Source organism: Bradyrhizobium sp. WYCCWR 12699 (assembly GCF_032144035.1).
Lineage (GTDB): Bacteria > Pseudomonadota > Alphaproteobacteria > Rhizobiales > Xanthobacteraceae > Bradyrhizobium.
The window spans coordinates 336,002-388,346 of sequence record NZ_JAVTJN010000036.1 but is presented as its reverse complement, the minus strand read 5'-3'; the positions used below and the strand labels follow the sequence as shown (position 1 = coordinate 388,346).

Here is a 52,345-nt window from a genome sequence, read left to right as displayed (position 1 = left end):
GTGGTTGACGATGCCGGTGCCATGAGCGACGAAGTGCATCTTGCTGCCGTGAGGAGATCTCGCGAGCGCTTCATTCGCGGCGCTGAAGATCTCGCGTCCGGTCAGACCCGCCCGTATCGGGACGCGGGCTGCCTGCTGGATCGCCTCGATTTCCCCGAGCAGATCGACGAGTTCGCCGTCGGGCGCGCCGTGCACGGCCATCCGGCAGAGATCGCCGATATAGCCACGGTAGTTTCCGCCCGAATCCAGCGAAACGATCTCCCCGGGTGCGAGACGTTGCTCGGAGGGCGCCCGGTTGAGGCTCGTTCCGACGGTCACCAGGGCATATTCGAAGATCATGTCGCGCGACAATTCGGCCCGGCGCAGATGATCGATGATCTCGCGCTTGCTCTGGCCGACGCGGGTACGGCTGACTGCGTCCATCATCGAGGCGACCACGCGCTCGGACGCCTCCCGGAGGATGTCCAGCTCGGCCGCACTCTTGATCGACCGCAGCTTCTCGAGCGGGCGCATGGCCTCGACGATCCGGGCGTCAGGAAGCTCTCGGCGTAGCACGGCTGCCGCGTCAGCCGGCAAGAACGACATCTCGATGCCGAGACGGAACGAGGTCGCGACGGCCTTCACATGCTCGAGCGCAAGCGTCATCGCCTCGACCGTAGTTGACGAGCCAAAAACGACCGGCGGCATCCAGCATCCCGCGTCGATCCTGTTCTGGACGCTATCCCGCTCGTTCCGGCCGGCGACATATGCCGCCTTGTCCGGCGCGCCTTTCACATAGACCAGGATCGGCAGGTAGCGGCTGATCCCGATCGCTTCCATGTAGTCGAATTGGAAGTGATAGTACCCACCGAGAAGGTACTGGATGTTGTGTTTCGAGGTGACGATCAGGACGTCGATGCCGGAAGCATCGAGCAAGCCGTCAAGCCTGTCCGTGGAGAAAGGGATATGGGCGTGCATTGATCATTCTTGTGCGCCGACGACTTGATCTTGCGGCAGGCGAGGGCGGTCAGGCGTCCTTCCAGGAGGACACCGCATGCGCCACGCAGCCGTTGATATGGTCGCTGAGGACAGCCCTGGCGTTCTTGATGTCGCGCTTCAGCGCGCACTCCAAGAGCGCTTTGTGCTGGTTGATCGTCTCCGCCCCCCGATAGCGCAGCGCGTAGCGGAAGTATTTGTCGAACACGATCGAATGGGTGTGCATGAGCTCGCGGGATCCGCAGCTCGAGATCAATGCCTGGTGGAATTCGCCGTCGTACCGCTTGCGTAGCTCCGGGTCGTCGCCCTCCTTGAGGATGGCGCGTTCTGTAGCCGCCAGCTTGTGATGAGCCGAAACCACGCGGCCCTCCCACTCGACGTCGCCAGTCCGGAACGACTCGGCCATGGCATGGTGCTCCAGAAGGATCCGCAGATCGGCGAGTTCGCGCAGGTTCTGGATCGAAACAGGGGCCACCTCGAATCCACGCTGGCCTTCAGCGACCACAAAACCTTCTGACGTGAGCCGATTGAGGATCTCTCGCAGGGTCGAGATGCTGAAGCCGTAATCCTCTTTCATCGCGTCGAGCCTGAGGCGTCCGGATGGCGTGAGGACTCCGAAAATAATGTCGGAGCGAATGCGCTGATAGCCGCTGTCGCCCGCCGACATGGGCCGTTCCTCGAGTGTGGTCATGGGCTTTGGTCCCGCTTGTCCGGATCATCGGCCGCCCAGGGATCGGCCGAACCATCAACGTTGCCAGCAATATAGCAGATGGATAAAATCTGATGAATGGAAAAATATCATAGGTTATTCATTTTGCCGTTTGACACGGAAATATATGTATGATGAGTAAATAAGCTGAGGGTACGGAAAATAGTGGCTTAAGCCGTGGTTCGTGCCCCCGTGAACAGGGAGGACACGATGAGCTTGTTGGCACGAGCACTGTCTACGGCTGCGATCTGCGTGGCGCTGACAGTCGGCGCATCCGCCGCCGACGACATCCAGGAGCGGACGATCAGGTGGGGCCACCTGAACAACACCGATCATCCCGTCAGCTTCGGCGTGCAGAAGTTCGGCGAGATCCTGGCGGCCAAGAGCGGAGGCAAGATGAAGGTCCGCGAGTTCGCGGCCTCGCAACTGGGCAACGAACTGCAGCAGCAATCGGCGCTGCGCGGCGGCACGCAGGAGATGTTATCGGCCTCGACGACCTCGCTCGCGACCGTCGTCCCGGAATTCGGTCTGATCGACTTCCCGTTCCTGTTCAACACGATCGAACAGGCCGACGCGCTCGCGACCGGCAAGTTCGGCAATGCGATGCTCGATACGCTGCCGGCGAAGGGACTTGTCGGTCTCGGCTATTGGGGCCTGGGCTTCCGCAACGTCACCAACAGCACCCGACCGATCACCAAGGTCGAGGACTTTGCCGGTCTCAAGCTCCGCGTCATCCCGAATCCGGTCTATCTCGAAAGCTTCAGCGCCTTCAAGGCCAACCCGGTCCCGATGGCGTTCGGCGAGCTCTATTCGGCGCTGGAGACCCGCACCGTCGACGGACAGGAGAATCCCTATACGGTCATTCTCTCCAACAAATTCTACGAAGTGCAGAAATACGTTTCCGCCACCAACCACACCTTCACCCTCAACATCATCCTGGTGAGCAAGGCGTTCTGGGACAAGCTGTCGCCGACCGAGCAGCGCCTGATGCGCGAGGCCTACGTAGAAAGTCGCGGTTATCAGAAGGAACAGACGCGTCTTCAGACCGAAAAGGCTCTAGCCGAATTGCAGGCCAAGGGCATGCAGTACAACGCGATCGCCCCCGAGGAGACCGAACGCATGCGCAAGACGGTGCAGCCGGTGGTGGAGAAGATTTCCGCCAATCTTCGCTCCGAAACGGTGAAGCTGTTCAACGACGAGGTCGAGCGCATCCGCAAGGACGTGAAGTAACCGACCTCTCAACCACGCGGGTGGCTGAGCCGGCCTTGGGCCGGCTCATCCCTCACTTGTCCGGACGTCACGCATGGCGCGAGCTCTCGACCTCTATTGCACGTTTCTCAAGGCCGTCATTGCCGCGTGCCTCGCAGTCATGGTGGTGCTTGTGTTCGGCAACGTCGTGCTGCGTTACGGTTTCAACTCCGGCATCACGATTTCCGAGGAGCTGTCACGCTGGCTCCTGGTCTGGCTGACCTTCCTCGGCGCCATCGTCGCGATGCGCGAACACGCCCATCTCGGGGTCGATACTCTGGTCCGGATGCTGCCGGCTTCCGGCAAACGCATCTGCTTCGTCCTCAACTACTGCCTGATGCTGTTTGCCGACTGGCTGTTGCTGTCGGGAAGCTGGCGCCAGACCGTCATCAACCTGGAAGACCGCGCGCCGGCCACCGGTCTTTCAATGGCGATCTTCTACGCCGTCGGTGTGATCTTCGGCGTGTCGACCGCAGTCATCCTTCTCTACGATCTGTATCGGGTGGTCAGCGGGCAGGCGAGCGAGGAGGAGATGGTGGCCGTCAGGGAATCGGAGGAGCAGTGATGTCCTCTGCTGTCGCCGCGCCGCTCCCTCGCGTCACCCGGATAACGCCATGACAATCGCGGTCTTCACGTTCTCGCTGCTTGGCGCGATGGCGCTTGGAATGCCGATCGCCTTCGCGCTTCTCATCTGCGGCGTCGCCCTGATGAGCACGATCGACATGTTCGATTCCCAGATCGTGGCGCAGAATGTCATCAACGGCGCCGACAGCTTTCCGCTGATGGCCATTCCCTTCTTCATGCTCGCCGGCGAGATCATGAACAAGGGAGGCCTGGCCAAGCGTATCGTCAATGTCGCGCTCGTCGCGGTCGGGCATTTCCGCGGCGGCCTGGGCTATGTCACGATTCTGGCTGCATGCATCCTGTCATCGCTGTCGGGATCCGCGGCTGCCGATGCAGCCGCGCTTGCGGCATTGCTGGTGCCGATGATGGTGGCGGCGGGTCACAAGAAGACCTATGCGGCTGGCCTGGTGGCCGCCGGCGGGGTCATCGGCCCGGTGATCCCGCCCAGCATCGGTTTCGTGATCTTCGGCGTCGCAGCCAATGTGTCGATCTCGAAGCTGTTTCTTGCCGGCATCGTTCCCGGCCTGCTGCTGGGGTTAGGCCTCTGCGTTGCCTGGTACTGGGTGGTGCACAAGGAAGATCTGAAACCGCCGCCGCGCGCTACGCTGCGCACCGTTTTATTTGCAGTGATCGACGGCTTCTGGGCGCTGATGCTGCCAGGGATCATCATCGTGGGCCTGCGCTTTGGCATCTTCACGCCGACCGAGGCCGGCGTCGTCGTCGCCGTCTATTCGCTGTTCGTGGCGACTTGCGTTTACCGCGAGTTGAAATGGTCCGAAGTCTATGCCGTTCTGGTCTCGTCCGCGGTGACGACCAGCGTTGTCATGTTTCTCGTCGCCGCGGCGCTGGTCTCGTCCTGGCTGATCACGGTGTCCGAGATCTCCGGCCAGGTCGTCGATCTCCTGAAACCGTTCATGGGAAACAATACGATCCTGATGCTCGCGATCATGGTCGTTGTCGTGATCGTTGGAACGGCGCTCGACATGACGCCGACAATCCTGATCCTGACGCCGATCCTGATGCCGATCGTCAAGGCGGCACATATCGATCCGGTCTATTTCGGCGTGCTGTTCATCATCAATAATTCCATCGGCCTGATCACGCCCCCGGTCGGCATCGTGCTGAACGTCGTCTGCGGCGTCTCCAGGATCAGCATGGAGGACATCGTCAAGGGCGTTTGGCCCTTCATGATCGCGCAGCTGATCGTTCTTTTCGCGATGGTACTCTTCCCGGGACTGGTGACGATTCCGGCTAAATGGTTCGGCGGTTAGTCGCCGCGTCGGCAAAGGATACGAGGAGCGAAAATGGCCGCCAAAATCATGATCCTCAACGGACCCAACCTCAACTTTCTCGGCATCAGAGAGCCGCACATCTACGGCCGGACGACGCTGAAGGAGATCGAGGACAGCTGCCAGATGCTGGCCGCCCAACTCGGCGTCTCCATCTCTTTCCATCAGTCCAACATGGAGGGCGAGCTCGTGAACCTGATCCAGTCAGCCCATGGCAAGGCGGACGCGATCATCATCAACCCGGCGGCCTATTCGTTCACGTCGATCGCTCTGATCGATGCGCTCAAGATCTTCGAAGGCGTGAAGATCGAGCTGCACATATCGAATATCCACGCGCGAGATGAGCTTCATCGCCACTCCATCACCTCCAGCGCTTGCACGGCGGTCATTTGCGGCTTGGGTCCGCACGGCTATCTCGTCGCGATCCTCGCGGCTGTTCAGCGGCTCGGACAATTGCCCGAAACGATTCCGTCGGCGCTGCGCGGGCTTGCAGCTGCCGGCAAGGCTTGAGGAGAGTGGAATGCGCGGAGCAGGTTTTCTTGCGATTTGGAGCGACGTCGAGGCGCAGTATCTGACTGATTACCGGCACTGGCTGACCCGCGAGCATACAACCGAGCGCGTCACGACCAGAGGCTTTCTGGCGTCACGGGTCTTCCGCGCAGCACGCGACGATATCAACCGCTTCTTCATCCTGTATGAGCTTGAGGCACCCGAGGTCCTCGATGGGGAGGCCTATCTCGCGCGCCTCAACGCCCCGACGCCGTGGTCTCAGCGCATCATGCCAAAGCTCGGTAACTTCATGCGAGGCGGGGGCACCATGGTGGCGCGGGCCGGGCGCGGGGAGGGGGCCACGATCGCGGCTCTGCGGATCGAGAAGCTGCCCGCGAGCCCGCAAGAACTGGCCGAAGCGCTCGTCGCATGCGACGGGGTCGCCGCCGTACAGATCGGTGCAACCGACGAGGCCCGGACATCGGTGCCGACGACTGAAAAGGGCATGCGCAAGACTGAGGGTTTCTTCTCAGGCCTGCTGTTGATCGAGGCGCTCGACTTGACCTCGTTGCAAATCGCCCTGCAGCGGGCCCGCACGACGATCCCAGATGTCCTCGGCGGGGCGAGCGAGCCGGAAGTCTATCAAACCGTGTTTACGCTCGATGTCCGCATCGCCGATTTCGGCTGACAGCCATCCTCTCTCTGCGCCGCGCGTGCTCGACCGAGTGGACGCTATGCCCTAGGAGGCGCTTCGGGCGCGGCGCGAGCAGCGAGCCGCAGCCAACGGATCAGACCGGAGGGAGCCAATTGCAGGGGGCCGGCATGTCTGGCGGTGAGAAATCCGTACCCCGCCGGGCTTCCCCTCAGCGCCGGCATGGCCTATGACGCTGCAACGCAAAAATCCCCCAAAAAGACCCCATGATCCGCCTCGACAACGTCAGCAAGCAAGCCGGCCACCAGATCCTGTTCATCGAAGCCTCGGCCGCCCTCAACAAGGGCGAGAAGATCGGCCTCGTCGGCCCGAACGGCGCTGGAAAAACCACCCTGTTCCGGATGATCGCCGGTGAGGAACTGCCCGACGAGGGGCAGGTCTCCACCGATCGCGGCATCACCATCGGCTATTTCAGCCAGGATGTCGGCGAGATGTCCGGGCGCAGCGCCGTGGCCGAGGTGATGAATGGCGCCGGTCCCGTCAGCGAGGTCGCGGCCGAGCTGCGCGAGCTCGAGGCCGCGATGGCCGATCCCGACAAGGCCGATCAGATGGACGAGATCATCGCGCGCTATGGCGAGGTGCAGCACGCGTTCGAGGAGCTCGACGGCTACGCGCTCGACGGCCGCGCGCGCGAGGCGCTGTCGGGCCTCGGCTTCAGCCAGGAGATGATGGACGGCGACGTCGGCAAGCTCTCGGGCGGCTGGAAGATGCGCGTGGCGCTGGCGCGCATCCTGCTGATGCGTCCCGACGTCATGCTGCTCGACGAGCCGAGCAACCATCTCGATCTCGAAAGCCTGATCTGGCTGGAAAAATTCCTGCATGATTTCGAAGGCACGCTGCTGATGACCTCGCACGACCGCGAGTTCATCAACCGCGTGATCTCGAAAGTGATCGAGATCGATTCCGGCTCGCTGACGACCTATACCGGCGACTACGAGTTCTATGAGCAGCAGCGCGCGCAGAACGAGAAGCAGCAGCAGGCGCAGTTCGAGCGCCAGCAGGCCATGCTCGCCAAGGAGATCAAGTTCATCGAGCGCTTCAAGGCGCGCGCCTCGCACGCCGCGCAGGTGCAGAGCCGGGTGAAGAAGCTCGACAAGATCGAGCGGGTCGAGCCCCCGCGGCGCCGCCAGAGCATCGCGTTCGATTTTCCGCCGGCCCCGCGCTCGGGCGAAGACGTCGTCGCCCTGAAGAACGTTCACAAGGGCTATGGCAGCAAGCGGATCTACGACGGACTCGATTTCATGATCCGCCGCAGGGAGCGCTGGTGCGTGATGGGCGTCAACGGCGCCGGCAAGTCGACGCTGCTCAAGCTCATTGCCGGCGCGAGCGAGCCGGACGAGGGAACGGTATCGGTCGGCGGCAGCGTCAAGATGGGCTATTTCGCCCAGCATGCGATGGACCTGCTCGACGGCGAGCGCACCGTGTTCCAGTCGCTGGAAGACCAGTTTCCGACCGCGGGGCAGGGCTCATTGCGCGCGCTCGCCGGCTGCTTCGGCTTCTCCGGCGACGACGTCGAGAAGCGCTGCCGCGTGCTCTCGGGCGGGGAGAAGGCGCGCCTCGTGATGGCCAAGATGCTGTTCGATCCGCCGAACTTCCTGGTGCTGGACGAGCCGACCAACCATCTCGACCTCGCCACCAAGGAAATGCTGATCAATGCGCTGTCGGATTTCGAGGGCACCATGCTGTTCGTCTCGCATGACCGCCACTTCCTGGCGACGCTGTCGAACCGCGTGCTGGAGCTGACGCCGGAGGGCATCCACCAGTTCGGCGGCGGCTACACGGAATACGTCGCGCGCACCGGGCAGGAGGCGCCGGGGTTGCGGAGCTAGTCTTTGCTCTTGCCGGCGATCCTGGCGATGGTCTCGATCTCGTTGGTCCAGATGCCGCCGGAATAGCCTTGCGGGAGCCGGGCGAACAATTCGGGCGTATCGATGCCGGTGGAGAATTCGCCGCCGCTGTAGGGGCCGAGCACGAAGACCCCGCTATTGGCATCGGTCATTCGATTGAGGAAGCGATCGGGCCAGCCCCATAGCCAGGGTGCGACATTGATGGGCACTAGCACCAGCGCGCTTCGGCAGGCGGCCGGCACCAGGCCGGTCCAGCCATAGCCGAAATAACGAAGCACGCAGCTCCGTATGGTCGCGCGCGAAATGGTGCGAACATCAGGAGCCAGGCGACGGATCGTGTCGATCGGCTCGTCACCGCCATAGACCATGATGGTCCGCCGTCGCTCTGCGGGCAGTGCGTTCAGCGCCGCGGCGAGTTTCTCGCCTTCGCCAGAGTCGCGGCTCTTCACATTGATGAGGAGCCTCTTGTCGGGGAAGGCAGCAAACACCTCGGACAGCGTCGGCATCATTCCGATCGCCTTGCCGCGAAACGGAAAGGTCTTGCCGCCGTCGGCGGTGTAGCCGTAGCCGATGTCGAGCATTTTCAGCTTCGCCATGCTCTGCTCGCGCGTGACGCCCTGGCCGTCGGTGCGGCATTCGAGCGTCCAGTCGTGGAATACGGCGAACTCGCCGTCGGTGGTCGGATGCACGTCGAGCTCGACCACGTCGGCACCGGCCTCGAAGCTGGCGCTCATCGAACGTAGCGTATTCTCCAGATAATCGTGCGTCGGCGGCAGCATCCGCGTGGCGGTGCAGGTGTCATTCTTCACATCGCGCTCATCGAAGCGTTGCGCCATGCCGCGATGGGCGAGCAGTAGGGGCTTGCCGCCCCGATGCTGCGCGAGCAGATTGGTGTTGTTGATGTAGATGCCAGCCGCGACGGCCATCACGATGGCCGCGGTCACCTTCAATGTCCTGCCCACCACGCCTTCCTCATTCCGCGATCAACATCTCCGGTGTTTGAGGTCGATTTGCGGCGCCGCGCATGGAGGCCCCAGCGCCCGGCGTCTTGAATGCTCCGATTCCGTTCGCTACGTTTTCGCCAAAGGGAGCGAACGCCATGAAGCAAATCCGGATCGGCGACATCACCATCGATGCGGTGATCGAGCGGGAGGGGCCGTGGCGGCGGCCGCAGGACTTCTTCCCGGCCTATGACGAAGACGTATTCAAGCGCCATCTGCGGACGATGGAGCCGGAAGTGTTCGACGCCGCGCGCGGCATGATGGTGATCACCTACCAGACTTTTGTCGTGCGCACGCCGCGTTACACGATCCTCGTGGATACCTGCACCGGCGAAGACAAGGGCCATCCGCCGCCGTTCGATTTCCCCGGCAAGGCGCGCTGGAGCAACGAATTGTTCGCGCTCGGCATCTCTTTCGAAGAGATCGACTACGTGTTCTGCACGCATCTGCATATCGACCACACCGGCTGGAATACGACCCTGCGCGACGGTCGCTGGGTGCCGACGTTTCCGAATGCGAAATACGTCTTCCACAAGGGCGAGTATGCGGCATGGGAGGCCGAGCACGCCAAGGGCAACAATCCGCCCGGCACCGTGTTTCGCGATAATTGCCTGCCGATCGTCGAGGCCGGACAGGCGCTCTTGGTCGACGACGAGTATGCGCTCGACGATACCGTCACGCTGACGCCGACGCCGGGCCATTCGCCTTGCCATTGCTGCGTGAACATCTTTTCGAAGGGCCAGCGCGCCGTGGTCGCGGGCGACCTCATGCATCACCAGATCCAGTGCCGCGAGCCGGACTGGTCGGCGCGGCCCGATTGGGATCCGAAGCAGTCGGCGGCGTCGCGGCGAAAGTTCTTTGCGTCCGTCGCGGACACCGACACGCTGATCCTGCCGGTGCATTTTCCGGCGCCGACGGCGGGGTGGATCAGGCCGCGGGAGGGGGCGTTCGATTATCAGTTCAGGCGGGAGTGAAGCAGCGAGCTAATCGCCAGGCTCGTGTCCCGGACGCGGTGCGCCGCGCAGTGCCGCTCCGCTGAGCCGGGACCCATCTCTCGGGCGATACTCGCGGCGGCATGGGCCCCGGCTCTGCAGCGCATCGCTACTGGAGATGCTTCGCATCGCCAGGGTAGCGCTGCGCTGCGCCCGGGGCACCAGAGTGCCACAGCTCTTACGCGCTGACCTCGCACTTCTTCATGAAGCTGTTCTTGGCGGCGCCGGCGAGCGGCTTGCCGTCGGCGCTGACGGCCTTGGGTGTGCAGGCCTCCTGCTTGCACTTCTTCAGGAACGAGGTCTTGGCGGCGCCGGCGAGCGCCTTGCCGTCCTTGCCGACGGCCTTGCTCTCGCAGGTGTCGTCCGCGAGGGCCGAGCCGGCTGCAAAGGTGGCAACGATCGCAGCGAGGAAAATCCGTTTCATCATGGGTGTCTCCCTAAACCAGAAATGGCGGAGAGATTGGAGCCGGGAATCGTGGCGCAATCAAGCTGGATGACGGCCTGTCGTCCGGTCCGCCCGCGATTTTTGGCGCGCGTCGGCCGGCCTGCTGCACTGCTCGCTGACGGCGGTGGGCGATCCTGCTAGGCTTGGCCAGCCGAGCCGGACGGAGCATCGTGATGGACGCCATGATCCCGAAACACCAGGACGCCGCCGATCAGCATTCTCACCTGGTTCGACCGCAAGACATGGACTGGCAGAGAACCCGCTTTCCGGGGTGCGAGGCCAAGACGCTGCTGTTCGACCGGCGCACCGGCCTGATGACCGCCTTGATGCGGTTTGCGCCGGGGGCGGTGCTGCCGGACCACGAGCATGTGGGCATCGAGCAGAGCTGGGTGATCGAGGGCGCGCTCGTCGACAAGGAGGGGCCTGCTCAGGGCATCGCCTGCAAGGCCGGTGAGTTCATCTGGCGCGAGGCGGGGAGCCGGCACGCCGCCTGGTGTCCGGAGGGCGCGCTTATCCTCGCGATCTTCCAGGTGCCGAACAAGTTCTTCGAAGCCGACGGCCGCGTCGTGGACGCCGCCGGTCAGGATTGGGACGAGACGTGGGGCCACACTGGCGTGCAGCGTTGAGTGAGTCCTGTAGCCCGGATGGAGCGCAGTGCAATCCGGGATTGGTGGCCACGTGAGCGATCGAGCGATGCGGTTGGTCTGACCCCGGATTACGCTGCGCTTCATCCGGGCTACGGGCTACCGACTTCGTAGCAAGCTATGCGCCACGCATCAGCAGCGCCTTGAAGTCGGCCCGGGCGCGCTGCGCCTCGGCGCGCGCGACGTCCGAGGCATCGCCCATGCCGAAATAGCCGTGGATCAGGCCGGGGCCTTCATGGTGCTTGACCCGCACGCCGGCGGCTTCCAGCGCCTGCGCATAGGCCGCGCCCTCGTCGCGCAGGGGATCGAACCAGGCGGTGGTGACGACCGCCGGTGCGACACCGGCGAGGGATGCCGCACGCAGCGGCGAGACGCGCCAGTCCGAAGCATGGCCGGGATCGGCGAGATAATGGCCGCAAAACCATTCCATCGTGGCACGCGTCAGGAAGTAACCGTCGGCATTTTCAGCGCGCGAGGGATAGCGCGCGTTCTCGCGCGCGTCGGCGTAGCCGCCGAGGACGTCGGTGACAGGGTAGACCAGCAATTGCGCGGCGAGCTTGAGGCCGGCATCGCGGCAGGCGATTGCGGTGGTTGCCGCGAGATTGCCGCCGGCACTGTCGCCGGCAACGCCGACGCGCTTCGCATCGCCGCCAAATTCCGCGACGCGGTCAAACACATCGCTCACGGCGGCGAAGGCGTCCTCAAAGGCGCCGGGAAAGCGCGTTTCCGGCGGGCGCCGATAGTCGACGGAGACAACGACGGCGCCGGTCTCGATCGCGATGTTGCGGGCCTGCCGGTCGTGAGTCTCGATGTCGCCCGCAACCCATCCGCCGCCGTGGAAGAACACCACGGTCGGAGCGGGCGTGGTGCCGGCCCGGTAGACACGCGCAGGAAGCGGGCCGGCGCCGCCCTTCACCTTGATATCCTCGACGTGATCGACGGGCGGGGGCGGGATGGCGGCGCGGGAGGCAGCCAGTGCCCGCAAGGAATCGCGGGCGCTCTGTGGCGTCATGACAGCGAGGTCGCGCATCGGCATGAGCGGAATGATCTGGGCGATGACGGGGTCGAGCGGCGCAGCCATTTTCGAGTCCTCCAAGTTTCTTGCAGGGTTCTTGGTCTTGCTTGCGGGTTAGCATAGATTTCGCGCGCCGCATCGGCAACCGGCCTCATGTCGGGCCGGCGGATGAACGGGCAGGGAGGTTCCTCGAGGTGGAATTCGAAACGCTGGTCCAGTCGCGCCGCAGCGTGCGCGGCTTCAAGAACAAGCCGGTACCGCGCGCGGTGATCGAGGCGATCATCGAGAGTGCCAAGCGCGCGCCGTCGTCGATGAACACCCAGCCCTGGCATGTGCACGTGCTCACAGGCGGCCCGCTCGAAGAGGTCCGCCGCCGCAACATGGAGGAGATGGTCGGCGGGGCCAAGGTCAAGCGCGACATCATCAGTCACGGCGAGTACCAGGGCGTGCATCGCACGCGGCAGGTCGACATCGCCAAGAAGCTGTTCGGCGCGATGGGCATCGCGCGCGACGACAAGCCGATGCGGCAGGACTGGGTGCTGCGCGGCTTCCGGCAGTTCGACGCGCCGGTCTCGCTGGTCCTGACCTACGACCGCGTGCTCGATCCCGGCGCGGTCTGCCATTTCGACCTCGGCGCGCTCTGCTACGGCATCGTGCTCGCAGCGTGGGACCGCGGTCTCGGCTCCGTCATCAACGGGCAGGGCATCATGCGTTCCGATATTGTGCGCGAGGTCGCGGAGATTCCGGAGGACGAGGTCATCATGACATGCGTTGCGATGGGCTATCCGGATGACGGCTTTGCCGCGAACGCGGTGCGCTCGGATCGCGAGGCGAACGACGACTTCGTGCGCTTCGTCGGCTTCGCCGATTGATGCGCAAACACGCGCGCATCAATCGAAGCCGGCCTTAGAATCGTGCTTCGGCATCGCGTTGATTATCTGCAGCCCGCGAATTTGATTCAGATCAAATGTGCTGGCGCGATCGGTATCATGAGCCCGCAATACCGCGTCGTGCCGTAGTCCTACGGTGGAAATCCGTTGCACAAACGCAGCCGTGCGGCGCGCCTCATAACCGAATGGCAATTTCGAATCCGTAATTGATTCCTTCGAGACGCTGCTCGCGTCGAACAAGGATATTGCCATGCTCTCGTTCTTTTCCCAGGCAAGTCATAAGCAAGCCGCGCCGTCGATCGTTCCGGACCCTCACCATGAGACGCCGGCTTCCCCCGAGCCTTGCGCGATCCGGGTGCTGGAGAGTGACGACCGTCTGCAAAATATTTCCGAGAGCGACTTCGTCGTCGCCGGTGCGCGCGCGCCGCTCGCCATCGCGTTCATCTCGCCGCATTGCGACTTCGCCCGCGTGGTGTCGTTGTTGCAGAGGCTCGCGGGCTCGACGCCGGTGATCGCGATCTCGACCGCCGGCGAATTGTGCTCGGCAAGCCAATCGCTCTACAAGGCGACGGGGGCGAGTTGGTCCTCGGTCGTCGTGCAGGTCTTCCCCGCTGACCTCTTTCAGTCGATCAGCATCCACAGCGTTGGCCTCCACAACGAGGACATCCGCAAGGGAGCACCGTCCAAGGCGCATGACGCGCGGATCGATGCGATCGCCCGAGAACTCGGAACGATCCGCACGCCCTTCGTGATCGACGTACGCGACACCATCGCCTTCGCGCTGGTCGACGGCGTCTCCGCGTCGGAGAACTATTTCATGGAGGCGGTGTACAGGAGCGGCAAGTTTCCGTGCGCCTTCGTCGGGGGCTCCGCCGGCGGCAAGCTCGACTTCAAGAACACCTATCTCTATGACGGCAGGCAGATCCTCGAGAACCATGCTCTCGTCGCCTTCATGAAGCTGGCGCCGGGCCGGGCCTACAGCATCTTCAAGACCCAGAACTTCAAGAAGACCGGCAAGTCCTTCGTCGTCATGGGGGCCGATCCGGACCGGCGCACTGCCTCGGGCGTCCTGGAGGGGAGCGAGATCAAGCCGTTCGCGTCTGCGGTGGCGAAGGCACTGAACACGACACCGGCGAACGTGATGTCGATGATGACGAAGCACTCCTTCGGCATCGAGGTCGGCGGTGACCTGTTCGTGCGCTCGGTCGCCGGCATCGATGCGGAGACTGGCGTCATCTCCTTCTTCTGCGACGTCAATTCGGGCGACAGGCTCGAACTCCTGGAGGCGACCGATTTCGTCGACCAGACGCGGCGCGACCTCGAAGCCTTTCTGCGCGACAAGCCGCCGGCGATCGGCGCGATTCTCAACGACTGCATCCTGCGTCGTCTCAACAACGAGAGCCAGCTCCGCAACATGAGCGGAATGTGGCCGATGCCGGTTGCGGGATTTTCGACTTTCGGCGAGCTGTTCGGAATCAACATCAACCAGACGCTGACGGCGATCGTGTTCTTCGACGTCACGAAGAAGTCGCTGAGCGATCCGTTCATCGACCTGTTCCCGATCCACTATGCGCATTTCGTCGAGTATTTCACGCGCACCCATCTGAACCGCATGGTGCTGCTGAACCGCATCAAGGACGGCATCGTCCAGCGTCTGACGGAGTATCTGAGCGCCAGTGCCACGCTGAGCGGCAAGGTGGAGGGCGCGCTGCAGCAGACGGCGTCGATCAACGCGATCGTGGAGGATATCCGTTCGGTCATCATGGCGAGCGCGCAATCGGCGGCGAAGGCGACCGACACCACGGCGCTGTCGCAGGAGTTTGCCGGCCTCACTCAGGCCATGAACGGATTGCGCGATATCTTGAAGATCATCGACACCATCGCGGGCCAGACCAACCTGCTCGCGCTCAACGCGACCATTGAATCGGCGCGCGCCGGCGAGGCGGGACGGGGCTTCTCGGTGGTTGCGACCGAAGTGAAGAAGCTCGCCAATGACACCAAGAGCAGCCTCACGCGCACCCATGCCTCGATCGAAGGCATGGAAAGCTCGATCGAGTCGCTTGGAGCCAACATCAATGAAACCCGGGGCCAGCTGATCCAGACCCAGGACGGCTACAACAGCATCGTGACCCAGATCGAGGACATGTTCAAGAATCTTCAGTTGATCAACACGGTGCTGTCGGATCTCGAAAGCTTCGTGCGCGACCGCAACGGGGCATTGACGAGCGCGATGGACGACATCGAGACGTTGAAGCGGATCGGCTAGGACGCAGAGTCCGCTCGGGCGCAAATTTCGGTGACGACCATTCAGTTGGCTCTTGCAATCTCGCCGCGCTAGCAGGAACAATAAGCCTCGTGAGAGGTTTGTTGCTGGCGCGAGGGAATTGACATGCGGCGGCTGGCTAGCCTGGTTCGGCGGTTCTTCGGCCCGCGACTGCGGCGCCCGATCGATGAAGATCCAAGTCTTCCTTTCACTCCCGAAGAGTTCGGCCGGCTGATTCGCAGCGGCCGGCATGAGGACATGAAGCTGCTGGCCGACGGGCTGGCCTGCCGGTCCATCCCGCGCCGCGCCAGTTATCGCGCCACGCACTAGGCGGATTTGCTGCGCCGCGATTGCCAGGGCCCGGCGTTTCAACGCGTGAGCGCGACCGGCTTGAACGAGTTCACCAGGGCTTTCTCCAGTTTTCCGCTCATCCCGCGCAGGATGTCGTAGGCTTCCGCACGAGGCATGGTCGGCTTGTAGTGCCGGTGCTCGATCAGAGCTGCGAAGATGTCGGAGATCGTGAGAATCCTCACGATATCGCCGATACTCTCGGCGCAGAGCGCATCGGGATAGCCGCTGCCGTCGAGATATTCGTGATGATGGCGAACGGCATCGAGAATTTCCGGGGAAATCCCGTCGTGTCCCCGCAGAAACTCGTAGCCCGCGGTCGGATGGGTCTTGATCAGGGCGCGTTCCTCGTCGTCGAGGCGGCCCGGCTTGTCGAGAATGGCGGGCGGGATCTGCGCCTTGCCGATGTCGTGGAACATGGCCGCGGAGTAGAGGCGCTCCAGATCGGCTCTTCCGACGCCGAGGCTCAAGCCGAAGTCGATGGCGACGCCGGTCACGAGCAGGCAGTGCTGGTAGGTTCCCTCGTGGTGGCGCCGCACCGTCGTGAGCCATTCCGAAAGGCCCCGTTCGGTGATGCGATCGGCAATCTGGCGGCCGGCCTCCTTGGTGCCGTCGACGTCTAGGGACTGACCGAGGGTGACGGCTGTGAACATCGAGGCGATCGCGGTGGCCGCGGTCTCGACCGCGTTGTCCGACTGTGCGGTCTCGCTCGATGAGACAGAAGACAGGTCCGCCGGATCGGACAGGGCCGCCAGCAGTCTGGGACGATTGATCGTGCCGGGCAGGACGAGCGTCGCCCCGAGCGCGTAGGCTTGCGAGATGCCGACGTGAGAGCTGTGCTCGAGGAGAAATATCCGCTTCTTTGCCTTGGCGAGCTTGCCAGCGCGTTTCTTGATCGCGGCGATGTTGCCGACCTCGCGGAGGTCGGCGCGGACGACGACGGCGGAGGGCACCTGCGAGAGCTTGGCTTGGGCGTCCAGCCGTTCTCCCGCGACGGCGAACCGCTCCTCCAGGATCGAGCAGAGGCCGGTCAGCTTGTCGGAAGTGTCGGCCAGCACATGCACGAAGGTGCGGGCCGGTTCCTTCTCTCGAATGCCGCTCGGCTCGGCGGAGCTGAGGATGGTTCGCGCGTTCTGCACGGCTTGACCTGCGATGTCTCGGGATGGCGGGATGGACTATCGGCTAAATCATCCTGTGGCAGTTTGTGTCTTTGCCGGCGGTGCGCTCTCGGACTTCTTCTTGCCATCTGCTGTGACGAAGTGAACGCCGGCGGTGGTGCCGTCGATCCAGACCAACTCGCAGCGCCGATAGGCGAGTCCGGTCGAGGACAACACCAGGAAAAATTCCTTGGCCTGCAGCACGTCCAGCGTGCCCTCGACCTCGACCTTCGCGCCTGTCTGCGACACGTCGAGCAGAACGCAGCTGCGCCGCCATGTGCCGTCCGAGCCCATCAGGTTGACGGGCTGGCGGTGGTCCATCTTCACGCGAGATGCCTTGCGGCCATCGAACTTCATCGGTTGCCCCCCACTCTCGCGCCGTGTCTTCCGCGACCGTTCCCCTGGGCACCCGCGGCGATTTCCCCCCATCGGACCGTCCACTGACTGGTCGACAGGAGCAGTGTCTCGAAAACATGCTGCGCGCGCTCGCGCTCAGCAAAGGATAGCCTGGTCCCGCCCCGGTTGCTCAGGATGGCAAGCGTGGTCTGCCAGTTCAGCCGCGAAGCCCGGCAGGCCATGACCAGGCCTTCGCAATCGCCGTCGGTCATGACGTGTTCGACAATCTCGATGGGAGCGCCCGAAAGCACCGACAAGGCCGTCACCAAATTGGCGGTCTCGCCGCGGATCGCGAAGCGGTTCACGGTGGAATCGTTGAGCTTGCCGATGCGATTGAGCGCGACGATCTCTGGCCGCGCGCTTGCATAAGCGGCCGGGCCAGGCAGCTTGGGCACAATCGGTATCGCCGCTTGAGCAGGCGAGACGGAGGGAGTCATTGGCTCTGCGCGAGCGCTGGGCTTCGTTGTGGGCGACAGCAATTTTCGCAAGACGGGGTCGGGCGTGCCGGGCCTGAGGGCCAGGGCCTTGGTTAGCTCTTCATCCCTCGTGCACTTCTCGACAAGCGCATCATGAGCGGTATCGGAGAACCGTGTCCCTATATTGTGAATCAGCGCAAGGTGAACGGCGCGGTCTCCGCGCCTGATGAGCGTCTCGGCCAACGCCGGCTCGATGCGCTCCCGGGCAGCGATCGCGAGTTGTTGCCGTTCGCTGCTCGAAATCGCGATGGTATCGAGATCGGACGTGGACAGCGCCTGTGACTTGAGCAGGACGGGGCAGGCCACGTCGGGATCGTCGTGCGCGGCGAGGTGCCGCAACGTCTTCGGCGGAGCCACATTGAGTTCGGCGAGCGCCACACCGAGTTGAACCAATGCGCTGGCCTCGACCCGCTCCGCCAATCGCAGCAGGACGCCGTCGACCACGTCGGCGAGCAATTCCTGAGACCGGTCACCGCTGCCGGTGAGCAGTTGCACAATGCCGTCGAGGATGCGACCGCAACGGTCCAGCGGGCAGGTTGCGACCGCATCTTCCAACTCACCCAAAATATCGGCAGGCGAATTTGCCGTCATGGCAGGAGCCTGAATTTGAAAATGACTTGACGATCTAACGAGCTTCATTGCGCCTTAAGCGCGTTAATGGCATTTTAAGCGAGGAGTATCCCGATACGGGCTAGATCGCCGAATCTCGAAAAACGCTATCGAAATTCGGCGGATATGAAGTCCCGCGTTTTTCTTTTGGTCTTGCCGTCGCCAACTTGCCAAGACACGTTGAGATTGATTTTCTCGGTCCGACGCAAAAACCGAAGCGGGAATGGACCCGGCACTGCCGGACCCCGTGTCGGTGGCGCAGCATTTCCTGTTACCATGAACAGTATTGATGACGTGCCCAGGTTGGCACCCAAGATATTTCGTTTTTCAGACGTCGATGAATTTCGGAATTCCATCCGAGGCCTGAACTTCGAATTCACGCCGTTCGTACGGAGGATTTCGGCCGAGCAGATCATTCTCTCGCTGCCAGGCTGCGACGTGAATTTGACGACGGCATTTCCCCGCGCGGTCGATGCGCAGCTCGTCGAGAATTGCACTGCGGTCGGGTTCACCATGGATGATCTTGATGAGCCCATACGCTTCAATGGCTCGCAGCGTGCCCGTCCGGCCGTTGTCATTGGCGGTGGCGGCGCGGCCTACACCATCATCGAGGAAGTGCAGCGGCAAATCGCCTCGGTGATTTTCAGGCCGGAGGTGACGGATCGTGGCTGGCCACGAGCAGCCAAGAGCTTCAAGATTTTCGAGACCAGCGCAGCTGGCCTGAACCGGTTGCGCGGCATGGTGCGCGAGGTGCTGACCGCGGCTTCAGAGCCGGTCGAAGCGTCGCACATTCCGCTCAAGGCAAGAGCAATGAAAGAATCCCTGCTCGGGGCGGTCGACCATGCGCTGGAAGACGTCGTTTCGGCCCGCTGGACCCAGCGCCCCAACGACGAGCGGAACTTCAGGATATTCCAGGATATCCGCGCGCTCCTGTCCGGTGATCTCTCCCAGCCGATCTATAGCGAGGAGATGGCGCACAAGCTCGGACTGTCCGTCCGCACCATGCACGACGTCGTCCGCCGCTATCGCGGCATGAGCCTGCACCGTTACCTGCGGCTGCGCCGGTTGTGGCTGGTGCGCCAGCGCCTGCTCGCCGGCGCCGACAGCGTCAAGGCCGTGGCGCTCGCCTTCGGCTTCTGGCATCTCAGCGATTTCTCCCGGAGTTACCGCGACCAGTTTGGCGAGACACCGTCGCAAACGTTGGAGCACGGGCGCCGGCGATAGTTTGACAAATCGCGTAGGGCGGCCGCCGGTTTCGTGCTACCGTCCAACCATGAGCAATCGCATTCTCGTCCTCTACGGTTCCTATCGTTCCGACCGCATGGGCATCCGCCTTGCGAATTTCGTCATCAATCGTCTGCGTGGCCGCGGCGAGGACGTCGAATTCATCGACGCCAAGGCGGTCGGCCTGCCGATGCTCGACCGCATGTACAAGGAATACCCTGACGGCAGGGCGCCCGAGGCGCTGGAAAAGCTGGCCGGACAGATCCGCGGCGCCGACGGCTTCGTCTTCGTCACCGGTGAGTACAATTGGGGCATCCAGCCGGGCCTGAAGAATCTCACCGACCATTTCCTCGAAGAGTGGTTCTGGCGTCCGGCCGCGATCGTGAGCTATTCGGCCGGCCGCCTGTCCGGCGCGCGCGCGGCGACCGCGTGGCACGGCACGCTGTCGGAGATGGGCATGGTGGTGGTGTCGAGCACCATCGGCGTCGGCCCGATCGCGCAGACCTTGTCGGCCGAGGGGGAGCCAATCGGCGAGGGTGGCAAGGCGCTGGAGCGCGCGTTCCCGCGCTTTGCCGACGATCTGACGTGGTGGATCGAGGCGGCCAAGGCGCAGCGGGCCAGGAAAGCGCCGCCTTATTAGGCCCTGCTGTGTAGCCCCGCTGGCTCCATCCGCGCTACGTAATCGGCTTACGCCGCCCTGACCTCGCCGAGGAAGCGGTCGAATTGTCCCGCGAGATCGCGCGACTGGGTCGAGAGCTGCTCGGCGGCGACCAGCACTTCCCGCGCGGCGGCGCCGGTATCGTCGGCGGCGCGCTGCACACCCGATATGTTGGTGTTGACCTCCTGGGTACCGCGCGCAGCCTCCTGGACGCTGCGGGCGATCTCCTTGGTGGCCGAGCCCTGTTCCTCGATCGCCGCGGCAATCGCGGTGCCGATCTGGTCGATCTCGCCGATGACGTCGGCGACGTTGCGGATCGCGGCCACGGTCTCGTCGCTCGCGCTCTGGATCGCCGTGATCTGCTCGGAGATTTCGGTCGTCGCCTTGGCGGTCTGGCCCGCCAGCGACTTCACCTCGGAGGCAACCACGGCAAAGCCGCGGCCGGCATCGCCGGCGCGGGCGGCCTCGATCGTGGCGTTGAGCGCGAGAAGATTGGTCTGCTCGGCGATGCTCTGGATCAGCGTGACGACGTCGCCGATCTTCTGGGCGCCCTCGGCGAGCATGCGCGCGGTGTCGCCGGTGCGGCGGGCGTTGTCGACGGCGCGGGCAGCGATCTCGGTGCTCTGCGCGACCTGACGGCCGATCTCGGAGATCGAGGAGGTCAGCTCTTCGGTGGCACTCGCGACCGTCTGCACGTTGGTCGAGGTCTGCTCGGAGGCGGCGGCGACGACCGCGGCCTGGCTGTTGGTCTGGGCCGCCGTCGAGGTCATCGACTGCGCGGTGCTCTCCATGGTCGAGGAAGCCCGGGACAGGCCGCCGACGAGCTCGGTGACCTTGGCCTCGAATGCGCGGGTGAGCTCGTCGAGTGCCTGCGCGCGGCGCATCTTGCCGTCGTTCTCGGCCTGCTTCTCGGCGGCGAGCCGGTCGGCCCGGATCATGTTGTCCTTGAAGACCTGAACGGCCGCGGCCATCGCCCCGATCTCGTCGGAGCGCTCGGCGCCGGGGATGGCGTCCGCAACCTCGCCCTCGGCAAGTCGCGACATCCGGCCCGTCAGGTTGACGATCGGCGCGCAGACGCGGCGGCGGACCATCACGATCAGGCCGACGCTCGCGATCAGCACGGCGGCAAGGCCTGCAAGGGCGATGGTGAAGCTGGTGCGCGCGGCGGAGGAAGCCCCGGCGAGGATCTGCTCGGAATTGTCATAGAACGCGTCGCGGACCTCGATGATGGTGCTGAGGCCGCGCTGCGTGGCGGCGTAATAGGTCTCCATGTCGTGTTCGTACTTGCCGCTGACGGCGCCGTCCTTGACGAGCTTGAGCTCGCGGCCGAACTCCTCGACATAGATCGAATTGAACTTCTCCAGCGCCGCGGCAACGTTCGCAGGCGTTGCCGGATTGCCGCGCAGTTCGAGCAGCGCCATCACGAGCTGGTCGTTGCGGCCCTGCGAGCGACCGATGTCGGCCTTCTCGGTGTCGGTCGCCGGTTTCTTGCCGCCGACGAGATTCTTGTGCAGGCTGGAGTTGAAGCCGCCGACGTCGCGCAACGTCATGGCCGTGTTGGCGTAGCTCGCCTGCCGGTAGGCGTCGCCGTTCAGGATCGCCATGCGGCGGACCTGCTCGTTGAGCAGCGCGGTCACGCCGCTGTTGAGCACGGCATTGTCGGCGACGATCTTCTTGGCGGCGTCCTTGCGCGCCTCGGCCGGTCCGGTGAGCGCCTTGTCGATGGCCTCGCGCAGCGCGGTGAATTTCGCGTTGATGTCGTCGATATTGCTGCCGATGGTCGCGCCGTCGTCGAACGCGCCGGGCAGCTCCTTGCGCAGCGCATTCATCTTGTCGCGGGCGCCGTCGGTCTGCTTGCGCAGCTTGTTCTGTTCAGTGAGCAGCGCCGGGTCGATGGTCGCAGGCCCGTAGAGGATGTTGGTCGAAAAGCCGCGCTCGGGGTTGAGATAGCGCGGGATGTCGCTGGCAGCGCGTGCGATCGCGAGCCTGCCCTGAGCCTCGCTGATCCGGTCCATCGTCTGGTACTTCGTCACGGCGACGTAGACGGCGAGGCCGCCGCCCACGGTCGAGAGCGAGACGATGGCGGTGGTCAGGAGTGTACCGATTTTCATGATCTATCCGGCAAATAACGGAGAATTATTTTGCCCGGACGATAGTTTGCCCGTGTTAATCCCGGGTTTACGCTGTCCACCCTCAGCCTAGCCGGATGCGCGGTCGAGCCTGGCGAGGATCTCCAGCGTGGCGCTGTCGCGTTCGCCTGCGAAATACCGGGCGAGCGCGTCACCGAAAATGGGCTGATCGGACACCGCGCCGAACAGCGTCATCGACGAGCGGAATTTGGCATCATCCGGCGCGCCGAGGATCGCGTTGATGCTCCGGCCCTCGACGCCGAGGATGAGGCCGGTGCATTCGACCAGGCGCGCCCCGAGCACCGGATGGGCGAGGTAGGCCTCGGCCTCGGCACGGGAGCCGATGGCGTAGCGCTGCGACATGGCGCTGACGCCGAGACCGGCGATTTGCGGGAAGATGAACCACATCCAGTGAGTCTGCTTCCGGCCCCTCGCCAGCTCCCCCTCGACGGCGCGAAAAACCGGGTCCTGGGCCCTGACGAAGCGCTCTAGATCGAAAGGATCGGACATTGGATACCTTGGGGATGCCCTGTGGAGCCCTTGCCGGCCGCGATTATGCCTAACTTTTGGCTCCCAATGTGGTAGCTGGTATAGAGTCTCCGGGCGGGGGTTGGGCCCCCCGGGGGTCGATTTGGGGATCTGATGGTTTCCGACCGCGCAAGCGCCGACAGGCTGTTGTCGCGCCGCCGTATAGGGCGGCCCGAGCGCGTTTTGCTGTCTCTGGCTGCCGTGGCGCTGGCGCTGGGCGCGGCCGCCTGGGTCGCGGACATCGGCGATTCCCGCTCGCTGGTCACTGCGGCACTGCCGCCGGCCACCAATGGCCCGTCTTTCGAAGACCGTTTTGCCTCGGCATCGGGCAATCCGTCGGCCCGCGAGCTTGGCCTGCGAACGGTGGAGCGTTCCGCGTTGAACGCAGTCCAGCTCAAGCTGCGCGATGCCAAGGCGATGCTGGCCCAGAAACTCCAGGGCGACGAGTGGCGCTCGACCCTGACCGAAGACGACCGGCAGACGGTTGACGAGACCAGGCCCGCCACGCAGCGCGCCGACGCGGTTCCCATGCCCCGCTCGCGCCCGACGCAGGCGGATTTCTCCGCCCAGATCGCGTCCAGCCAGGCCTATGCCGAGACCAACCCCAGGGTCGACAACCGCAACTTCTTCGAGAAATTCACCGACAAGATCAGGCTGGCCTCGCTGACGCCGGGCGACGGCCTGTTCGGCAAGGCGCCCGATCTCCAGGCCCTCGGCTACGATTCGCGCACGGCGGTCTATGACATCAAGGCCAAGGCGCTTTACCTGCCGAGCGGCGTCGCGCTGGAAGCCCATTCCGGCATGGGTGCGCTGATGGACGACCCCGATCATGTCGACCAGCGCATGGTGGGGGCGACCCCGCCCGCGATCTACGATTTGAAGCCACGCGAAAAACTGTTCCACGGCATCCGCGCCCTGCGCTTGACGCCGACCGAGGGCACCAGTGCGCTCGGCCGCGTCGGCCTTCTCACCCACAGCTACATGCTCGGGCCGCGCGGCGATTCCAACGGCTGCGTCTCGATCAAGGACTATGATCGTTTCCTCAAGGCCTGGGACAATGGCGAGTTCAACCGCCTTGTCGTAGTGCCGAGCCTGAGTGGATCGGCGACTGCCTCGCAGCGCGCGAGCACCGACTCCTGATATTTGCCTGCTTGCTGTGGGGCTGCCGTTTCCCCTTCGTTAAGCCGTCATCGTCCAGAAGCAGCCCATGAGTGATCCATCAAATTCCGAGACCCCGCTGCGTACGACGTTCAAGATCAAGTTGAACGGCGACACGCTGGCGATCGCGACGGTCGGCCAGGCCTATCAATTCCTCACCAACTTCAAGTCGGTCGAGTGGATGGAATTCCGCTCCCTGCACGAGGATGCCGTCGCGGCCCTGGAAGGCGCTGCCGGTAATGCGATGCTGGCGGTGCAGGCGACCAACGCGGTGCGCGCGCTGTTCGTCAGCGCCAAGCTGCTCTGAGGGCTCTTCAGCTCCCGGCGACCGGCCGTTCTGTCGCATCTTGAACTCTGCTTTAGGAACGGGCAAACGGTCCGCGAAGACCGTCGCCGCAAAACCCATATGTTTGAAAACTGAATTCAACGGAGATTGCCATGATGAAACGCCGTACGTTCCTCAAGGGCGGCGCGGTTGCCGGCGCGACGACGCTGGTTGCTGCCCCTGCGATCGCGCAGAGCGCGCCCGAGATCAAATGGCGCCTGACCTCGAGCTTCCCGAAGTCGCTCGACACCATCTACGGCACGGCGCAGATCTTCGCGAAATATGTTGCCGAGGCCACCGACAACAAATTCCAGATCCAGACCTTTGGCGCCGGCGAAATCGTGCCGGGCTTGCAGGCGCTCGACGCCGTCAGCACCGCCTCGGTGGAGATCGCGCAGACCCCGCTCTATTTCTACATCGGCAAGGAGCCGGCGCTGGCCTATGCCACCGGCGCGCCGTTCGGCATGAACCATCGCCATCAGGAATCGTGGTGGCACTTCGGCGGCGGCGCCGACCTCACCAATGAGGCGCTGAAACCGTTCAAGGCGCACGCGATCCTGTGCGGCAATTCCGGCACCCAGATGGGCGGCTGGTTCCGCAAGGAGATCAAGACCGTCGACGACCTCAAGGGCCTCAAATTCCGCATCGCCGGCATGGGCGGCCATGTACTGGCCAAGCTCGGCGTCGTGCCGCAGCAGATCGCGGGCGGCGACATCTATCCGGCACTGGAGAAGGGCACGATCGACGCGGTCGAGTTCGTCGGTCCCTATGACGACGAGAAGCTCGGCTTCCACAAGGTCGCCAAGTACTATTACTTCCCCGGCTGGTGGGAAGGCGGCGCCATGCTGCACATGGTCGTCAACGACGAGAAATGGGCCTCGCTCCCCAAGCAGTACCAGGCGATCGTCAACCAGGCAGCCTCGGCGGCCGGCGCCTGGATGCTGGAAAAATACGACAGCGTGAATCCGGCGGCGCTGAAGCGGCTGATCGCCAATGGCGCGGAGCTGAAGGCGTTCCCGCAGCCGGTGATGGAAGCCTGCTACAGCGCGGCCCAGGACCATCTGAACGAGCTCGCCGCCAAGAGCGATCTGTTCAAGCGGACCAAGGAGAGCCACGACGCGTATATGAAGGAGCTGCTGTTCTACACGCAGATCGCGGAAAACTTTTACGACAACTATTTGCTCGGCAAGATGCGCAACAAGAGCTGATAGACGCCATCATTCCGGGGCGCGCCTCTCGGGCGCGAGCTGTGATGCGCAATTGCGCATCCGAGAAGCCATGTCACCGCCTGTCCTGCTGCCCCATGGATTTCCGGGTTCGCGACTTCGTCGCGCCCCGGAATGACAGCGGAGAGGTGGCTTGTCAGGCCGCGCCCAGCCCCAGCTTCGCGTAGATCCTTCGCGCATAGGCGCCGAACGCATCCGTCGTCTTCAACGGCAGATCGCGCGGGAAGGGCAGGTCGATCGGGAAATAGTCGGCCATCTTCGCAGGTCCCGCCGTCAGCACGGCGCAATGCGAGGACAGGAACACGGCCTCCTGGATCGAATGCGTGACGAAGATGATGGTTTTGCCGCTCTCGCGCCAGATCCGCTGCATCTCCAGATTCATCTGCTCGCGCGTCAGCGCATCGAGCGCGCCGAACGGCTCGTCCATCAGGATCAGCTTGGGATCGTGGATGAAGGCGCGCGCGATCGCGGTGCGCTGCTGCATGCCGCCGGAGAGCTCTCGCGGATATTTCTGCTCATAGCCGGCGAGCCCGACGAGGTTGAGCAGGTCGCGCGCCCGCTCGCGCGCGGCCTTCATCGGCAGGCCGACGATCTCGGCCGGCAGCAGCACGTTGTCCAGGATGTTGCGCCATTTCAGCAGCAGCGCCTGCTGGAACACCATGCCGATGTCGCGGCTCGGATCGAACGGGCTACCGGCATTGCCGATCCTGACGGTGCCGCCGTCGGCGCCGTGCAGGCCGGCCAGAATCTTCATCACCGTCGTCTTGCCGCAGCCGGACGGGCCGACCAGCGAGACGAGCTCGCCTTCCTGCACGTCCATCGTGACGTCGGACACCGCCAGGAATTCGGCGCCGCCGCTGCGATAGACCTTGCGGACGCCCTGCAGGCTGATGAAGGGGGTTGGACTCATGCCAGCCATTTGTTCAGGTTCGCGGTGACAAAAGTATCGTCGCTGAGGTCGGCGTGCTCGCGCGTGACGCGATCGATCTCCTCCTTCTGGCCGGGACTGAGGCCCTCGTTCGGATCGAGGCACCACAGGCCCTGCAATAGGCCCTGGCGGCGCAGGATTTCGTGGCAGCCGGCGATGCAGCCGTGAAAATTGTTGGCGACGTCGAAGAAGGCGCTGTTGCAATCGGTGACGCGGGCATCGAGGGCGAGCAGGTCGGCCGGGACGCTGTCCTTGTGCCGCGCCGCCTTGCAACGCTCGAACTGCTTGATGGCGCTCGCGGTCCACACCGACCAATGGCCGAGCAGGCCGCCCTTGAAATAGGTGCGCGTGGTGACGCCCTTGTCGCGCAGGTCGAACGGCAGCATCAGGTCGAGCAGGATGTGATCGTCATTGCCGGTGTAGAGCGCGACGCGGTCGAGCGCGCCGGCCGCCGCGACGCCGCGCAGCACGTCGAGCGTCCGGTAGCGGTTGAACGGCGCGATCTTGATGGCGATGACGTTGTCGATCGAGGCAAAGCGCTGCCAGAACCGGCTCGACAGGATGACGCCGCCGACGGCGGGCTGCAGGTAGAAGCCGACCAGCGGGATTTCCGCGGCGACCGCCGTGCAATGCGCGATGATTTCGTCCTCGGAGGCGCTCTTCATCGCGGCAAGGCTGAGAAGGCCGGCGTGATAGCCGATGTCACGGGCGGTGCGGGCTTCGGTGACCGCCTGCGCGGTCGGACCTGCAAGCCCCGCGACCATCGCCAGCGGACGCTTGGTCCAGTTGGCGGCTGTCTCGGCGGCAAGCTCGAGCACGGGGCGGTAGAGGCCGACATCGCGGATCGCGAATTGCGTCGTGTGCACGCCGACCGCAAGGCCGCCTGAGCCTGCGTCGATGTAATAGCGCGTCAGCGCGCGCTGATGCGTCTTGTCGAGCTGGCGCTCGGCGGTGAGCGCGAGGGGGTGCGCCGGCAGCACGGTGCCGTCGGCGATCAGCTTGCGGATGTCAGCGTCGATCTGGCTGTGGTGCATGATGTCCTATCCGAATTCGGGGCCGGCGACGGCGAATGGGGTTTCCTCACCCATGACGGTGGCGGGGCCGAACCGCATGCGCTGGAACGGGCGCTCGACACTCCAGCCGGTGGCCGTCAAGCCTTCGAGGAACGAGGCTTGCGACGCGACGGCGTCGAGCAGCAGCGGGCCTGTCTCGGATCGCACGATCGCGTCAACCAGAGCCAGGGCTGCCGCGGCATTGTCGGCAAGCAAGGGACCGATATGGCGGGCGGTCCGGCCGTCTCGCACCAGCGCGATGGCGCCGTTCGCGGCGACGATACGCGAGCCGGAGCGCTGCACGAAGGCGGAGAGGAGTGCGGTCCGGTCGAAACCGGTGGCGCGCCAATCGCGCGCACGAAGCGCATCGAGCGTTGCGGATGATATTGGCGGTGCTTCGGCCCGCGCGGCCTTCACCAGCTTCAGGCGGCGCAATTGCAGGGTCGGCATGAACCCCAGCGGTCCGTAGACGGCAGCGCCGTCGGGCGTCGCATCGAGCCAGCTGGTCAGGCCGTTCTTTCGTGCCGTTTCCAGGCAGGCGTCGACGAGACGGGTGGCAAGGCCGCGGCGGCGATGCGTTGCTGATACCAGCACCATGCTGATCCAGGCATTGTTGCCGGAATAGGGCAGCAAGGCTGCGGTTGCGACCAGCCGCATGCCGTCGCGAATGCCGAAGACGATGCCGTCGCGCAGGAAAATGCGCCAGTCCTCCTCGGTCTGGTTCCACCGCGCTTCCGTCGACAACGCCAGGCCTGCGATCGCGTCGTCGATGCCGAGCTTGATGATGGGCGGGGCGTCAGTAACGGCCATCGCGCACCTCGTATTTGGTCGGCTTGCCGAGGCTCGGCATGGCGCGCGAGACCCAATCCGCGGTCCAGGCGATCAGCTGCTCGGTGTCGACGACGGGAAGGCCGAACAGCTCGACCGCCTTGGAGGTGTCGGTCAGCCATGCGGTCGGCTCCTCCTTGCCCGTCAGCACCGGGGCGCGGCCGAACCTCGCGCCGAATTTCTGCGCGAGATCGCGCACGGCCAGGATCTCGTGGCCGCTGACATTGATCGGCGAGGTCGGTGTGGTGCAGTGGGCAAGGCAGCGCAGCGCCTGCGCGGAGGCATCGCCCTGCCAGATGAAGTTGACGTGGCCGAGGCTGACGTCGATCGGCGTGCCCGCGAGCACCTTCGTTGCGATGTCGTGCAGCACGCCGTAGCGCATGTCGATCGCGTAATTGAGGCGGAACAGGCGCCCGGGCGTTGCAAATTTGTGCGAGAAATATTCGAACATCCGCTCGCGGCCGACGCAGGATTGCGCGTATTCGCCGGGTGGGTTCGGGGCCATCTCCTCGGTCGAGCCTTTGCCGTCGACGGGCACGAACGGATAGATGCAGCCGGTCGAGAACGCCACGATGCGCGAGGAGGGGAAGGCCTGTGCGACCAGCGCCGGCACATGCGCGTTCATCGCCCAGGTCAGCGCCAGATCGCCCTCGGCCCCGAACTTGCGGCCGGCCATGAAGACGATGTTCGGCGCCTTCGGCAGCGCCGCGATCGCTTTCTCGTCCATCAGGTCGCAGCTGATGGTTTCGACGCCGCGCGCGTGCAGCCAGTCCTTCACGCCGGCCTCGCTGAAGCGGGCGACGCCGATGACGCGGCGTTCGGGCGCGGCCGCTTTCGCGAGCCCCGCCAGCGTCGGCCCCATCTTGCCGCCGACGCCGAGGATCATGATGTCGCCCTCAACCTTCTTGAGATCGTCGATCAGGGCCTGCGTCGGCCGGCACAAGAGATCGTCGAGGGCTGCGATATCGGGGATGGCCTTCGGCAGCGTCTGGCGAGTGAGCAGCATGGTTCTCTCCTTTAGGTCTGCCGTTGCTAAGTCTGCCTGGCGTCGCCGACCACGAACATGCGTTCGAGGGCGAGGACGAGGCCGTAAAGCGCGACGCCGAGCAGCGTCAGCAGCACGACCGCCATCACCATCGCGGGCGTGTCGAGCGAGGACTGCACCTGGATCATGAGGTAGCCGAGCCCGCGCTCGGAGGCGATGAACTCGCCGACGATGGCGCCGGCCACCGCCAGGATGGCGCCGACCTTCATGCCGGAGAAGATGTAAGGCAGCGATCCCGGCAGCTGGATCTTGCGGAATAGCGTCCAGCGCGAGCCGCGCAGCGATTTGACGAGATCGAGCAGATCCGGCTCGACCTCGCGCAGGCCGCGCGCGGTGGTGAGCAGGATCGGGAAGAAGCAGATGCTGAATGCGATCAGGATGTTCGGCACGATGCCGTAGGAGAACCAGACGATGAAGAGCGGGCCGAGCGCGACCTTCGGGATCATGTTCAGCGTCACGAACAGCGGCAGCAGCACGAGGCTGAGCAGCGGTGCCCAGCTGAAGATCACCGCGAGCGCGACGCCGACGAAGGCGCCGAGCGCGAAGCCGCCGAGGATCTCGACCGCCGTCACCAGCGTGTTGGCGCCCCAGGCATAGCCGGTGATGCCCAGGGTCTGCACCGTCGCGAGCGGCGAGGGCAGGATGAATTTCGGCACGTGGAAGGCGTCGACCGCGACCTGCCAGAGCACGAGCACGGCGAGGTGCACGATCAGGATGATCGCAAAGCTGCGCGAGGTGCGTGCCCCATCTCCTGCCACCGCTTGCTCCCTGTTGGCGCGGCGACGATGCCGCAAATCTTCAGCCTAAGCAGTCACGAGCCTAGCCGCCTTCGGGGAAAGTTTCAACCAATTGGTTGATTAGGGCCGGAGCGACTGCAGCACCAGATCAGCGACATGGCGGCGGCGGGCGCTGCGCTGGCTGCGGCTCGACAGGTCCTTGCCGAAGATCGCCGACAATGTCGGTGTGTTGGAGAAGAAGAAATAGCTAAGGCCCGCAATGGAGATATAGAGCTGGACCGGGTCGATCCCCTTGCGGAACACGCCCGCGCGCACCCCTTCGTTGAGGATATGCGAAACGCTCTTCACGAGCGGGGAGTGCATCGCTTCCAGCCGCGTCGAGCCGCGGACGTGGCGGGCGCCGCCGCGGTTCTCGTCGTTCAAAAGCACGATGAAATCCGGGTTTGCGGCCAGATGGTCGAACGAGGCCTCGATCAGCTTGCGGATCGCCTTTTCCGGCGGCAGGCCTTCGAGGTTGAGCTTGCGCTCCTGCTCGCGGATGTCTTCATAGACCCATTCGAGCACGGCGAGGTAGAGCGCGTCCTTGTCGCCGAAATAGTGGTAGACGAGCTGCTTGTTGACGCCGGCGCGCATCGCGATCTCGTCGACGCGGGCGCCCGCAAAGCCGTGCCGGGCGAATTCCAGGCGGGCCGCGGTGAGCAGCTTCTTGCGGGTGGCGACGGGGTCGCGGCGCTGCGGCACGGTGTCACCAGATCGTTTTGCGGGCATTTCCAACCAAACAGTTGACAAGTGGAGGGCGGGCTTGTTGCATTGGTATCCTCACGAGGGGAGAGCGACAAGCCGGGTCGCTGGCATGAGGAGAGATGCGATGAAGCGTTTGCAGGCGGCTGTTGTGGCCCTGATGCTCGGTTTGCCGGCGCTGCCGGCGAGCGCGGGCGAGGCGGTCAACCTGATCCTCAACTGGACGCCGACGGCCGACCACTCGCCGTATTATTACGCCAAGGCGCAGGGCTGGTACGAGAAAGCAGGCATCGACCTCTCCATCGAGGTCGGCAAGGGCTCCGGCGTCTCCGCCGCCAAGGTCGGCTCCGGCGGCTCGCCCTTCGGCGTCGCCGATCTCGCCACCATGCTGGTGGCCAAGAGCAAGGGCGCCGACACCGTTGCCGTGATGAGCGTCTACGCCAATACCGGGCAGACCTTCTACTGGCTGAAAAGCTATGGCGTGAACGGGGTGAAGGATTTTGCCGGCCACAAGATCGGCAATCCGCCCGGCGATGCCTCGCGCGTGATGTGGCCGGCCTTCGCCAAAGCCGCAGGGCTCGCGCCGGACTCCGTCGGTTTCGTCAATGTCGGGCCGACCGCGAAGATCGCGGCCCTGAAGAGCCACACCGTCGACATCATCAGCGACTTCTACAACGAGCACGACCTGAAGGTGATCGAGTTCGGGCCCGACCTCGGCTACGTCAACTGGAAGGACATCGGGCTCAATCCCTACGGCAATTCGCTGATCGTCAACGGCGCGTATTTGCAGAAGAACCCGAAGGTCGTCGAAGACTTCGTGCGCGTCACGCAGAAGGCCTTTGCCGCCTGTGTTGCCGACGCCACGCCGTGCCTGAAGGCGCTGCTCGACCAGGTCTCCGGTCTCGACAAGGAGAACCAGGAGCGCCAGTGGGAGCGCATCAAATTCCTGATGACGGACGAGTTCACCACCACCAAGGGCCTCGGCTGGATCGACGGCGAGCGGATGAAGAAGGATTACGAGCTGGTCCAGACCTATCTCGGCATGGAGAAGCCGTTCGACGTGACCACGGTGTTCACGACGAAGATGCTGGATCCGAACATCAAGATGGATGCGAGCAAGGTGAAGAAGTAGGGAGCAGCACTTGCCCCGTTCTCCGCACGTGCTCTGGACGCAGCGCAGCGTCCCTTAGACGGTGCGCTGCAGGGCCGGGGCCCATTTTGCCGAGAGCATGATCCGGGAGGGGGGCCGGCTCTGCGCAGCAGCGTTGCACGCTGCAGCGCGTCCGGGACACGAAAGCGGCTCCAACCTGCCCATCCCCCACGTATTCCCATGGAGAATTAACCGGCCGTTAACCATATTCGCCGCATCGTTAACCATTCAATAACAGGGAACGAGTCGGCCGTGATGGAGGCTGCAGTCAAACCTCAACGCCAAATGGTGCGCCTGCGCGGGCGCTCCTACGTGGCTTTCGTGTTTACGCCGACGGTTCCGGTCCAGGACTGGCTGCAGGAGATCGACACCACCATCGCGCGCTCGCCGGGATTCTTTGCCGGCCGGCCCGTGGTGATCGACCTGTCCTCGGTCGATCTCAGCCAGTCCGGCATCGGTCATCTGCTCACCAGCCTGCAGGACCGCAACATCCGCGTGCTCGGCATCGAGGGCGTTGAAGAGGCAAAGCTGACCCCGATGATGCCGCCGCTGCTGTCGGGCGGACGCAGCTGCGTGGTCGAGCCGAGCGCGCCGAAGAAACCCGAGACCAAGGTCGAGGCCAAGCCGACCTCGCTGCTGCTGGAAAACCCGGTGCGTTCGGGGCAGACCGTGATCTTCCCGGAAGGCGACGTCACCATCCTGGGGTCGGTCGGCTCCGGCGCGGAGGTGGTCGCCGGCGGCTCGATCCACGTCTACGGCGCGCTGCGCGGCCGCGCCATGGCGGGCGTGAACGGTCACACCAGCGCGCGCATCTATTGTCAGAAGATCGAAGCCGAACTGCTTGCGATCGATGGATTTTATCAGACCGCCGACGATATCGACGCCGCGCTCCGCGGCCGGCCTGCCCAAGCCTTCCTGCAAGGCAACACAATGCGAATTACCGCGCTGAACTGACCAGAAGGAGATTTCAGAGATGGCCAAGGTACTGGTCGTGACATCAGGCAAGGGGGGCGTCGGCAAGACTACGACGACCGCCGCACTGGGAGCGGCGCTGGCGCAACGCGGCGACAAGGTCGTCGTCGTCGATTTCGACGTCGGCCTGCGCAACCTCGACCTCGTGATGGGGGCTGAACGCCGCGTCGTGTTCGACCTCATCAACGTGGTGCAGGGCGTTGCGAAACTCCCGCAGGCGCTGATCAAGGACAAGCGGCTGGAGAACCTCTGGCTGCTGCCGGCCTCGCAGACCCGCGACAAGGATGCGCTGACGGAAGAGGGCGTCGGCAAGGTCATCGACGATCTGCGTGCCCGTTTCGACTGGGTGATCTGCGACAGCCCGGCCGGCATCGAGCGCGGCGCCTCCATGGCGATGCGCTTCGCCGACGAGGCCGTGATCGTGACAAATCCGGAAGTCTCCTCGGTGCGCGATTCCGACCGCATCATCGGCATGCTCGATTCCAAGACCGTGCGGGCCGAGAAGGGCGAGCGCGTCGAGAAGCATATTCTCATCACGCGCTATGATCCCTCTCGCGCTGCGCGCGGCGAGATGCTGACCATCGAGGACATCCTCGAGATCCTCGCAACACCCTTGCTCGGCATCATCCCCGAGAGCCAGGACGTGCTGCGTGCCTCCAACGTCGGCACGCCGGTGACGCTGTCGAATGCGGAAGGTGCTCCGGCGCGGGCCTATATCGACGCGGCGCGCCGGCTGTGCGGCGACACCGTGCCGATGCAGGTGCCGACCGAGCGCAAGGGCTTCATGGATCGCCTGCTGCGACGGAGGGCTGCATGAGCATGGGTCTGCTTCGGCTTCTCCGCGGCAACAAGGCCTCTGCACCCGTCGCTCGCGAACGGCTGCAGATCCTGCTTGCCCATGAACGCGGAATGCGTGGCCAGCCCGATCTGCTCGGCGTGCTGCGTGAGGAAATTCTCGCCGTCGTGTCCAAGCACGTGATGCTGGACCCGACCAAGGTCATCGTCCGGCTCGAGCGCGGCGACGAGGTCTCGACCCTCGAGGTCGATATCGAGGTGCCCAACGATTTCGAGCGCAAAAAAGTGGCGGTCGCGTAGGGGCACGCGGCCGACGACTCCCAGCTTTGGGGTGGGTGAAGGCGGTCCGCCGGGCATGGCGGGCCGCCTTTGTCGTTTGGGTACTCACATTCTCGGGGCCGCCGATGTGATCGACGGTAAGCGGAACGCCATCGGAGGCGAAATCGTTGTCAAAGACCGCGGGAGCGTCGAGCCAGACCCCGCGGCCTCATCAGACGGAGAGCGCCCATGATGTCCGAGGTCCAGGTCCACACCGTTGCGCGGCAGATGCTAGAACAGCACGGTTTTGCTGCGATCGCGAAGGCCGCCGAGCAGGCCCAGGCCTGCGAGGGCCGCGGCGAGGCCGACGAGGCCAAGGAATGGCGTCACATCGCCGACGCCATGAAGATCATGCGTGGGCCTCACCATAGCTGATTGCCGGACAGGAAGCGGTTCAGCGTTCCTCGCGGTCCGATCCCGGTGAGCGGGATCGATGCTGCGTTTGCGGCTGGCCGCGCTCGCCTGTCTCCTTGCACGGGAGCTGTTCCCACGATCCGTCCGGCGCCTGCTGATAGGCGCTGCACGATGACGACGAGGCCGTTTTGTCTTCGGCCTTTTGGGCGTCTGAATTCCTTGCCTGTGCCGGGCCGGCCAGCGCTGCGCTCACCGCGAGCACGCTGGCGACAATGAGATGCGTCAACCGCATGGGGGTTCTCCTGAGTGAAGAAGCCCGCATGCTGGCCGGGAATGTGACGATTGTTGGCCGAAACGCAGGTCCCGTCGCGGTGTGCTTAACGTTGCGAGCGCCAGCCTGTTAGCCGCCCTTGGCGCGGATCAGGCCGGCGAGGTTGGTCTTCTGGGCCTCGCACCAAGTGGGCATGCCGAGGCGGCGCTGGTTGAGATCGGTCGCCTGGGTCGCCACCGCAACCTCAGCCATCAAATCGTCATCCTGCTTCTCGCCCATCTTGCCGCCGGTGTGCATCCAGGCGATCGCCTTGCGCACTTTCTCGGTGGTGCCATCGGGCAGGTGCATCTGCTCCGCCTTCTGGACCAGGTCCTGGTAGACCACGTCCGTGCCCGGGCATTCGACCTTGGCGGCGAAGGCCTGCAGCACCAGGGTCACATAGGTCGAGCGTGGATGGTCCTCGGCTTGGGCCGGAGCGGCGATCAGCAACAGGCCGGCCATCAGGAAACCGTAGCGCATCCTTGGTATCTCCTCCATTTTTTGGGGAGGCTAGCGTCCGGCGGGCTGCTCCGCAATGGCGCCGGGTGCGAATTTGTCGCTTCCCGCTGCGGTGCGCTATCGTAGCCCGTATCCCGCCTCGGAGAGCGACATGAGCCTGTTCAGCACGCCGTTCGATCCCATTCGTGACAGGGCGCTCGTGACCGGCGCGGGCCATGGCATCGGCCGCGCGATCGCGCAGGCCTTGGTCGGCGAGGGCGTCCGGACCGTGTTCGCCGATGTGGACGCCGAGCGGGTGAGGACCGCGATCAGCGCCAGCGAGAAGCCTGAACTGGCGGTACCCTGGGTCGGCGATCTCGCCGAGCTGGAGGCGTGCGACGCACTGCTTGCCGTCGCGCATGCTGCCTTGGGCGAGATCACGCATTTCGTCCACAGTGCATCGCCGCCGCGGCGGGAGGCCGATCATGCGCTCGCGGTCGATCGCAGGACCTGGCAGCAGATGCATGCCGTCAATCTCGATGCCGGCTTTCACCTCGCGCGCGAGCTCGCAAAGCGGCTGATCGCGGCGAAGCGGCCGGGCTCGTTCCTGTTTCTCACCTCGCTGCATGCGGGCACGCCGCGCAACCTTCCGCATTATTCGACGGCGAAGGCGGGGATGGCGATGCTGGTGAAGGAGCTGGCCAAGACGTTCGGCCGCTACGGCATCCGCGTCAACGCGCTGGTGCCCGGTGCGATCGCGGCCGGCGGGTTCGTTGCGGATCCCGCGCTGGCGCGGCACATTCCGCTCGGGCGTCTCGGCGAGGCCGGCGACCTCGCACCGATGGCGCTCGCGGTGCTGTCGAACAAGCTTTCCGGTTACGTCACCGGCGCTGCCTTTGTCGTCGACGGCGGCTTGTCGCTGACCAACTGGTTCGAGCCGCCGGCATTCGACGAATAGTCAGCGCTGCCAGGCCGGCACCGGATCGAGCGGCGTGCGATAGAGCTCGTTGTCGTCACGATCGGTGACGCGCACCGCGCAACCCTTCTGCTGCAGCTCCGGCTTCACTTGCGACAGCTCGCATGCGAGTTGATCGGCGCGATCGGAGGCAACCTCGATATCTTCGAGAATGATTCCGCCCTGGTTTCTGAACTCTTCACCAACCACGAGATCGAAGGAGTAGTAAGGCATCCGAATTCCCCGATGTGACGACCCAGCTTCAAAAACAAGTCTTCAATGGAAATCTCGACACATCCGGGATGGTACCACTGAGTCGATATCTATCGAATGAACAGGTCGCGCAATCTCTGTGCTTATGGCGCAGAAATGATGTGCAGCATGTGGGGCCGTTAAGAGTTTATTAAATACGTGGCGCAATCATAAGGCATGGAATTGCAGCAGAACCGGGCTCCGGGAACCGGCAGCTGCAAGAGAAGGCCGCCGGCATAGCTCCCGACGGCCTTTTCTCTTGAGCGAAAAATAGCGCTTTTCCGTAATCGTCCGGACTCAACGCATCACATCGACTCGGACAGCGTACGCGATGTCGCGGCTGCGCACCGTGCTGTTTGTTGCGCGCGTCTAGCGCAACGGCATCGGCGGACGCACGACCGGTCCGTCGTCATCGGCAACGGCTTGCGTCGTAGTGACAGGTGCGGCCGGCGGCGGCATTGCGGCGGCTTGCGAAGGCGGCGGGGGAGGCGCGAGCGGCGCGGGCGAATAGGCGGGCATGTAGGTCCGCGACACCACTGGTTTCGGTTTATGAACTGCCGGCGGCGCCGGAGGCTTCGGCGGCAGCGCAGCAGCGCGTGCGCGCGGATCGACCGGCTTGGCCTCAGCGACCGGTTTTGGCGCGGGCGGCTTCGCCATCTCGCGCGCCATCTGCTCCTGTCCGGCCTTCAACTCGGCGATGTTGGCCTTGAGCTGCTCGATCTGCTGCGCCATTGCGGCAAGGTCGCGCGTCATCGATTGCACCGACTGCACTGCATCGGGCGGCGTTGCCGCAGGCATGGCTGTCGCGACCTGTGCCACGGGCGCCGTCGCGGTCGATTGATCGGTGGTGGTTTGATCGGTCGCCACTTGGCTTGCGGGCGGCACGGCTTGCTCCGCAGGCGCTGCGGCCTGCGCGGGCGCGACCGGCGCGGTCTGCGATGTGGAAGGCAGCAGCGACCTCAACGACGCTAGGGCAGGCGTCCATTCCGCGAGCATCTGTTTGGCCGTATCGCCGTGCTTCTCCCAGGCGATGGTGGCGGCCGCGCTGCCTCCCGCGAACAGAAACGTGACGAACGCACCGCGCAGCCATTTGCGCACCGCGGATCGCTTCGGCCGAGCATGGTCATCGCTCGCTGCGACGCGTACGGCCGTGTCGACCGACGGCGGTGCCGCCGTCTGCGGCTCCGAGACGGGCGCGAACCTCGGCTCCAGCGAGAGCCTGGGCTCCAGTGAGATTTTGGGTGGCGGCGCGAATTTCGGCTCCGGACGGGGCGTGACGTCAGGCGCCAGCGTGGGCGCAACGCTGACGGGGCGCGAGGCCAGTACAATGTCGGGCGAAATCTGAATCGCGTCGTGCGGATCGTTGTCCTTGACCGTGTCCTTCACGATCTCATCGACGATTTGCTTGGGGTTCAGCGTCGCGAGCATCGCCGCTCCTTTGAAGCACAGGCGTTGAAGCCCGGGTGTTAAGTCCTGGTCGTCCGCATTGGCGCGAGCCGATCTGTTGAGGTGAGCCCATCAATCCGATGCGCCCGGCTTGATGACCCCACGAGTCCAGCCGGATTTGACCAAAGCAAGGCGGGGGGATGGAGATGATGCGACGCTCTTCCGCCGTTTGTGGTGATGGAACCCAATTTTTCGAACACAAGCACGTGTTTCCCGTTGCCTTGTTTTCAGCACGATTTTGGCAACATCTGGCGATGCTGGGGGTGCTGCTATCCGCTACAGGGGCCGGCGGTGCCAAGATCTCTCATCGCTTTATTCGCTATCGCCATGCTGCCGCTGCTGGGCGGCTGCATGCAGACGACACTTTCACCATCGACCGACGCGAGCATGACGCCGCGCGACCGGCAGTTGCTCGCGCATACGCCGTACGCGCAGGCGAACGTGCCCGAGCAATATCTCCGTCACATCGTCGACTATCACCGCAAGGAGCAGCCCGGTACCATCCTGGTCGATACCGATGCGCGCTATCTCTATTACGTGCTGCCGGACGGCAAGGCTATCCGGTACGGCGTTGCGGTCGGCGAGGAAGCCATGGCGTTCTCGGGCGTGGCGCGGGTCGGCCGGCTGGCGGAATGGCCGGACTGGGTTCCGACGGCGGATATCCAGGCGCGGCTCGGACCGTATCCGGCACGTGTTCCCGGTGGACCCGCCAATCCGCTGGGGGCGCGCGGCATCTATCTCTATGCCGGCAACAAGGACACGCTCTATCGCATCCACGGCACCAACCAGCCCGAATATATCGGGCAGGCGATCTCGTCCGGCTGCATCCGGATGCGCAACGAGGACGTGATCGATCTGTACGACCGGGTGAAGCTCAATTCGACGGTCGTGGTGCTGCCGCCCGGACAGAGCGCGCGGGCCGAGACGGGCGGAAGCTGGCGCGGGTAAGCAGAGCTTACGCGCGTTCCGACGTTACGTGGGGGGCCGATCTCGCGCTAGTTCTCAGGCCGCGCGATCCGCCATTGCAGCGTCGTGGCGTTGCCATTGGCGTCGCCCGGCGCCTTGTCGGCGGGCGAGGTGTAGAGCGGACGGTACCGGTACGCCCACATCCTGCTGCCGTCGTTGCGGCTGATCACGGTGAAATCGCCGATGGCCTTGGCGTCGGCCGTTGCCGGCAGCGGCACCCAGCTCTCGGTGCACTTGCCGTTGCAGTTCGAGGTCTTTCCGGTGGTGTCGCGCTCGTAATAATAGAGCGTCATGCCCTTGAGATCGACGAGCTTGGGACCCTGCTTGGTGATGACCACCTTCGCGGGCGCAGTCGTCGCCTCCGGCTTCGGCGGAGGAGGTTCGCCGCCGCCATGGCCGTTCGCGAGCGCATGGCCGGTCGAGAGCGCGATGGCCGCGGCCGCAATGAGACACCTGAACATCCGAACCCCCGCCCTGCAAAGTTAATCGCGCGTTAATCGCAGAATGTTGCGGACCCTAGCAGGCGAAGGTTAGTTCCAGGTTTCGCGGACCTCGGACAATTGCAAATAGGGGTCCGTATCATACCGGACTATCGCGGAGCGGTGCGCGGCTCAAATCGTTGCCGGCGGCGATCGCCTTGCGCAGCAGCCGCATCAACTCTTCGCCCTCTTTCGCGCTGAGGCCACGCAGCATGATGCGCTGCGCCGATTCCACGGCCGGTGTGATCTTGCGCAGCGTGCGCCGGCCCTCGTCGGTGATCTCGAGCTCGCGGGCGCGGCGGTCCCGGCTGGAGGCGCGACGCTCGGCAAGGCCCTTCTGCACGAGGCGGTCGATCACGCCGGTGATGGTGGTGCGGTCATAGGCGATCAATCCTGCGAGCGTCACCTGGTCGAGCCCCGGATTGGCCTTGATGGTCGCGAGCGCGGCGTATTGCACCGGCGTCAGGTCGAACCCCGCATCCTCGACCTCGGCCAGGAACACCGCGACCGCAATCTGCTGGAACCGGCGCGCCAGATGCCCGGGCATCTCGTTGTTGTCTTTCACCGAATTCTCCTCCTCGGACTGGGACGGTCGGATCGTTGACAAGTATACTGATAGTCAGCATACTGAGCAATATCCAAACAGAACGTTCGCGGGGAGAGGTGCTCATGCAATTCCATCTCAATGGATTCCGGCCGGGCGACCCTGAAATTGCCGATCCCGCCGAGCGTGTTCAGGCGTCGGGCGCTGCGGGCGCCGTGCCTGACGAGGTCGATGTCCTCATCGTCGGCTGCGGGCCGGCCGGCCTCACGCTCGCCGCCCAGCTCGCGCAATTCCCCGACATCAAGACCTGCATCGTCGAGCAGAAGCCGGGCCGGCTGCTGGTCGGGCAGGCCGACGGCATCGCCTGCCGCACCATGGAGATGTTTCATGCCTACGGCTTCAGCGAGCGCGTGCTGAAGGAGGCCTATTGGGTCAACGAGACGACGTTCTGGAAGCCGGACGAACGGCTGCCCGAGACCATCATCCGCAGCGGCCGGGTGCAGGACGTCGAGGACGGGCTGTCTGAATTCCCGCACGTCATCCTCAACCAGGCGCGCATCCATGACGGCTTTCTCGACGTCATGCGCAAATCGCCGGCCAAGCTCGAGCCCCATTACAGCCGCCGTCTTCTCGACCTCCATGTCGATCCGGCCACGGGCCCTGGCGATCATGCCGTGACCGTGCGCCTCGAACGCTTCGATGCCGGGAACGAGGGCAAGGTCGAGACGGTCAAGGCGCGCTATGTGGTCGGCTGCGACGGCGCGCGCAGCACGGTGCGCAGGTCGATCGGGCGCGAGCTGCACGGCGATTCCGCCAACCACGCCTGGGGCGTGATGGACGTGCTGGCGGTGACGGATTTTCCGGACATCCGCTTCAAGTCGCTGATCCAGTCGGCGAAGGACGGCAGCCTGCTGATCATTCCGCGCGAGGGCGGTTACATGGTCCGCATCTATGTCGAGATCGCCAAGCTCGAGGTCGGCGAGCGCGTCGCGAACCGCAACATCACTGCCGACGACGTGATCGCCAAGGCGCAGCGGATCCTGAAGCCGCACACGCTCGAGGTGAAGGAGATCGCCTGGTGGTCGGTGTACGAGATCGGTCAGCGTCTGACCGACAAGTTCGACGACGTGCCGGACGCGGAGATCGCAACGCGCCTGCCGCGCATTTTCATCGCCGGCGATGCATGCCACACCCACAGCCCGAAGGCGGGGCAGGGCATGAACGTCTCGATGCAGGACGCCTTCAATCTCGGCTGGAAGCTCGCCGCCGTGCTGCGGAAGCAGTGTGCCCCACAGCTGTTGCATTCCTATTCGGCGGAGCGTCAAGCGGTCGCCAAGGAGCTGATCGATTTCGACCGCGAATGGGCGGGCATTCTTGCCTCCGCCGCCAAGGCCGGCGGCGCCGATGCCGCCAGGACCCAGGACTATTTCGTCCGGCACGGCCGCTACACCGCGGGCACGGCGACGCACTACAGGCCGTCACTCCTCACCGGTGCGGCGTCGCATCAACACCTCGCGCAAGGCCTCGTCATCGGCAAGCGCTTCCATTCCGCCCCGGTGATCCGGCTGGCTGACGCAAAGCCGGTGCATCTCGGCCATGCCGGGCAGGCCGATGGCCGCTTCCGGATCTACGCGTTTTCGCCCGCGGAAGATCCTGCCGCCGCAGGCTCGGCCATTCGCGCGCTCTGCAATTTCCTCACCGAGGCCAGGGATTCGCCGGTCAAGCGCTATACGCAAGGTGGCGCCGACATCGACAGTGTGATCGATCTTCGCGCGGTGTTTCAGCAGGATCATCGCGAGCTCGCCGTCGAGGCGATGCCGCCGCTGCTGCTCCCGCGTAAAGGGCGCTACGGCTTGGTCGACTACGAGAAGATGTTCTGCCCGGACCTCAAGAGCGGCCACGATATCTTCGCCATGCGCGGCATCGATCGCAAAGCCGGCTGCATGGTCGTGGTGCGGCCTGACCAGTATGTCGCGAACGTGCTTCCGCTCGACGACTTTGCCCGGCTTGCATCGTATTTCGACGCGTTCATGCTGCAGGTCGACTGACGGTCCGGCAGCGCGGATGACGCGTTGCGCCGATGAACGGCGGATGAATATTGAACCGCGAGCCGCCCGCGCTTCAATCTTTCGACGGGGGCGAGCCTCGCTGACGGAACGCCCGTTCCGCCAGCGCGTTCCGACTCGAAAGAGGAGGAATACGCCATGAAGTTCAGGAGCGTTTTGATTGCCGCATTGCTGCTCGCGCCAACAGCCGCACTGGCCGCGCCGGGCATCGTCACCGTCTCGACCGGCTTGCGCGCCGGACCGGGGCCGGGTTTTCCACTCGTCGACCGTGTCCCCGAGGGCGCCCGCGTCAACATCCATGGCTGCCTGCGCGGCAATGCCTGGTGCGACGTCAGCTTCTCCGACGATCGCGGCTGGGTGTCGTCGCAATATCTCGAATATCTCTATCGCAACCACTACGTCTATCTGCCCGACTATGTCGAGGAGATCGACGTGCCCGTCGTCCCGTTCGTGCTGACATCGTACTGGTCGAGCTACTATGCGGGGCGTCCCTGGTACCACCGCCACGCCTACTGGAATAATTACTGGAGCTCGCACCAGAGTGTCGCGACGCGAATGACGCTTGATCCGCGTGCCGCCCGGATCGGCCGCGCGGCGACACGCGATGCGGCGGTTGCTTTGGAACGGGAAGGCGTGCGGGGCAAGGGCAGCGCCGCGATCTCCGGACGTAACGCCGCGAATGCGCGGCCTGACGCTGCGATCGCGACGCGCGACGCTGCGAAACGCGATGCCGCTGTTGCCGCCGACCGGACGCGTGCCGGACGGAGCGAGCGCATCGCGCATGAGCGGATCCAAGCGCGGACCCAAGAGCGGACCCGAGAGCAGACGCAGACGCGCAATCCGCGCGATGTCCAGGCGCGCGTGATGCATGAACGGGCCGCGAGCCGCGCTGCGGTGCGCACCCAGCCGATGACACGCGCGCATGAAGCACCGCGTGTGTCCGCCGCTCCGGCTGCGCGGGCCGCGATGCCGCATGTCGCGCAGCCGAATGTGAGCCACGGCTCGCCCATGAATGCCCGTGCGCAGATGCCGGCGCCCCGTGCCGCTGCGCCTGCAATGCCGCACGGCGGTGGCGGCGCTCCGCACGTCAACGCCGCGCCTCGCGGCGGCGGTGCCCCGGCCGGCGTCCCCGGCGGCGGTCACCAGAAGCACTGAGAAGTCGCAAGGAAAGCGTCAAGTAAAGCTCCAAGGAAAGCCCGGCTCTCGCGCCGGGCTTTCTGCTGGATGGATCCGGGTTCCGTGCGCGTACAATTTAAGAAAGTTCTTCGCGGGCAGATTTCATCGATCGTAAGATGTGTACCCAAAGATGTAAGCATCCACTCGGGGCAGCGGGGCACGGGAGGATGATGATGAGACAGAGCCAGGCGGAGACGCGCCGCCAGAATGTCGCGAAGCGGTCGATGACCAAAGAGGCCAAGCAGCTGGCCGGTCTGATTGCGGGGTTGCGTGAATCCCTCGAAGGGATCCACAAGGAGCGGACGAGTGCGAAGCTCACCGGCGCCGAGATGGGCATGCTCGACGAGCGCCGTAATAATCTGCTGCTCACCATTGCAGCCCTCGATGACCGCCTCTCGGCGGTGCAGGGACTGATCGATCTCGGTCGCCCCCACATCATCCGCGTGCATTAGCGGAGCTCGGACATGGGACGACCGGTTCCGTCGCTGATGCGACGGACCGGCTTCCGGCCGCCGATTCAGCACGACATGAAGACGGCGCCGTGCCGTCGCAGGCGGCCAGCCTGCGAGGGGTGGAATCGCGTTCCCGTGGGCACGCGCGATGCCGAACGCCGGCGCCATGCCTGCGGATGGCACCAAATTGCCACGCTCCCGGCGAATTGCGGCCGCAGCCCGCTGCCACGAGGAGGTCGGGTGCAGGGCGACGCAAGGGGATGCGAATTGGCCTACAAGATGATCGCAGAACGCGACAACGAGAAATACAGTTTCGCCCGCGAGAGCCGGTTGCTTATCGTGGCGAAGGCAAAGGTGTGGGCGAGCGAAGGGTGGCGGGTCGTCGTCACCGACCAGGACGGCAAGGCCTATGCGCCGCCCGAATTCGATCATCTGTCGGCGGCGTGACCGACGGGCTTCGCTCGAAAACGCTCTGGGGCCGACATTTGATATCGCTGTTTGGACTGGGGCGCGAGCGGATCGTGCCCGTGATGAGTCTTGCAGCCGCCGCCGTTGTGACGGCGACGGTTGCGGCCGCACAAAATCTCGATGCCGGCAAGCCGCCTGCCAAGCTCTTCGCTGACGGCTGTGCGACCTGCCATCGCAGTCCGCGCGGCCTTGCCAAGGGGCGCTTCAGCCTGACGCTGTCCTAGTTCCTGAAGGACCATTACGCGACCAGCTCGGACTCCGCCAAGGTACTCGCCGCCTATCTGGAATCGGTCGACGAGCCCTCGCCACGCGCCGCGGCCAAGCCCGCGAAGAAGCCCGCACGATCCACCCCGCGTCAGCCCAAGCCGGTGCAGAGCCAGTAGGGCGTGCGGGGCGGCTATCCGCGCCGGTAGGTCTGCGCGAGCAGACGTGCGTGCACGGCGCGTAGCTCGGCGTTCATGCGCGTCTGTCCCGTCGTGACATAGGAAAGCCAGGCGCCGTCCGCGGCCAGGCGCACCATTTGCAGATCGGGCGAGCCGTCGGTGGTGTGATGACGCTTCAGGCGGGCCTTGATCCAGTCGTTCCAGAGCCGGCGCAGCGGCGGATCGGTGACGACGACCATGCTCAGCGCCGCCCATGGGGTCGTAAAGCCGAAGGTTCTGCCGGTGAATACCGCATTCACATAGGCGCGTGTAAAACTGCCGCGCGGCTTGGGATCGTTCTCGATCGCAGCGTCGATCTCGGCGTCGACGCGGGCAAGCAGATCGGCGAACAGGCCTTCGATCAACGCCTGCTTGCTGCCGAAGTGGTGGAACAGCCCGCCCTTGGTGACGCCGGCCGCCGCGGCGACTGCCTGCACCGTGATGCCGGCGACGCCATGGTCCATGGCGATCGCAGCGGCATGGTCGAGCAGGGCGCGCCGGACCTGCTCCGGCTGCTTGGCGCGGGTGTAGCGGTTTTCCGGCATCAATGCGCCGTGGTCTGCGAGAACAGGTTGATGACCACGACCCCTGAGACGATCAGTGCGATGCCGACGAAGGCCGCGGCGTCCAGCATCTGACGAAACAGCACGAAGGAGACAGCGGCGGTCAGGATGATGCCGACCCCGCCCCAGATCGCATAGGCGATGCTCAAGGGGATGACGCGGATCGCGACCGACAGCGCGTAGAACGAGGCGACATAGCACAGCACCATGGCCAGCGTCGGCCACGGGCGGGTGAACTGCGCGGATTGCTGCAGGAAGGCCGATGCCGTGACCTCGAGAATGATGGCGAGGGCGAGCATTGCGTAGGCGTTGAAGGCGGGGGTCATGGTCAGCTCGGAAAAAAGATACCGCGCGGTTGGTATGTTTAGCACGCGGCGCTTGGCTTTTCCCGGCAGCAGGTATCACGTCTGAGTGACGAGCCTGCGACGGTGCCGGAACGCGGCATGAAGCCGCCGCGCGGTGGTTGCGCAGCGGCTCCAGGATTTCGTAGCGGTCAGAGCGGCGTCAGTTGATCCGCACGGAGAGCTCGACGTCTTCGGCGAAGGGCGTCGACATGTAGCCGCTGCCGGGCCTGCGCACGCGCGCCAGATAGTCCGGGCTGTCGTCGGCGTTGTCGGCGACGATGATCGCACCCGGTCCGAGATGGTTTTCGAGCAGGTCGAGGATCTCCGGGTAGAGCGCCTTGGCCCCATCGAGCAGCACGAGATCGATCGTAACAGGCAGATCGGCCTGAAGCGTCTTCAGCGCGTCGCCTTCACGGATTTCGACGAGATCGATCAGGCCGGCGGCGATGAGGGTTTCCCGCGCCCGCGCCGCCTTGGACGGCTCGAACTCGCTGGTGATGAGGCGGCCGCCGCCATTGTCGCGCAAGCCTGCGGCAAGGTGCAGCGTCGAGATGCCGAACGACGTGCCGAACTCCACGATCGTCCTCGCGCGGGAGCTGCGTGCCAGCATGTAGAGCAGTGATCCGGTCTCGCGCGAGACCGCGAGCGGTATCTCCTTCAGGCGTCCGTAGAGGTCGCGATAATCGGTCTTGCTCCGCATCATCCGCGCCCGGTCCGCATCGGACAAATCGGCGACGGCGGCTCGCATTGCACCGTTTGCCGCCTCGGCCTCGTCGAACAGGCGATCCAGCAGCGGCGCAAGCGATGTGATGGTTGGGGTGGTCATTCGAGGTCTCCAGATGTGGCGATGAGTTGGGTGCTTGCGTGCGGAGTGAAATACGACTAATTCGTCGCATTTCCTATTCGCATTCACCGGGCGCGCCATGGCCGATCGTCGAAGCCGTTCAGTTTCCTCACGAAAACAGCCGCAACAGGTCCGCTCCAACGAGCTGGTGGCGGCGATCCTGGATGCCGCTGTTCAGGTTCTGGCGAAGGAAGGCGCGCAGCGTTTCACCACGGCACGGGTGGCGGAGCGGGCCGGCGTGAGCGTCGGCTCGCTCTATCAATATTTTCCCAACAAGGCCGCGATCCTGTTCCGTCTCCAGAGCGACGAGTGGCGGCGCACCAGCGATCTGCTGCGCGGCATCCTTGCGGACCGGACGAAGCCGCCATTGGTGCGGCTGCGCGCGCTGGTCCATGCCTTCATCCGCTCCGAGTGCGAGGAGGCTGCAATCCGCATCGCGCTTAGCGATGCCGCGCCGCTCTATCGCGACGCGCCCGAGGCCCACGACGCGCGGGCCGCCGGCGAGGGGATCATCGCGGCGTTCATGCGGGAGGCGCTGCCCAAAGCCTCCGCTGCGCCACGCGCGCTTGCCGGCGAACTCATCAAGACGACGCTGAGTGAGGTCGGCAAGCGATTTTCGGAAGTGCCGCGCAGCGAGGCCGACATCGCGCGTCATGCCGACGGGCTGGCCGACATGTTTTGTGCTTATCTCGGTGAGCTGGCGAGGCGCTGACGCGTGGCAGGCCTGCAGCCCGGATGGAGCGTAGCGTAATCCGGGACTCTTGCCGCGACATCAGGCCCCGGATTTCGCTACGCTCCACCCGGGCTACGCTTGCCACATCCGGCGTTTGACTCTACGGACCTCTCTCATGCTCGTCATCTCCATTCAAAGCCAGGTGGTCCATGGCCATGTCGGCAACAGCGCGGCGGCCTACGCCATGCAGGCGGAGGGCGTGAACGTTGCGGCGGTGCCGACGACGCTGCTGTCCAATCATCCGCGCTATCCGAGCCTGCATGGGCGGGTGCTGGAGACCGAGCTGGTCGCCGATCTTCTGAAGGGTGTTGAGGAGCGCGGGCTCGTCGACGAGGCGGCCGTGCTCGTGACCGGCTATCTCGGCTCGCCGGGCAATGCCGCCGTGATCGCCGATTTCGTCGAGCGGGCGCTGACGCGGAATGCTGAGCTCGTCTATCTCTGCGATCCCGTGATCGGCGATGACGGCCGCGTCTATGTCGCCGACGGCATTTTGGACGTGGTCCGGCACCGGCTGCTGCCGGCGGCCAGGTTGACGACGCCGAACCAGTTCGAGCTCGAGCTGCTCTCAGGTCTCGCGATCGCGGATACGCAGGGCCTGCGCGCGGCGTGCGCGGCGCTGGCGGGGACCGACCGCATCGACGACGTCGTCGCGACCGGCTGCACGCTCAGCGATACGGCAGAAGGGCAGGTGGAGACGATCCTGTGCGCCGACGGGCAGGTGTCGCGCTTTGCAACGCCGCGTTTGCCGATCCGCCCTTACGGCACCGGCGATCTCCTCACCGGTCTCATCGCAGCTCATCTGGCCAAGGGCGAAGCGATTGAGGCCGCGGTGCGCCTTGCGGTCGACACCATCTTTGCCGTGCTGGTGCGAACGCAGGACGCCGGCACGGCCGAGATGCGGCTGGTGCCGTTGCCGATCCCGACGCGTAAGGCGTAACGGGGGTCAGGTCGCGCGCTTGCCGGTCGATTGCGCTGATTTTTGCGGCTTGGCCGGGCCCTTCTGCTCGCGCGCGGCCTGGGCCTTCGGCGGCTTGGCATGGGCCGCGGCGCGCACCACTTTCTTGGACTTCACGCTGGCGACTTGCTTTCCGTCTCCCGTGCCGCGGCGCGAGATGTATTCCGGGCCATCGACGGGGCCGACATGCGGCGGGTCACGGCCGAGATACGGCCGGCCGATGCCGTAGGCCTTGCCGTTGGCGTCGACCCACTTCCACAGGATTTCGGTCGAGACCCAGCGCTGCGCGCGGTTGTTGCCTTGCGTGCTGACGATGTCCGCCGCCATGCCGTGGCCGTAGCCGCCGCGCGTGCTGCCGCCGTGATAGGAACGGTCGGAGGCGGCCTTCAGGCCGCTCGCGATTGACTGTCTGTAATCGTCGCGGAACGCGCTGGTGATGCCGGGCGAAAGGCCGGCAGCTTCCGCCGCGAGCAGCGTACGGAACAGCTTCCGCTTGAAGCTCTTGTCCATGCCGCCGATGACATAATCCATCATCGACATGCCGGCGTGCTCGGCGGCCTTCGGATCCTTCCAGCCGAAATCCTCATCGACCAGCTTGGTGAAGCTGCGCATCACCGTGACCGTCTTGCCCTTGCGCTTGATGGTGACGGCGCGGCGCTCCTGGACCTTGATCGAGTCTTCCTTTGCGGTGCGCTGATAGAGCGTCCAGAGATAGCGGTCGATGCAGGCATCCATGACGAAGCATTCGTCGAGCACGGCGACGGTATCGGCCGGCGGCGATGCCTTGCTCGCAGGGGTGACCGGGCTGCTGGCGATCGCCGCGGGAGACAGCGCGTCCGTCGTCACGATCTCGGTGGGGTCGGCAGATGCGAGCTTGATCGGCTCCGGCGGTGCGACCGGGGCCGCCTCGCTGACGATGGATTCTGGTTCGGGTGTTATCTGCGGCGCGGGCGGTGCGTCCACCAGCAGGATCAGTGCCGGATCGGCCGAGGCGAGCTTGATTGCGGGAGCGGGCGTCTCGGGTGCCGCTTCAGCGATTGTCAGGGCCGGTGCCGCAGCCAGGGCAGCGGCGATATCGGCGGTCAAGGCGATGCCGTCCTCGATCGTCGCAGCGTGCGGCACGTCGGCGAGGTCGAGCCGGCCGAGATCCTTAGCTTGGTCGTTGGCGTAATCCTTAGCGTGGTCCTTGGCGCGCGAGACGGCGGCCGCGTTGGCACCGCTGTTCTCGATGAGGGCAGGGGCATAGGCGGAGAGGGAGAGCGCCAGCCAGCCGGCGAGCACAGCCGAGGGGCATGTGACCGCCACCAGAAGAGACCGCCGATCGTCCATGATCCCTGCCTCCAAACGGTTCTGCCCGAACCCGTCTTGCCCGGACAGTGATGATGCAAACAGTCTGACGCAAACAGTCTTGCACGGAAAGGCACGCAGTACGTCGATTGTTCGGAGGACCATGTGGCAGCGCAATGGCGCAAATCGGCGAAAATGGGCTTTTCGCGGCACTGTTGCCGAGGTGCAACGCGGGTTCCACAAAAGTGTCTTGATCGCCGTGTCGTCGCAACCTTGTTGCGGGTAGCGCGTTCGGTCGCTCATGACGCATGCCACGCTTCGTCCCATGGACGCTTTCGATCCGACCGAACCCGCCATCCTGCACGATCGCCTCACGGACACGATCATCACCTGGACCGCCGACCAGGCCGACGATTATCGACGGGCCAGCCGACCGGGCGGCGACGGAACCGTGGCCTGGAAGGCCTATATCTTTGACGGCTGGGGCAACGTGCTCGGTGGCTGAGCACCGCCCATAAAGGCGCCATGTCGGACCCGGCGTGATTCGGCCAAGGCCTTGGACATGTTAAACATATCGCTATGCGCCGGACGCGCTGTTGCATTGCAACAAAGCGTATCGCAATGCAGCAAAGCGCACCTAAATATGCTTCGACTCTTCCACTTCCGGAGCATCACCAATGAACAAGAAGACTTTGTCGATCGCCGCCGCCATCCTGACGATCGCGGGCAGCACCGCGGCTTTCGCCGCTGAACTGCCGACTTACGAGACCAATGGATTTCCGGTCTCGCCCTTGCAGGTTCGCGTCCTCGGTGCCGCGCATGTCGAGCAGCAGGTCGCTGCGCCGACCACCGTCGCCTCGGCCCACCAGACGAAAGTGCTCAGCCCCCGCAAGCTGAAGACCGCTGACGTCACCACGGGCACTGCCCGCTAAGCTTCATCGCTGAGAGATTGGCGGGTTCCGCGGAGAGGCGGAACCCGCCGTTTCTTTTGACGTCCTCGACGTCGATGCTGCTTGCGTATCGCGCGCGCAGCCCTCGTTGAAACTGTCCCGTGCGCGATCTTGCACCAGCGCGCGTTGCGCAATGTCTCGGCGCGATCAATTGACATCGATGCGCTGATTGAGACTCCGGCCGCGAACAAGTTCGCGTGACTATGCCGGTTATGTATCCCCGTTCATAACGAGCGTGATCCTCTTAACATTTGTTTTGCAGACCGCATTGCCTGATGCGGCGGCCGCGTCGTCGCGGCCAGTTTTTGAAATCATAATGGAGGCCATCATGCCGGTTGCGCAGAAAGTCGTTGCTGCTCCCACCTCGCCGCGTGCATTCATTGTCAGGCACGCCACTTTGTTCGCCGCCGCCGTGTTGTTCGTGTTCGTGCTGAGCCTGACATACGGCCTCGATCTCAGTCCGGGATTTTTCTGAGAGGTCTTCAAGCCGCGCGCTAAGCCCGCCGCACGCGCGCCGCGCGCAAACTCGACGGCGAGCGGCCGTAGAGCTCGGCGAAGGCGGCGTTGAACCTGCGCAGGCTGCCGAAGCCGGACTGGAACGCGATATCTGTCATGCTGTTCTCCCCGGCATCGAGCAGGCGCTTGGCGCGCTGGACGCGCAGCGTCTTGGCGAGCTGCTGCGGCGTGGCGCCGACGTGGCGCTCGAACAGACGCGCCAGATGACGCGACGAGATGCCGAGCCGCATCGCCAGATCGACCACCGAGCCTTCGTCGAGCGCGCCGCCATCGATCAGCTTCATGGCGCGCGCCACCGTGGAGCGCGTGCCGTTCCAGGCCGGGCAGAATGGCGCAGTCTCGGGGCGGCAGCGCAGGCATGGCCGGAAGCCGGCGGCCTCGGCCGCCGCCGCCGTCGGATGATAGGTTACGTTGCGCGTCAGCGGCTGCTTGGCCGGACAGACCGGGCGGCAATAGATGCCGGTGGTTCTCACCGCGGTGAAGAAGCGGCCGTCGTAACGGGGATCGCGGCGCAGGCGGGCGGCGTTGCAGGTCTCGAAGCTCAGCATGGCCGGATCATAGCGCATGGCGATGGGGCCGGAAGGGCTGCGGGATGACCGAGTCCGATTGTGGCGAGTTGCAACGCCCACCGCGGCCTAGAAGGTGGCCGCAATGCAAGCCAGGGAGCGCATCATGTCCAGCCCGAGAGAGATTGTCCTGAACGCCTGGAAAACCTTTTCGTCGCGGGATGCGCTGCGTATCGCCGCATTGTTCACCGACGACGCCGAATGGATCGCGCCGAAGGGCAACGCCACCGCGGTCGCGCTCGGTCACACCGACCACATGGTCGGCGCGGGCCAAATCGCACGCTTCATCGCCCAGGAGATGCACAAGATGTTCTCGAACATCGATATCGCGTTTCGCGGCGTGTATGCCGACGGCGACGTCGTGATCGTGGAGGAGCGGATGCGCGCCACGCTGCCCGGCGGCAAGCCTTACGAGAACGACTATTGCTTCGTGTTCACGGTGGCGGGCGACAGGATCCGCGAAGTGCGCGAATACATGGATACGCGCAAGGGATGGCGGATGGTGTTCGAAGAGCGGGCGTGACGGGCCGTTCGGGCCACGAATCCCACCGCGTGTCAGCCCTGCACCTGCGTGGGTTGAGCCGATGGAGGCGCTGACATAAGGCTTGATCCATGGATCAGCGGACGAGCGGCGCCGACGCTCTTTCTCAGAAGCACGACGCGGCGCCGGCACTGCTCGGCGTCACTTGCGGCCTTGCCGCGGCGCTGTTCTGGGCGCTCGGCTTTGCCGGCACACGGCACGGGCTCAAGGTCGGCTTCACGCCGGTCGATCTGCTGGTGCATCGCTATGTCTGGTCGGGGATCGCATTTCTGCCGCTGGTCCTGCGCGCCGGCATTGGGGATCTCTGCGGCATCGGCTGGGGCAGGGGTCTCGTGCTGATGGTGCTCGGCGGCCCCGTGATGTCGCTGATCTCCTACACCGGCTTCCTGTTCGTGCCGCTCGGCCACGGCAGCGTGATCCAGCCCTCCTGTGCCACGCTCGGCGGCCTCTTGCTGGCTGCCCTGTTCCTGAAAGAGCACGTCTCCGCCTCGCGCCTCGTCGGTGCGCTCGTCATCGTCGGCGGTCTCGGCGTGATCGGCGCTGAATCGATCGGCCATATCGGGGCCGACGGCGTGCTCGGGGATTTGATCTTCGTGCTCACCGGACTGATGTTCGCCGGCTTCGGCACGGCGCTGCGGCACTGGCGCGTCTCCGCCGTGTCGGCCGCGCTGGTCATCAACGTGCTTTCGCTGCTCTTGTTGCCAATCTATGTCGCGACCGTCGGGCTTGCTCACGTCGCGGCGATCGGCGTCGCCGAAAATGCCATCCAGGCGCT

At 64.6% G+C, this 52,345-nt stretch carries 62 protein-coding genes and 1 pseudogene (2 of these 63 cut by a window edge); 35 read left to right on the top strand and 28 right to left on the bottom strand.

Annotated elements, in window-relative coordinates; all coding sequences use genetic code 11:
- Positions 1-957 carry the 5' portion of a Xaa-Pro peptidase family protein gene (locus RPS27_RS26665; protein ID WP_212066205.1) on the bottom strand. It extends 210 nt beyond the left edge of the window, so the window shows 957 of its 1,167 coding nt (coding positions 1-957); it begins with the start codon at positions 955-957; its stop codon lies off the left edge, out of view.
- A gap of 49 nt (positions 958-1,006) precedes the next feature.
- A complete protein-coding gene (locus RPS27_RS26660) occupies positions 1,007-1,666 on the bottom strand; it encodes a GntR family transcriptional regulator (protein WP_211417289.1) in 660 nt (219 codons plus the stop codon).
- A gap of 228 nt (positions 1,667-1,894) precedes the next feature.
- Here RPS27_RS26660 and RPS27_RS26655 point away from each other — a divergent pair, with 228 nt between their 5' ends.
- From RPS27_RS26655 to RPS27_RS26630, 6 genes are all read left to right on the top strand, one after another.
- The gene (locus tag RPS27_RS26655) at positions 1,895-2,914 is read left to right on the top strand and encodes a TRAP transporter substrate-binding protein (RefSeq protein WP_212066207.1); all 1,020 of its coding nucleotides are present in this window, start codon (positions 1,895-1,897) and stop codon (positions 2,912-2,914) included.
- Positions 2,915-2,987: 73 nt separating this feature from the next.
- Complete coding sequence (locus RPS27_RS26650) at positions 2,988-3,497, top strand: TRAP transporter small permease (RefSeq protein ID WP_194402373.1); 510 nt, start codon at positions 2,988-2,990, stop codon at positions 3,495-3,497.
- A 49-nt stretch (positions 3,498-3,546) separates the two neighbouring features.
- On the top strand, positions 3,547-4,827 hold the full coding sequence (locus tag RPS27_RS26645; RefSeq protein ID WP_211417287.1) for a TRAP transporter large permease: 1,281 nt from the start codon (positions 3,547-3,549) through the stop codon (positions 4,825-4,827).
- Positions 4,828-4,860: 33 nt separating this feature from the next.
- The gene (locus RPS27_RS26640; protein ID WP_194402371.1) at positions 4,861-5,355 is read left to right on the top strand and encodes a type II 3-dehydroquinate dehydratase; all 495 of its coding nucleotides are present in this window, start codon (positions 4,861-4,863) and stop codon (positions 5,353-5,355) included.
- A 10-nt stretch (positions 5,356-5,365) separates the two neighbouring features.
- On the top strand, positions 5,366-6,022 hold the full coding sequence (locus RPS27_RS26635; RefSeq protein ID WP_212066209.1) for a hypothetical protein: 657 nt from the start codon (positions 5,366-5,368) through the stop codon (positions 6,020-6,022).
- 230 nt (positions 6,023-6,252) lie between these two features.
- Positions 6,253-7,875, top strand: a complete 1,623-nt coding sequence (locus RPS27_RS26630) for an ABC-F family ATP-binding cassette domain-containing protein (protein ID WP_194402369.1) — start codon at positions 6,253-6,255, stop codon at positions 7,873-7,875.
- Here the strand turns inward: RPS27_RS26630 and RPS27_RS26625 are convergent.
- Positions 7,872-8,855 carry a glycerophosphodiester phosphodiesterase family protein gene (locus RPS27_RS26625; protein ID WP_409517571.1) on the bottom strand — a complete coding sequence of 328 codons (984 nt, stop codon included), beginning with the start codon at positions 8,853-8,855 and terminating at the stop codon, positions 7,872-7,874. The two genes, RPS27_RS26630 and RPS27_RS26625, sit on opposite strands and share 4 nt — an antisense overlap.
- 137 nt (positions 8,856-8,992) lie before the next feature.
- Here RPS27_RS26625 and RPS27_RS26620 point away from each other — a divergent pair, with 137 nt between their 5' ends.
- Positions 8,993-9,868, top strand: a complete 876-nt coding sequence (locus RPS27_RS26620) for an MBL fold metallo-hydrolase (RefSeq protein ID WP_212066210.1) — start codon at positions 8,993-8,995, stop codon at positions 9,866-9,868.
- Positions 9,869-10,064: 196 nt separating this feature from the next.
- On the opposite strand, the gene RPS27_RS26615 is transcribed toward RPS27_RS26620, so the two are convergent.
- Positions 10,065-10,313: a hypothetical protein gene (locus RPS27_RS26615; protein WP_063194211.1), complete on the bottom strand. Its 249-nt coding sequence runs from the start codon at positions 10,311-10,313 to the stop codon at positions 10,065-10,067.
- Between the two features lie 191 nt (positions 10,314-10,504).
- On the opposite strand from RPS27_RS26615, the gene RPS27_RS26610 reads away from it, so the two are divergent.
- On the top strand, positions 10,505-10,957 hold the full coding sequence (locus RPS27_RS26610; RefSeq protein ID WP_211417284.1) for a cupin domain-containing protein: 453 nt from the start codon (positions 10,505-10,507) through the stop codon (positions 10,955-10,957).
- A 136-nt stretch (positions 10,958-11,093) separates the two neighbouring features.
- Here RPS27_RS26610 and RPS27_RS26605 read toward each other — a convergent pair whose 3' ends face one another.
- Positions 11,094-12,056 carry an alpha/beta hydrolase gene (locus RPS27_RS26605; protein WP_212066211.1) on the bottom strand — a complete coding sequence of 321 codons (963 nt, stop codon included), beginning with the start codon at positions 12,054-12,056 and terminating at the stop codon, positions 11,094-11,096.
- A 128-nt stretch (positions 12,057-12,184) separates the two neighbouring features.
- Between RPS27_RS26605 and RPS27_RS26600 the strand changes: the two genes are divergently transcribed.
- Entirely contained in the window at positions 12,185-12,862 is a 678-nt protein-coding gene (locus tag RPS27_RS26600; RefSeq protein ID WP_212066213.1) for a nitroreductase, read from the top strand.
- A gap of 18 nt (positions 12,863-12,880) precedes the next feature.
- Here RPS27_RS26600 and RPS27_RS26595 read toward each other — a convergent pair whose 3' ends face one another.
- Complete coding sequence (locus tag RPS27_RS26595; protein WP_212066215.1) at positions 12,881-13,132, bottom strand: hypothetical protein; 252 nt, start codon at positions 13,130-13,132, stop codon at positions 12,881-12,883.
- Here RPS27_RS26595 and RPS27_RS26590 point away from each other — a divergent pair.
- Positions 13,131-15,146: an FIST N-terminal domain-containing protein gene (locus tag RPS27_RS26590; protein WP_212066217.1), complete on the top strand. Its 2,016-nt coding sequence runs from the start codon at positions 13,131-13,133 to the stop codon at positions 15,144-15,146. The genes RPS27_RS26595 and RPS27_RS26590 overlap by 2 nt on opposite strands.
- Before the next feature lie 123 nt (positions 15,147-15,269).
- A complete protein-coding gene (locus RPS27_RS26585; RefSeq protein WP_080672188.1) occupies positions 15,270-15,473 on the top strand; it encodes a hypothetical protein in 204 nt (67 codons plus the stop codon).
- Between the two features lie 38 nt (positions 15,474-15,511).
- Here RPS27_RS26585 and RPS27_RS26580 read toward each other — a convergent pair whose 3' ends face one another.
- From RPS27_RS26580 to RPS27_RS26570, 3 genes are read right to left on the bottom strand one after another with little or no spacing between them, the layout of a single operon-like run.
- On the bottom strand, positions 15,512-16,630 hold the full coding sequence (locus RPS27_RS26580) for an HD-GYP domain-containing protein (RefSeq protein WP_212066219.1): 1,119 nt from the start codon (positions 16,628-16,630) through the stop codon (positions 15,512-15,514).
- Between the two features lie 48 nt (positions 16,631-16,678).
- Positions 16,679-17,005, bottom strand: coding sequence for a PilZ domain-containing protein (locus RPS27_RS26575; protein ID WP_212066221.1), 327 nt, complete (start codon positions 17,003-17,005; stop codon positions 16,679-16,681).
- Positions 17,002-18,111, bottom strand: a complete 1,110-nt coding sequence (locus RPS27_RS26570) for a DUF2336 domain-containing protein (protein ID WP_313754713.1) — start codon at positions 18,109-18,111, stop codon at positions 17,002-17,004. Before RPS27_RS26570 ends, RPS27_RS26575 begins: the two co-directional genes overlap by 4 nt.
- Before the next feature lie 294 nt (positions 18,112-18,405).
- On the opposite strand from RPS27_RS26570, the gene RPS27_RS26565 reads away from it, so the two are divergent.
- Together RPS27_RS26565 and RPS27_RS26560 are read left to right on the top strand one after the other, a co-directional pair.
- Positions 18,406-19,353, top strand: a complete 948-nt coding sequence (locus RPS27_RS26565; protein WP_194408319.1) for an AraC family transcriptional regulator — start codon at positions 18,406-18,408, stop codon at positions 19,351-19,353.
- A gap of 49 nt (positions 19,354-19,402) precedes the next feature.
- Positions 19,403-19,993: an NADPH-dependent FMN reductase gene (locus RPS27_RS26560; protein WP_212066225.1), complete on the top strand. Its 591-nt coding sequence runs from the start codon at positions 19,403-19,405 to the stop codon at positions 19,991-19,993.
- Positions 19,994-20,040: 47 nt separating this feature from the next.
- On the opposite strand, the gene RPS27_RS26555 is transcribed toward RPS27_RS26560, so the two are convergent.
- Together RPS27_RS26555 and RPS27_RS26550 are read right to left on the bottom strand one after the other, a co-directional pair.
- Positions 20,041-22,122 (bottom strand): methyl-accepting chemotaxis protein, encoded by a 2,082-nt coding sequence (locus RPS27_RS26555; RefSeq protein WP_212066227.1) that lies wholly within the window; start codon positions 22,120-22,122, stop codon positions 20,041-20,043.
- An 87-nt stretch (positions 22,123-22,209) separates the two neighbouring features.
- Complete coding sequence (locus RPS27_RS26550) at positions 22,210-22,650, bottom strand: DUF1810 domain-containing protein (protein WP_313754712.1); 441 nt, start codon at positions 22,648-22,650, stop codon at positions 22,210-22,212.
- Positions 22,651-22,851: 201 nt separating this feature from the next.
- Here RPS27_RS26550 and RPS27_RS26545 point away from each other — a divergent pair, with 201 nt between their 5' ends.
- From RPS27_RS26545 to RPS27_RS26535, 3 genes are all read left to right on the top strand, one after another.
- The gene (locus RPS27_RS26545; RefSeq protein ID WP_212066639.1) at positions 22,852-23,808 is read left to right on the top strand and encodes a DUF2778 domain-containing protein; all 957 of its coding nucleotides are present in this window, start codon (positions 22,852-22,854) and stop codon (positions 23,806-23,808) included.
- 67 nt (positions 23,809-23,875) lie between these two features.
- Positions 23,876-24,133, top strand: a complete 258-nt coding sequence (locus RPS27_RS26540) for a hypothetical protein (protein WP_036000273.1) — start codon at positions 23,876-23,878, stop codon at positions 24,131-24,133.
- 134 nt (positions 24,134-24,267) lie between these two features.
- Entirely contained in the window at positions 24,268-25,359 is a 1,092-nt protein-coding gene (locus RPS27_RS26535; protein ID WP_212066640.1) for a TRAP transporter substrate-binding protein, read from the top strand.
- A 154-nt stretch (positions 25,360-25,513) separates the two neighbouring features.
- Here the strand turns inward: RPS27_RS26535 and RPS27_RS26530 are convergent, their stop codons facing one another.
- The 6 genes from RPS27_RS26530 to RPS27_RS26505 form a co-directional block, all read right to left on the bottom strand.
- Positions 25,514-26,296, bottom strand: coding sequence for an ABC transporter ATP-binding protein (locus RPS27_RS26530; protein WP_212066230.1), 783 nt, complete (start codon positions 26,294-26,296; stop codon positions 25,514-25,516).
- Positions 26,284-27,339 carry a dihydrodipicolinate synthase family protein gene (locus RPS27_RS26525; protein ID WP_212066232.1) on the bottom strand — a complete coding sequence of 352 codons (1,056 nt, stop codon included), beginning with the start codon at positions 27,337-27,339 and terminating at the stop codon, positions 26,284-26,286. The genes RPS27_RS26530 and RPS27_RS26525 overlap by 13 nt, the downstream gene beginning before the upstream one ends.
- Positions 27,340-27,345: 6 nt before the next feature.
- Positions 27,346-28,167 carry a GNAT family N-acetyltransferase gene (locus tag RPS27_RS26520; protein WP_212066234.1) on the bottom strand — a complete coding sequence of 274 codons (822 nt, stop codon included), beginning with the start codon at positions 28,165-28,167 and terminating at the stop codon, positions 27,346-27,348.
- On the bottom strand, positions 28,154-29,191 hold the full coding sequence (locus RPS27_RS26515) for an NAD(P)-dependent oxidoreductase (RefSeq protein ID WP_212066236.1): 1,038 nt from the start codon (positions 29,189-29,191) through the stop codon (positions 28,154-28,156). Before RPS27_RS26515 ends, RPS27_RS26520 begins: the two co-directional genes overlap by 14 nt.
- Positions 29,192-29,217: 26 nt before the next feature.
- A complete protein-coding gene (locus RPS27_RS26510) occupies positions 29,218-29,988 on the bottom strand; it encodes an ABC transporter permease (protein WP_212066237.1) in 771 nt (256 codons plus the stop codon).
- A gap of 99 nt (positions 29,989-30,087) precedes the next feature.
- Complete coding sequence (locus RPS27_RS26505) at positions 30,088-30,735, bottom strand: TetR/AcrR family transcriptional regulator (RefSeq protein ID WP_212066239.1); 648 nt, start codon at positions 30,733-30,735, stop codon at positions 30,088-30,090.
- A gap of 100 nt (positions 30,736-30,835) precedes the next feature.
- On the opposite strand from RPS27_RS26505, the gene RPS27_RS26500 reads away from it, so the two are divergent.
- The 5 genes from RPS27_RS26500 to RPS27_RS26480 all read left to right on the top strand — a co-directional run bounded on the left by RPS27_RS26500 (position 30,836) and on the right by RPS27_RS26480 (position 34,318).
- Positions 30,836-31,840 carry an ABC transporter substrate-binding protein gene (locus tag RPS27_RS26500; protein WP_212066241.1) on the top strand — a complete coding sequence of 335 codons (1,005 nt, stop codon included), beginning with the start codon at positions 30,836-30,838 and terminating at the stop codon, positions 31,838-31,840.
- A 273-nt stretch (positions 31,841-32,113) separates the two neighbouring features.
- Positions 32,114-32,812, top strand: a complete 699-nt coding sequence (minC, locus tag RPS27_RS26495) for a septum site-determining protein MinC (protein ID WP_212066642.1) — start codon at positions 32,114-32,116, stop codon at positions 32,810-32,812.
- 19 nt (positions 32,813-32,831) lie between these two features.
- A complete protein-coding gene (gene minD, locus RPS27_RS26490) occupies positions 32,832-33,647 on the top strand; it encodes a septum site-determining protein MinD (RefSeq protein WP_194402351.1) in 816 nt (271 codons plus the stop codon).
- Positions 33,644-33,925 (top strand): cell division topological specificity factor MinE, encoded by a 282-nt coding sequence (gene minE, locus RPS27_RS26485; RefSeq protein WP_097660833.1) that lies wholly within the window; start codon positions 33,644-33,646, stop codon positions 33,923-33,925. The genes minD and minE overlap by 4 nt, the downstream gene beginning before the upstream one ends.
- A gap of 207 nt (positions 33,926-34,132) precedes the next feature.
- Positions 34,133-34,318, top strand: a complete 186-nt coding sequence (locus RPS27_RS26480) for a hypothetical protein (protein ID WP_194402350.1) — start codon at positions 34,133-34,135, stop codon at positions 34,316-34,318.
- 19 nt (positions 34,319-34,337) lie between these two features.
- Here RPS27_RS26480 and RPS27_RS26475 read toward each other — a convergent pair whose 3' ends face one another.
- Positions 34,338-34,589 (bottom strand): hypothetical protein, encoded by a 252-nt coding sequence (locus RPS27_RS26475; RefSeq protein WP_212066243.1) that lies wholly within the window; start codon positions 34,587-34,589, stop codon positions 34,338-34,340.
- A 108-nt stretch (positions 34,590-34,697) separates the two neighbouring features.
- Complete coding sequence (locus tag RPS27_RS26470; RefSeq protein WP_194402348.1) at positions 34,698-35,087, bottom strand: hypothetical protein; 390 nt, start codon at positions 35,085-35,087, stop codon at positions 34,698-34,700.
- Between the two features lie 130 nt (positions 35,088-35,217).
- Between RPS27_RS26470 and RPS27_RS26465 the strand changes: the two genes are divergently transcribed.
- Positions 35,218-36,003, top strand: a complete 786-nt coding sequence (locus tag RPS27_RS26465) for an SDR family NAD(P)-dependent oxidoreductase (RefSeq protein WP_212066245.1) — start codon at positions 35,218-35,220, stop codon at positions 36,001-36,003.
- Here RPS27_RS26465 and RPS27_RS26460 read toward each other — a convergent pair whose 3' ends face one another.
- Both RPS27_RS26460 and RPS27_RS26455 read right to left on the bottom strand, forming a co-directional pair.
- A complete protein-coding gene (locus tag RPS27_RS26460; protein ID WP_194402346.1) occupies positions 36,004-36,234 on the bottom strand; it encodes a DUF6894 family protein in 231 nt (76 codons plus the stop codon).
- Between the two features lie 387 nt (positions 36,235-36,621).
- Complete coding sequence (locus tag RPS27_RS26455) at positions 36,622-37,680, bottom strand: hypothetical protein (protein WP_212066247.1); 1,059 nt, start codon at positions 37,678-37,680, stop codon at positions 36,622-36,624.
- A gap of 345 nt (positions 37,681-38,025) precedes the next feature.
- Here RPS27_RS26455 and RPS27_RS26450 point away from each other — a divergent pair, with 345 nt between their 5' ends.
- The gene (locus RPS27_RS26450) at positions 38,026-38,646 is read left to right on the top strand and encodes a L,D-transpeptidase (RefSeq protein ID WP_249131663.1); all 621 of its coding nucleotides are present in this window, start codon (positions 38,026-38,028) and stop codon (positions 38,644-38,646) included.
- 47 nt (positions 38,647-38,693) lie between these two features.
- Here the strand turns inward: RPS27_RS26450 and RPS27_RS26445 are convergent, their stop codons facing one another.
- Both RPS27_RS26445 and RPS27_RS26440 read right to left on the bottom strand, forming a co-directional pair.
- The gene (locus RPS27_RS26445; protein ID WP_194402344.1) at positions 38,694-39,125 is read right to left on the bottom strand and encodes a hypothetical protein; all 432 of its coding nucleotides are present in this window, start codon (positions 39,123-39,125) and stop codon (positions 38,694-38,696) included.
- A gap of 118 nt (positions 39,126-39,243) precedes the next feature.
- The gene (locus RPS27_RS26440; RefSeq protein WP_194402343.1) at positions 39,244-39,708 is read right to left on the bottom strand and encodes a MarR family winged helix-turn-helix transcriptional regulator; all 465 of its coding nucleotides are present in this window, start codon (positions 39,706-39,708) and stop codon (positions 39,244-39,246) included.
- Positions 39,709-39,812: 104 nt separating this feature from the next.
- Between RPS27_RS26440 and RPS27_RS26435 the strand changes: the two genes are divergently transcribed.
- The 5 genes and pseudogenes from RPS27_RS26435 to RPS27_RS26415 all read left to right on the top strand — a co-directional run bounded on the left by RPS27_RS26435 (position 39,813) and on the right by RPS27_RS26415 (position 44,232).
- Complete coding sequence (locus RPS27_RS26435; protein ID WP_212066251.1) at positions 39,813-41,735, top strand: FAD-binding monooxygenase; 1,923 nt, start codon at positions 39,813-39,815, stop codon at positions 41,733-41,735.
- A 156-nt stretch (positions 41,736-41,891) separates the two neighbouring features.
- Positions 41,892-42,908, top strand: a complete 1,017-nt coding sequence (locus RPS27_RS26430) for an SH3 domain-containing protein (RefSeq protein WP_212066253.1) — start codon at positions 41,892-41,894, stop codon at positions 42,906-42,908.
- 194 nt (positions 42,909-43,102) lie between these two features.
- Positions 43,103-43,381, top strand: coding sequence for a hypothetical protein (locus RPS27_RS26425; protein WP_194402340.1), 279 nt, complete (start codon positions 43,103-43,105; stop codon positions 43,379-43,381).
- Between the two features lie 12 nt (positions 43,382-43,393).
- Positions 43,394-43,828 carry a hypothetical protein gene (locus tag RPS27_RS26420; RefSeq protein ID WP_249131665.1) on the top strand — a complete coding sequence of 145 codons (435 nt, stop codon included), beginning with the start codon at positions 43,394-43,396 and terminating at the stop codon, positions 43,826-43,828.
- A gap of 83 nt (positions 43,829-43,911) precedes the next feature.
- Positions 43,912-44,232: pseudogene (locus RPS27_RS26415) on the top strand (hypothetical protein).
- A gap of 14 nt (positions 44,233-44,246) precedes the next feature.
- Here the strand turns inward: RPS27_RS26415 and RPS27_RS26410 are convergent.
- The 3 genes from RPS27_RS26410 to RPS27_RS26400 all read right to left on the bottom strand — a co-directional run bounded on the left by RPS27_RS26410 (position 44,247) and on the right by RPS27_RS26400 (position 46,004).
- The gene (locus RPS27_RS26410; RefSeq protein WP_212066255.1) at positions 44,247-44,816 is read right to left on the bottom strand and encodes a TetR/AcrR family transcriptional regulator; all 570 of its coding nucleotides are present in this window, start codon (positions 44,814-44,816) and stop codon (positions 44,247-44,249) included.
- Positions 44,816-45,160: a DMT family transporter gene (locus RPS27_RS26405; protein WP_194402337.1), complete on the bottom strand. Its 345-nt coding sequence runs from the start codon at positions 45,158-45,160 to the stop codon at positions 44,816-44,818. The genes RPS27_RS26410 and RPS27_RS26405 overlap by 1 nt, the downstream gene beginning before the upstream one ends.
- A 178-nt stretch (positions 45,161-45,338) precedes the next feature.
- Positions 45,339-46,004 carry a class I SAM-dependent methyltransferase gene (locus RPS27_RS26400; protein WP_313754711.1) on the bottom strand — a complete coding sequence of 222 codons (666 nt, stop codon included), beginning with the start codon at positions 46,002-46,004 and terminating at the stop codon, positions 45,339-45,341.
- Between the two features lie 97 nt (positions 46,005-46,101).
- Here RPS27_RS26400 and RPS27_RS26395 point away from each other — a divergent pair, with 97 nt between their 5' ends.
- Together RPS27_RS26395 and pdxY are read left to right on the top strand one after the other, a co-directional pair.
- A complete protein-coding gene (locus RPS27_RS26395; protein WP_212066259.1) occupies positions 46,102-46,734 on the top strand; it encodes a TetR family transcriptional regulator in 633 nt (210 codons plus the stop codon).
- A 136-nt stretch (positions 46,735-46,870) separates the two neighbouring features.
- Positions 46,871-47,692 carry a pyridoxal kinase gene (gene pdxY / locus RPS27_RS26390; RefSeq protein WP_212066261.1) on the top strand — a complete coding sequence of 274 codons (822 nt, stop codon included), beginning with the start codon at positions 46,871-46,873 and terminating at the stop codon, positions 47,690-47,692.
- Between the two features lie 6 nt (positions 47,693-47,698).
- On the opposite strand, the gene RPS27_RS26385 is transcribed toward pdxY, so the two are convergent.
- Complete coding sequence (locus tag RPS27_RS26385; protein WP_212066263.1) at positions 47,699-49,039, bottom strand: hypothetical protein; 1,341 nt, start codon at positions 49,037-49,039, stop codon at positions 47,699-47,701.
- A 283-nt stretch (positions 49,040-49,322) separates the two neighbouring features.
- Here RPS27_RS26385 and RPS27_RS26380 point away from each other — a divergent pair, with 283 nt between their 5' ends.
- From RPS27_RS26380 to RPS27_RS26370, 3 genes are all read left to right on the top strand, one after another.
- Entirely contained in the window at positions 49,323-49,502 is a 180-nt protein-coding gene (locus tag RPS27_RS26380; protein WP_249131666.1) for a hypothetical protein, read from the top strand.
- Between the two features lie 172 nt (positions 49,503-49,674).
- Positions 49,675-49,929: a hypothetical protein gene (locus tag RPS27_RS26375; RefSeq protein WP_211417256.1), complete on the top strand. Its 255-nt coding sequence runs from the start codon at positions 49,675-49,677 to the stop codon at positions 49,927-49,929.
- 346 nt (positions 49,930-50,275) lie between these two features.
- Positions 50,276-50,422 carry a hypothetical protein gene (locus tag RPS27_RS26370; RefSeq protein ID WP_212066265.1) on the top strand — a complete coding sequence of 49 codons (147 nt, stop codon included), beginning with the start codon at positions 50,276-50,278 and terminating at the stop codon, positions 50,420-50,422.
- 19 nt (positions 50,423-50,441) lie between these two features.
- On the opposite strand, the gene RPS27_RS26365 is transcribed toward RPS27_RS26370, so the two are convergent.
- A complete protein-coding gene (locus RPS27_RS26365; protein WP_212066267.1) occupies positions 50,442-51,011 on the bottom strand; it encodes a bifunctional transcriptional activator/DNA repair enzyme AdaA in 570 nt (189 codons plus the stop codon).
- A 124-nt stretch (positions 51,012-51,135) separates the two neighbouring features.
- On the opposite strand from RPS27_RS26365, the gene RPS27_RS26360 reads away from it, so the two are divergent.
- Both RPS27_RS26360 and RPS27_RS26355 read left to right on the top strand, forming a co-directional pair.
- Complete coding sequence (locus RPS27_RS26360; RefSeq protein ID WP_212066268.1) at positions 51,136-51,552, top strand: nuclear transport factor 2 family protein; 417 nt, start codon at positions 51,136-51,138, stop codon at positions 51,550-51,552.
- An 89-nt stretch (positions 51,553-51,641) separates the two neighbouring features.
- Positions 51,642-52,345: the 5' portion of a DMT family transporter gene (locus RPS27_RS26355; RefSeq protein ID WP_194402328.1), read on the top strand. The gene runs 217 nt beyond the window's last position; only the first 704 of its 921 coding nucleotides appear in the window; it begins with the start codon at positions 51,642-51,644; the stop codon falls past the right edge of the window.

Excerpts from the sequence above, each read along its gene's own strand:
- RPS27_RS26660 (WP_211417289.1), bottom strand. The coding sequence starts at position 1,666 with ATGACCACACTCGAGGAACGGCCCATGTCGGCGGGCGACAGCGGCTAT.
- RPS27_RS26655 (WP_212066207.1), top strand. The coding sequence starts at position 1,895 with ATGAGCTTGTTGGCACGAGCACTGTCTACGGCTGCGATCTGCGTGGCG.
- RPS27_RS26650 (WP_194402373.1), top strand. The coding sequence starts at position 2,988 with ATGGCGCGAGCTCTCGACCTCTATTGCACGTTTCTCAAGGCCGTCATT.
- RPS27_RS26645 (WP_211417287.1), top strand. The coding sequence starts at position 3,547 with ATGACAATCGCGGTCTTCACGTTCTCGCTGCTTGGCGCGATGGCGCTT.
- RPS27_RS26640 (WP_194402371.1), top strand. The coding sequence starts at position 4,861 with ATGGCCGCCAAAATCATGATCCTCAACGGACCCAACCTCAACTTTCTC.
- RPS27_RS26635 (WP_212066209.1), top strand. The coding sequence starts at position 5,366 with ATGCGCGGAGCAGGTTTTCTTGCGATTTGGAGCGACGTCGAGGCGCAG.
- RPS27_RS26630 (WP_194402369.1), top strand. The coding sequence starts at position 6,253 with ATGATCCGCCTCGACAACGTCAGCAAGCAAGCCGGCCACCAGATCCTG.
- RPS27_RS26620 (WP_212066210.1), top strand. The coding sequence starts at position 8,993 with ATGAAGCAAATCCGGATCGGCGACATCACCATCGATGCGGTGATCGAG.
- RPS27_RS26615 (WP_063194211.1), bottom strand. The coding sequence starts at position 10,313 with ATGATGAAACGGATTTTCCTCGCTGCGATCGTTGCCACCTTTGCAGCC.
- RPS27_RS26610 (WP_211417284.1), top strand. The coding sequence starts at position 10,505 with ATGGACGCCATGATCCCGAAACACCAGGACGCCGCCGATCAGCATTCT.
- RPS27_RS26605 (WP_212066211.1), bottom strand. The coding sequence starts at position 12,056 with ATGGCTGCGCCGCTCGACCCCGTCATCGCCCAGATCATTCCGCTCATG.
- RPS27_RS26590 (WP_212066217.1), top strand. The coding sequence starts at position 13,131 with ATGCTCTCGTTCTTTTCCCAGGCAAGTCATAAGCAAGCCGCGCCGTCG.
- RPS27_RS26595 (WP_212066215.1), bottom strand. The coding sequence starts at position 13,132 with ATGGCAATATCCTTGTTCGACGCGAGCAGCGTCTCGAAGGAATCAATT.
- RPS27_RS26585 (WP_080672188.1), top strand. The coding sequence starts at position 15,270 with ATGCGGCGGCTGGCTAGCCTGGTTCGGCGGTTCTTCGGCCCGCGACTG.
- RPS27_RS26575 (WP_212066221.1), bottom strand. The coding sequence starts at position 17,005 with ATGAAGTTCGATGGCCGCAAGGCATCTCGCGTGAAGATGGACCACCGC.
- RPS27_RS26570 (WP_313754713.1), bottom strand. The coding sequence starts at position 18,111 with ATGACGGCAAATTCGCCTGCCGATATTTTGGGTGAGTTGGAAGATGCG.
- RPS27_RS26565 (WP_194408319.1), top strand. The coding sequence starts at position 18,406 with ATGAACAGTATTGATGACGTGCCCAGGTTGGCACCCAAGATATTTCGT.
- RPS27_RS26560 (WP_212066225.1), top strand. The coding sequence starts at position 19,403 with ATGAGCAATCGCATTCTCGTCCTCTACGGTTCCTATCGTTCCGACCGC.
- RPS27_RS26555 (WP_212066227.1), bottom strand. The coding sequence starts at position 22,122 with ATGAAAATCGGTACACTCCTGACCACCGCCATCGTCTCGCTCTCGACC.
- RPS27_RS26550 (WP_313754712.1), bottom strand. The coding sequence starts at position 22,650 with ATGTCCGATCCTTTCGATCTAGAGCGCTTCGTCAGGGCCCAGGACCCG.
- RPS27_RS26540 (WP_036000273.1), top strand. The coding sequence starts at position 23,876 with ATGAGTGATCCATCAAATTCCGAGACCCCGCTGCGTACGACGTTCAAG.
- RPS27_RS26535 (WP_212066640.1), top strand. The coding sequence starts at position 24,268 with ATGAAACGCCGTACGTTCCTCAAGGGCGGCGCGGTTGCCGGCGCGACG.
- RPS27_RS26530 (WP_212066230.1), bottom strand. The coding sequence starts at position 26,296 with ATGGCTGGCATGAGTCCAACCCCCTTCATCAGCCTGCAGGGCGTCCGC.
- RPS27_RS26525 (WP_212066232.1), bottom strand. The coding sequence starts at position 27,339 with ATGCACCACAGCCAGATCGACGCTGACATCCGCAAGCTGATCGCCGAC.
- RPS27_RS26520 (WP_212066234.1), bottom strand. The coding sequence starts at position 28,167 with ATGGCCGTTACTGACGCCCCGCCCATCATCAAGCTCGGCATCGACGAC.
- RPS27_RS26515 (WP_212066236.1), bottom strand. The coding sequence starts at position 29,191 with ATGCTGCTCACTCGCCAGACGCTGCCGAAGGCCATCCCCGATATCGCA.
- RPS27_RS26505 (WP_212066239.1), bottom strand. The coding sequence starts at position 30,735 with ATGCCCGCAAAACGATCTGGTGACACCGTGCCGCAGCGCCGCGACCCC.
- RPS27_RS26500 (WP_212066241.1), top strand. The coding sequence starts at position 30,836 with ATGAAGCGTTTGCAGGCGGCTGTTGTGGCCCTGATGCTCGGTTTGCCG.
- minC (WP_212066642.1), top strand. The coding sequence starts at position 32,114 with ATGGAGGCTGCAGTCAAACCTCAACGCCAAATGGTGCGCCTGCGCGGG.
- minD (WP_194402351.1), top strand. The coding sequence starts at position 32,832 with ATGGCCAAGGTACTGGTCGTGACATCAGGCAAGGGGGGCGTCGGCAAG.
- minE (WP_097660833.1), top strand. The coding sequence starts at position 33,644 with ATGAGCATGGGTCTGCTTCGGCTTCTCCGCGGCAACAAGGCCTCTGCA.
- RPS27_RS26480 (WP_194402350.1), top strand. The coding sequence starts at position 34,133 with ATGATGTCCGAGGTCCAGGTCCACACCGTTGCGCGGCAGATGCTAGAA.
- RPS27_RS26475 (WP_212066243.1), bottom strand. The coding sequence starts at position 34,589 with ATGCGGTTGACGCATCTCATTGTCGCCAGCGTGCTCGCGGTGAGCGCA.
- RPS27_RS26470 (WP_194402348.1), bottom strand. The coding sequence starts at position 35,087 with ATGCGCTACGGTTTCCTGATGGCCGGCCTGTTGCTGATCGCCGCTCCG.
- RPS27_RS26465 (WP_212066245.1), top strand. The coding sequence starts at position 35,218 with ATGAGCCTGTTCAGCACGCCGTTCGATCCCATTCGTGACAGGGCGCTC.
- RPS27_RS26460 (WP_194402346.1), bottom strand. The coding sequence starts at position 36,234 with ATGCCTTACTACTCCTTCGATCTCGTGGTTGGTGAAGAGTTCAGAAAC.
- RPS27_RS26455 (WP_212066247.1), bottom strand. The coding sequence starts at position 37,680 with ATGCTCGCGACGCTGAACCCCAAGCAAATCGTCGATGAGATCGTGAAG.
- RPS27_RS26450 (WP_249131663.1), top strand. The coding sequence starts at position 38,026 with ATGCTGCCGCTGCTGGGCGGCTGCATGCAGACGACACTTTCACCATCG.
- RPS27_RS26445 (WP_194402344.1), bottom strand. The coding sequence starts at position 39,125 with ATGTTCAGGTGTCTCATTGCGGCCGCGGCCATCGCGCTCTCGACCGGC.
- RPS27_RS26435 (WP_212066251.1), top strand. The coding sequence starts at position 39,813 with ATGCAATTCCATCTCAATGGATTCCGGCCGGGCGACCCTGAAATTGCC.
- RPS27_RS26430 (WP_212066253.1), top strand. The coding sequence starts at position 41,892 with ATGAAGTTCAGGAGCGTTTTGATTGCCGCATTGCTGCTCGCGCCAACA.
- RPS27_RS26425 (WP_194402340.1), top strand. The coding sequence starts at position 43,103 with ATGAGACAGAGCCAGGCGGAGACGCGCCGCCAGAATGTCGCGAAGCGG.
- RPS27_RS26420 (WP_249131665.1), top strand. The coding sequence starts at position 43,394 with ATGGGACGACCGGTTCCGTCGCTGATGCGACGGACCGGCTTCCGGCCG.
- RPS27_RS26410 (WP_212066255.1), bottom strand. The coding sequence starts at position 44,816 with ATGCCGGAAAACCGCTACACCCGCGCCAAGCAGCCGGAGCAGGTCCGG.
- RPS27_RS26405 (WP_194402337.1), bottom strand. The coding sequence starts at position 45,160 with ATGACCCCCGCCTTCAACGCCTACGCAATGCTCGCCCTCGCCATCATT.
- RPS27_RS26400 (WP_313754711.1), bottom strand. The coding sequence starts at position 46,004 with ATGACCACCCCAACCATCACATCGCTTGCGCCGCTGCTGGATCGCCTG.
- RPS27_RS26395 (WP_212066259.1), top strand. The coding sequence starts at position 46,102 with ATGGCCGATCGTCGAAGCCGTTCAGTTTCCTCACGAAAACAGCCGCAA.
- pdxY (WP_212066261.1), top strand. The coding sequence starts at position 46,871 with ATGCTCGTCATCTCCATTCAAAGCCAGGTGGTCCATGGCCATGTCGGC.
- RPS27_RS26385 (WP_212066263.1), bottom strand. The coding sequence starts at position 49,039 with ATGGACGATCGGCGGTCTCTTCTGGTGGCGGTCACATGCCCCTCGGCT.
- RPS27_RS26380 (WP_249131666.1), top strand. The coding sequence starts at position 49,323 with ATGGACGCTTTCGATCCGACCGAACCCGCCATCCTGCACGATCGCCTC.
- RPS27_RS26375 (WP_211417256.1), top strand. The coding sequence starts at position 49,675 with ATGAACAAGAAGACTTTGTCGATCGCCGCCGCCATCCTGACGATCGCG.
- RPS27_RS26370 (WP_212066265.1), top strand. The coding sequence starts at position 50,276 with ATGCCGGTTGCGCAGAAAGTCGTTGCTGCTCCCACCTCGCCGCGTGCA.
- RPS27_RS26365 (WP_212066267.1), bottom strand. The coding sequence starts at position 51,011 with ATGCTGAGCTTCGAGACCTGCAACGCCGCCCGCCTGCGCCGCGATCCC.
- RPS27_RS26360 (WP_212066268.1), top strand. The coding sequence starts at position 51,136 with ATGTCCAGCCCGAGAGAGATTGTCCTGAACGCCTGGAAAACCTTTTCG.